Here is a 57,671-nt window from a genome sequence, read left to right as displayed (position 1 = left end):
TTGGTCAGCAAGGCCAACTGACCATTGCGCTCGGCCAGCAAGGTCGGAAAACCTGCAATGCCCAGGTCCTGTACCCACGTGAAATCGGCGGCCGTGGCCGCGTGCTGCTCGGCGCGGTCGAACTCGCCGGCAAACTCGATACGCGGAATGCCGGCCTGCTCGGCCAGTTCCACCAGCACATGGGCGTTGGTGACGTCGCGGCCCTCTACATAGAACGCATGCTGGATCAGCCCCAACAGCTTCCAGGCGCAATCGGGCGCCAGGCTGCGCGCCGTGACAATGGCACGGCACGCAGGCTCGGTGTCATAGACAAACCCATCGGGCAATGCGCCTTCGCGCTTGAACGTCTGGCCGGTGGCGTCAGTCACCGCCTGCCAGTGTTCGAGGATATAGCGCCGGGTGGTCGGCTCCAGCGCCGCGCCGCTGCCGGTGCGCAAGCCGCCCACCACCAGGTGCAATTCCACCCCGGCCGCCCGGGCCTGCTCAACCAGCGCCTGCGCCACCGGGGCGAAGCCCCAGCACCAGGAACACATCGGGTCCATTACATAGAGCAGGCGCGCGGACATGGTTCAAGCCTCGGAAGAAGTTTGCTTGTAGTTGAAGCCAATCGGGTGCGGCATATTGCGGGCCTTGGCCAGCTCGATCTGCTTTTGCCGGTCGATGGCGCTGCGACGGGTTTTCTCCGGCAGCTTATCCCAGCAATGCGGACAACTGATGCCGGCCACGTAGTGCTCGGACGCGCGGTCTTCTACGCTGATCGGTGTGCGGCAGGCATGACATTGATCGTAGTCGCCTTCGCTCAAGTCATGGCGTACGGTTACGCGATTGTCGAAAACAAAGCAGTCGCCCTGCCACTTGGTTTCTTCCTGCGGCACCTCTTCGAGGTATTTGAGGATGCCGCCCTTGAGGTGATAGACCTCGTCGAAGCCTTCGTTGAGCATGTAGCTCGACGCTTTCTCGCAACGAATGCCGCCGGTGCAGAACATGGCGACTTTCTTGTGCCTGGCGGGGTCGAAATTGGCTTTGATGTAGTCGGGAAACTCACGAAAACTGGTGGTTTTCGGATCGATGGCGCCTTCGAAGGTGCCGATCGACACTTCGTAGTCGTTGCGCGTGTCGATCAACAGCACTTCGGGGTCACTGATCAGCGCGTTCCAGTCCTTGGGCTCGACGTAGGTGCCGACCTTTTTGTTCGGGTCGACGCCCTCGACGCCCAGGGTCACGATCTCTTTCTTGAGTTTGACCTTGGTGCGATAGAACGGCTGGTCGTCGCAGTACGATTCTTTGTGGTCGATGTCAACCATGCGAGGGTCTTTCTTGAGCCAGGCCATCAGGCCATCGATGCCTTCACGGCTGCCGGAAACAGTGCCGTTGATGCCTTCTTCGGCGATCAGCAGCGTGCCTTTGATGCCGTTGTCGACCATCGCCTGCAGCAGTGGCTCGCGCAGGGCGACGTAATCTTCGAGGGTGACGAACTTATACAGTGCCGCCACGACGATCGGTTGAGTCATGGGTGTTCTCTCCAGGTGGCTACCCTCGTAAAGGGTGAACCGGATGCAATAGGACGCCGGCCAGACGGCGCGGCGCGCATTCTAGCAAAACCACGCCGCCACCGCATCGACACGCCGCCGCTGATATTTCCTCGACGCCCTCGCGGCTTTGGCCGACCTCGGCCCGCTTTTTCAAGTGATAGCGTCTCTCATCGCCCATTGGATCCACCAGTGGGCGCACTGGGAGATCATTGCCATGGAAACCTCAAACAGTCCGTTGCTGGCCAAGCTGGTGGACACATCCGTCACACCCGGCGAAGGCAAAGTCGAGTTTTTAAGCGCCTTGAGTCAGCTTGGCATTACCAGCGTGCTGGACATCGTCGAACTGCCCAAAGCTCAGTTCATCGAAAACCTGGCTGAACTCAATGATGACGATGGCGCGCTGGCTTACGACCGGGCGCTTTCCTTTGCCACGCAGCTGCAATGGCTGGGCGACCAGCAACCGTTGGCCTTCAGCCCAGGGCTCAAACGCAGCGAGCGCGAGGTAAAAGCAGTCACCTCCAGCGTGTTGGATGAAGATTGGGGCAATTTCTGCGCCCCGGACGCCCTCGCCGCCATCGATTCTCCGGTGGCCTACTTGCGCGCGCTGTATCTGTTTGCAACGCAGCTGGAGAAAAACGGCAAAGGAAGCCAAAAGAAAATCCTTTTGAGCGAACGCCGCCCCGACCTGCAAACGCTGCAGATCGATCACGATACGACGTTTGGCCAGCGGCCCTTGCTGTCGATCATGGAGGAGGTGTTACGCGAGCAACTGCGCAGACATCATCCGGCGCAAGAACTGCACTCGTTGCTCAGCGCACAGCATTACCCGTTGGTGCTGCCCTATCACCATCACCACCATCAATGCCGCCTGGGCTTGGCCGGAACCCAGTACAGCCTGGGGGAGTTGAACTACCGAATCAGCAAGCGCCTGCCACTCAATGAAGTCGACAGCGCAGCGTATGCCGACGTGCTGGCCCACAACCCTGACACGCAATGCCTGCTCAGCGAGCTGAACCCGGAACAACAAAAGCTGTTGACCCAAGCCAGACCCGACGACGTGCAACTGCTCAAGACGCACTATGGCTGGGCCCGCACCGCAAGGGACAGCAAGGCCAGTTTCCCCACCAGGATCGAGGACTTCCTGCGTTGCACAGGGCTGGATAGCACCCAGTTGCAGGCACTTCTGGCGCAGAACCGTTTCGCGCCCCATACGTCACCCTCGGCCAAGGGCCAGGCGTCTGCGACGTTTGGCGCCCGCTACATCAACGCCGGCGCCAGAGCGCCGATAACCGTCGCCGTCATCGGTAACGTCGCGACCCTGGAGAATGCATCAGGCCAGCAATTCGACCGCCTGCACCGGATGATCCGCCTGCAAAAGTGGTTCGGCCTGACGTTCTGCGAACTGGACACCCTGATCGTCAGCGCCATGGCGTGCGAAGGCAGGGCCAATGCCGAGTGGCAGATCAACCAGAACACCCTGCGCGCCCTGGGTGTGTATCGCTACTTCAATCGACGCTACAACCTGTCGCCGCTGGAGTTTTGCGCGTGGCTGCACCGTGTGCCGGTGCAGGCCAATGCCAAGGAACAGCCCTTGTTCGATCAGGTATTCAACCGCACATCGGTGTCCGGTCAACCGCTGGCGCTGGATGGCCAGCTCTTCGATGCGCCGACCCGCCAGCAAGTGTGCGCGGCGCTGGCATTGACCGATACGCCGGACTCCCTGCAACTGCTGCTGGAGGCGGCGCCACAACCTGCGCGCAGGGACCTGGCCACCTATTCCTCGCTCTATCGGCAGGCGCGTATTGCGCAGGTTTTCGGCTTGTCCGTGCAGCACTGCAAGCAACTGGCCGAACTGCTCGACCCCGCCGCATGGGCCCGGTTGAGCGCTCCGGCATTGCGCGCTAAAGGCACTGCGTCCGTGGACTTTCTTGCCGTGCTCATGCAGCTTGACTGGGCGGCCACCTGGCTCAAAGACCGCACTATCAGCATGCCGCAGCTGCGCCAGCAACTGCTGCTGGACCCGGTCGTCGACAACCCGGCGTTGTCGCGCTGGATAGACGTGCTGCAAGACCCGCCCTACAAGCTGCTGTCCAGCGAGCAACTTTCAGCGCTGAACCTTCCGCAGCCCGCCGCCGGGGAAGGTCTGCCGCATGTTGAATGGACGAGCGTGTTTGCCCAGGTATTCATGCCGCCACGCGATCTGGCCCAAAGCCGAGACGCGACAACCGCCCTGCGCCGGGCAATCGATGCGCTTACCCTGAGCAAACTGCCCGAGCAAGATCGCCGGTTGAAGGACCAGGCCTGGGAAGCCCTGCTTTCAAAGCTCAAAAGCGTTTCCAGCGCTTACGCCGCCGAACGTTTGAGACAACTGCTGGAGGATTCGATACCGGCGCGCTACACCCAGGAATTGTTCCTGACGTACTACCACACGCTCTTCCAAAGGCCGTCCAGCGCCGTGCAGCTTCCCGCGCCCAAGCATCTGGTTCTGTTGATTCCGGACATCGCCAGCCTGCTGCCGCTGCCGGTCAGCGGCACGTCGCTGCGCCAGCTGCTGCTCTATCCCCGATGGCTGGACGGCACGCTTTCACTCAACGCGCTGGTCGAGCTGAACCTGAGCACGCTGTACCTGCTGCAACGGTTCCGAGACTTTTGCGACACCTGTGGCGTGGCCCAGGAAAAACTCCTGGAATATTTCCAACACGCCAACAACCACAACAACCAAAACGGTGAGCAGCCGCAACGGCTCAATGCCCGATTGAGCCATTGGCTGGGTTGGAACGAACAAGAACTCCAGGCGCTTATCGCGACACTGCCCGCCGGGATGGTCCGTTCCATGGACCAATTGGACTGGGTCATGCGTTGCCGAAACGCCTGCACCCTCACCCGGCTATCCAGCCAAACCCTGCTCGACGCCAGCGCATTGAACACCGGCAGCGACTTCAACCAGTGGAAATCCCTGGGCGAAGCCGTGATCGCCGCACGTCAATGACAGCCTGCCCTTACCTCACAGACTCAAGGAATGACCATGTCTGAGACCCTCGACCGCACCCTCAATGAGGCGCGCCGTGACGCCATGCTCGGTTACTACCTGGCCCATTGCATCAGCACGCCCCTGAAACAGTCACTGCGCACCCCAAACGATCTCTACGACTATTGGCTGCTGGACGTTCAAGTCAGCCAGGCCGTGCCGAGCAGCCCGGTGGCCAGTGCCATCACCAGCCTGCAGCACTACATCAGTCGAATCCATGCCGGCCTTGAACCGGGCTATGAAGACCAGGGCATGTCACCCGACGAAACGCGCGCCTGGCAGACGTCCCTGCACGCCTACCCGCTGTGGAGCGCGAGCCAGCAACTGCGCTATCACCCGCATAATTTTCTGGACCCCACGTTGCGCGAGGACAAGAGCGCGAGCTTTCAACACCTGGAGAACGACCTCAACCAAAACAGGATGCAACCGGCCACCGTACTGACTGCGGTCCAAGGCTACCTGTCGCGGTTTGAAGGGATGGCCAGCATCCGCACGCTCAATGGCTACATTGACGGCGATGTGCAGGCACTGGGAGCGAGCACCTATTATTTCGTCGGTAAATCCGCCGCCGACAACTTCTATTACTGGCGGTCACTGGACCTGTCCCAACGTTCCACCCTCAACCCGGACGCCCCCTCTGCGCTGGCCTGGAGCGATTGGGAAAAAATCAGCCTGAGCTTTTCAGGCGACATTCCCGACCACAGTATTCGCCCGGTGCTGTTCAACAAGCGCTTGTTCATAGTCTGGGCCGAGTGCACCAAACCTGCGCCTTACAACGCGTTCAACACGCCCGCCAATGGCGATGCCGAAGCGCAGGACGAAGAAGAGAAGCAGCGCCAGGCTGAATGGTTAAACAGCCAGTTCGTGAAGTTCCGCCTGTGCTTTTCCTATAAACAACTGGATGGCAGCTGGAGCCTTCCGCGCACGGGCCTGGAAGAGCACTGCGTGACCCAGGGGATTAACGCCCTCACGCCAGCCCTGCTCCCAAGCGTTACCCAGACCATCGCGGTGGTGGATAACCGTGCACCGCCCACCTTGTTCCTCGGCATACAGGCCAGTTCACAGAAAGATAGCGTCGAGCTGTTGGGCGAATTCTTCCAGGCCATCTCCGTGGACCAGTCCCTGGCGATTAAAACCGTCGCCTCTGGGGGCAGCCCGGACCGCTACACATTCATACCGGGGTCGGCCGTGTCCCGGGAAACCATGCGTCTGCTGGAAGCTTTTGAACCGGCGGTAAAAAACCCGCTGCAGACCGCGTTGCGCGGTGGCCCGGATAAAGACAATGTGTTTTCCAGCACCTTGTTGCCCTCGTTCGCCAACCAGTACTTCACCCTGTTTCTTTCGCTCAACCAGAACAACTTGCAGTTCAAAACAAAAGAAGCCGACGAGCACAAAAAAACAACGATTGCCTTTTCACCCAAACAGCCGCCCATTGAGACCTTTAAACAATGGAACTTCGAAGATAAAAGTAAACATATCGCCACCGCCACCACCGCCTATGATCCGATCACCGACGAAATCATCATCACCTCGAAAACAACCGAGAGCTTCCTGCAAACATACAAAATCGTTCTTAAATCCGAACAAAATGAGATGGTCATTTCGCTGTCCACCAAGTCGGCACTGCATGATCCGAACACATCCGAAATAGAGCTGAACAACGACTCGAGCATCACGGTAAACGAACTGATCAACCCCAACGTAACCATCGTTCGACATACGCTGTTTTTGAAATCCAATACGACGGGCAAAAGCTTTACCAACGCCCTCTATGATAAAGACTCGATATTGCTGGACCTGACGGGCGTGAGAGAAAGCGCCAAGGACAGCAGGCTGGGGCAGCCGGCAGATGCACAAGTTCGCATCGTGAAATACTCACTGGGCGGAAAGCGCTTCAACAAAAGTGCGTTCCTGTATCTATATACCCACTCACAGGACGAGTTCCTGACGATCCTCGATCGCTACAGCGACTACAGCGTTCCCGGTGATGACCCCGATAATAAAAAACTGCATTTCGTCAATGACCTGAGGCTGACGTCAAGCGTTTCCCTGCCCAGCATCCGCCTCTACAAGCACGTCATCATGCAGTCCAAGCTGCCTGACCTCCCGATGCCCGCAGCCATCAATAACAACACGGCCCTTATCCTGAACCTCACGGACATCGATCATGAAAGCGATGCCGACGCCTCCCCGGAATTGCCCAACCAGCACATCGCGACCGCACGCATAAAACTGCCCGCCCCATCATCGCCACCGCTGACCGTGATCCACGGCGTGATTATCCTTGAGCGGACCAAGGAATCCACGAAAGCCATCGGGCTTGCGCTCCAGGCCGGTGAATGCGCGCTCGTCGGGGCCGACACCCCTGCCAAACCGATGCTCGCTCCCCACATCGAACGCCTGCGCAGCGAACAGGCCGCGACCGTCGAGTTCATGGATTTCTCCGCAAGCATCAACCCGACGATCCCGGCGATCCGGCTCAATACCAGCTTTGCCCGGCAACTGGTCGACACCGCCGCCCTGAGCCTTGAACCGTTGTTTTCCAAGCCCGCTCAAGACTGGACGGAACCGCCTCTGACTGAAGGCTCCCCCTCCCAACCGCTGGATCTGCGCGGCGCCCACGGCAAGTATTTTCGCGAACTGTTCATTTACTTGCCCTGGACCCTCGCCCATTACTTCAACCAACAACAGCAATACGCCCACGCCGAAACCTGGCTGCACTATCTGCTCGATCCTCGACGGCCCGACGCGGGGACGCTCAATGCACTGGTCAGCCAACCAAAGGAACTGAGCTATGCATGCCGGCATCCGGAAAGCGCGCATTACCAAGCCTTGAGTTTTCCGGGTTACTTGCGCAAAGCCCTGAGCCTGCTCAACGTGGACATCCTGCTCAACCGGGGCGACGCGGCCTATCGACAGGTGAGCCCCGACAGCCTGGCCGAAGCCAAACTCTGGTACATACAGGCACAAAACTTACTGGGCAGGCGGGCGACCGTCACGCGCGCCGATGCCTGGGCCCCGCTGTCACTGAGCGCACTGGCCAGCGACACCTCAACGACGCTGCGCCGGTTGGAACACCTGCCCGAACACACCCAGGCGCTCGCGGCACAGTGCAAAACAGCCGGGCAACGCACCTGGCTCAAAGACAGCCCGCATCTTTGTCGCCCACTGAACAGCTATCTGGTTGCGCGCTGGGACACCCTGGAAAGTCGCCTGCATGGGTTACGTCATCACCTGGACATCAGTGGCAAGCCGTTACGCCCTTCACTGTTCGCCCCGCCGCTGTCTCCCGCAGCACTGCTGGCGCGACAGGCCCAGAGTGGCGCAGGCGGCGACAGTGGGTCGGTACCGGTCCGTCCGGAAGTCGGCCACTATCGGTTCCAGGTCATGCTGGGCCACGCGTTGAGCGCGGTAGACAGTCTGATGCAGTTCGGCGCCACACTGCTCACGCTGATCGAACGCAAGGAGCAGGCGCAGTCCCTTGAGCTGCAACAGCAGCACGCCTGGGAACTGGCCGAAGGGGTGGTGACCCAGCACACCCAGGCGCTGGTCATTGATGAGAGAAACAGAGAGGCCCTGCGCCGCAGCCGCGCGGTGGTCCAGGCGCGCGTGGACTACCTGGCGCTGCGCTTGCACGAAGGCATCAGCCCCGGTGAAACCGCAGCGGGTCAACATTACCTGGAGAGCGCCGCCTGGGAAGCAAAAGTGGCGCTTTCCGGTATGGCCGCCGGAGCGGCAATGCTCATGCCCAATATCTTCGGTACCTCAAGTGGAGGCTCGCGCTGGGAAGGCGCGTTTCATGCGGCCCAGGCGTTTACCCAAGGTGAGGCCAATGCCGCGCGTGCCAGCGGCAACGACCTGGACCGGGCCGAGCAATTCAATCGTCGCGCCCAGGAGTGGACGCAAGCCGAACAACAGGCGCTCCTGGAATTGGCACAGATCGATGCTCTGCTGCTGGCACATACCGAGCAGGAAACCGCCACGCGCCTGCAACTGCGCAATGCCCGCCACGCGCTGGCACAGGTCAAGTCAGCCTATCAATTGCTTGGCGCTCGCTTTACCCGGGCCGAACTTTATCAGTGGCTCAATGCGCGACTGGGCACCTTCTACTATGCGCTGTACGACAGCGTGCAATCACTGTGCCTGGCCACCGAAGCCTGCTGGCAATACGAAACCGCCGACGACCGGCAGTTTTTCCAGGGTGACGCCTGGCAAAACGCCTCCCGCGGAATGCTGAGCGCCGAAGCGCTGAAACTTAACCTGGTGCGGATGAACACGGCGTACCTGCAGCACACCCCTCGGGACCTGGAAATCAATAAAACCGTGTCACTGCGCGCGCGCCTGATCGAATGCTCGGTCATGACCACGTTACCCGGCCAACCCATGCCCCCCGCCAAAACCTGGGCGGACCACAAGCCGGCGCTCGTCAAAGACGGCACCCTGTGCTTTGAGCTCACGCAAGCCCTGTTCGATGAGGATTACCCTGGGCACACGCTGCGCCGCATCAAGCACATCAGCGTGTCGTTGCCGGCGATACTGGGCCCCTATGAGGACATCAAAGCGACCTTGACCCAGCACCGCAATCAACTACGAATGCCCGATGGCACACTCAGGACCGACCTGCGGGCGCACCAGCAAATTGCCCTGTCACGCGGGCTGGATGACAGCGGGATGTTCACCCTCAACTTCGACAATGATCCCCGTTACCTGCCATTTGAATACACCGGTGCCGTGTCGTCCTGGCGCTTGAGCTTCCCCCAGCCCGCCCAACAGAAACGCCTGCTGGAATCGCTCACCGACATCATCATCCACGTGCGCTACACCGCACGACCGGGCCGGAGCGCAGCATGAATACCGCGCCCACCTCATCGCCCCTCAACGTACCGTCGCTGCCCAGCACCGCCAGCACCCTTGAGGGGATCGCCAAAGGTTGGGGCAGTGTCGGCGCCGATGGCACGGCAACGCTCGAGATCGCGCTGCCCCTCTCCCCCGGCCGTGGTTATGCGCCGCAACTGGCGTTGACCTACCGCAGCACCGCCGGCAACAGCGCATTCGGGTTCGGTTGGGACATCAATCTCAGCGCCTTCAGCCGGCGTACCCAGCGCGGCGTGCCGAGCTATAGCGCGGCCGACACGTTCCAGGGGCCGGACGCGCAAGTGTTGATCCCCGAATGCCGCGCCGATGGCGCGCCCGTCCAGATCCAGCGCAGCCACTTCAATCAATCGCCACTGGATACGCCCTACACCGTCACCCGCTATTTTCCTCGAGTGGAAAGCCGTTTCGAGCGCATCGAACACTGGCGTTCAGCCTCCGATGCAGCGGGCTTCTGGCTGGTGCGGGCAGGCGACGGCAGCCAACAGGTGTACGGCAAGACGCTCTCGGCGCGCATCAGCGATCCCGACCAACCGGAACATGTCGCGCAATGGTTGCTGGAGGAAAGCCTGAATGCTCATGGCGAACACATCGGCTACTGCTATCACGGCGATACCATCCGCCAGCCGTCCCCGTACGACTGTCGAGCGCAGCGCTATCTGCGCGGTGTGTTCTACGGCAACACCAAGGCGCGGGAAAAAGAGACGTTGTATGTATTCAAGACCGACGACCTCACCACCCAGAGTTGGCACTTTCACGTGGTGTTCGACTACGGGCAGCGTACCGCAGCCCTGGACCGCGTGCCGCCGTACGATGCCCTGAATCCCTGGCCTCTGCGAGGTGACCCTTTTTCCAGCTACGCCTATGGTTTTGAGCGGCGTACACAGTACCTGTGCCGACAGGTCCTGATGTTTCATCGCTTCCCGGACGAGCCGGCCATGGGGCCCGCCCCCGTCCTCGTCAAGCGCCTGTTATTGCAACACCGCGCCGCCGGCAATGGCCTGAGCATGCTGACCGCCCTCTACGAGCAGGCCGTGGACGCAAAAGGCCTGCTCACCAGCCTGCCGCCGCAGGAATTCAACTATCAAAGCAGCGCCCTGCACCTGGGCAGGGACCGCTATCAGCGCCTGGAGGGTTTTCCCGGCCTGAACGATGGCCAGCGCTATCACTTGGTGGATTTACACGGCGAAGGCCTGCCGGGCATGTTGTACCAGGGCGACGGGGCCTGGTATTACCGCGCGCCCCAGCGCAGCGAAAAGCCCTCCGACACGCAGGCTGTGACTTACGCCCCCGCTCAGGCATTGCCCGCCGGGCCTGCGGGAGAACATCCGTCGCGCCCCGTGCATCAGGCTTTGCTCGATGTCGATGGCGACGGTCGTCCGGAATGGGTGCTGGCCCGTCCGGACATGAGCGGTTTCTTCAGGCTGAACGCGCAGCCCGGATCGGGATTCGTACCGTTTGACGCCTTCCCCGTGGAGTACTTTCACCCCGGCGCGGTCTTTGCCGACCTGATGGGCGCGGGGTTGGGCGACCTTGCGCTGATAAGCCCACGCAGCGTGCGCCTGTACGCCAACCGCCAACAAAGCGGCTTTGCCGCCGGAATCGAGCTGGCACACGGGATCGAGGGCGATGACCTGCCTTCGCTTACCCCGTCGAGCACCGATTGGGTCGGTTTCAGCGATGTACTCGGCAGCGGCCAGCAACACCTGGTGCGCATCCGTCACAACGAGATCACCTGCTGGCCCAACCTGGGGCGCGGCAAATTCGGCAAAGGTCGGGTGCTGGCCAAGCTGTCGTTCAAGGACACGCTGTTCAAGGCCGCCGACGTAAGGCTGGCAGACCTGGACGGCTGCGGCGCCGCCGACTTGTTGTACCTGTCGTCCGACGATGTGCGCATTTATCGGAATCAGGGGGCCGACGGTTTTGCCGAAACCCCCTTGATACTGCCCTGGCCACCCGGCGTGCAGTATGACGACCTGTGCCAGGTCAGCATGGTGGACCTGCATGGCCAGGGCTGTGCAAGTTTGATCATCACCACCCCGCACCCGAACCCGCAACATTGGCACTACCGTTTTTTCGAACGTAAACCCGGCCTGCTCAACTACACCTGCAACAACCTCGGCGCACAATGTCGGATGGCCTACCGCAGCAGCGCCCAGGAATGGCTCGACGAAAAAAAACAGGCGCTGGCCGAAGGAACACCTCGCGTCAGCCGGGTGCCGTTCGCGCTTAACCTGGTCAGCCGTCAAATACAGCACGATGAAATCACCGGGAACACACTGACCCAGCACTTCAGCTATCGACAGGGCTATTACGACCCGCTGGAACGCAGCTTCCAGGGCTACGGCCTGCTGCTGCAAACCAACAGTGAAGCCGGCGCCGGCAACGAGCACGGTGGCGGCATACTGAGCAAACGCTGGTTTCACACAGGTCGGTTATTGGACATGCCCCATGACGGCTACAGCCGCCATGATCCACAGGCCATCACACTGGGCGGCACCCTGTTGGGGCAACTTGAAGTCAGCGCACCGGCCCACCCCAGCGACCACCACGACCGCCTGATCGTCGCGCCGACGCCCGCTCAACAACGGGATGCGGCCTACGCCCTCAGAGGGTTGCCGCTGCGGGTAGAAGTGTTCGCCCGCACCCCGTCCGGCGGCGTGCCTTACTCCGTGCGGCAACATCGCTACCTGGTGCGTCAGTTGGCGCCGGCGTCGGCCACACAGCCATGGGCGCGGATGTTGCCGCTGGCCCTGGAGTCGGTGGTGTGCAACTACGAACAAGTCGACGATGACCCGGCCTGCGAGCATCAGATCAATTTGCGCTGGGACCCTTATGCCGGCGTGGTTCACAGTGTGACGGTGCACCACGCCAGACGTAAAACGATGGACGATGCCCCGCCTGCGCAACTGGTCGATGCCCACCAGCAACGGTGGTGGCGTGACACCCACGACCCTGCGCAACAAGCCTGCTACCTGAGCGAAACCCTGGCGCAGTGGATTCACCTGACTCAAGAAGATCAATGGCGCCTGGGCCTGCCCTATCGTCAGCGCCTCAACACGTGGGTGATGCCCAAGGGCGAGGCGCCCACCGGTTTGAGCAGCGCGGCAGTCAGCTATGAAGCGTTTATCCCGCGCAACTCCGGGCCACTGGGGCCGCAGGCGCCGCGAGAACTGAGCGGGTTGTCCGTGCAGCGTTACCGTGAGGCCGGCGGCAAGGGGGTGACCCTGGCGCCTGGCGTCGCGACCGTACAGGCGCTCAGTGATTGCGTGGAAACCGCCGAGCTGGACCCCAACGCTCTGCACGCCTACGCGCAAATACCCGCCCTGCCGGGCGAGACGCCCTGGGACCTGAAGCAGCAGTTGCAGCACATCGGTTATCACCCCATGGAGGTGTTTTTCTGCGCCAGTACCGCCGAGGTCAACGCCCCGCCGGAACTCTGGTCCGTGCGCCGGCAATTCCCCCGCTACCTGAATGCCAAGCGCTTTTACCGCTTGCGCAGTTGGCGGCTCACCGAGTCGTTGGGCGAAGCCACCCTGGACTACGACCCCTACTGCTGCCATGTCACCCAAATCAAACAAGCCGATGGCTGTGTGACACTCGCCACTTACGACTATCGCGTGGGGCAGCCGATCAAGCTCACCGACCCCAACGGCACAGTGCATCAGGCGCGGTACGACGGGTTTGGCCGGGTGGTGGCCAGCAGTTTCCACGGCACCGAAGCCGGTAAAGCCACCGGGTTCGGGCCGCTGTCAGCTGACGGTCCAGCCCTGGACAGCGTGATCGACCAGGCGCTCACGGCGCCCGAAACCGTGCAGGGAAACGCTGCCAGCACCTACCTCTACGCGCCGTTCAGTTGGATGGGCACCATCGCCAAGGCTGACATACGTGCCCATTGGGTCGCCAAGCACTATCTGATGCCGGACGGACACATCCCTGCAGCCATCCGGGAAAGCTTGAAAAAACCGGCAGGGAACGACAGCGAAGATAAAAAAAACCTGCGGGCACTGATCGCCAAAGCGCCTCGAGAGCCCGTGCACTGCCTGACCCTGCAGGCCGACCGTTACCCTGGCGACGAGGCGCGGCAAATCCGCATGACGCTGACCCACTGGGACGGCTTCGGTCGCACGCTGCAGAGCAAGCAGAAAACCGAACCGGGCCTGGCTTATCAGGTGACGGACGACGGCATGCTGAGCCTGGAAGACAATCGCATCAAGAACGTCAACGCGCGCACCCGCTGGCGCGTCAGCGAGCGCGTCGAACACAATAATCAAGGCTGGGTCATCCGGGTCTACCGCCCCTATTTCGCCGACCGGCATGGCTATATCAATGATGTCTTCCTGCGCGAGCATGGCCACAGCGACCGTCAGTTCTACGACCCGACGGGCAGACCGACCCGCACGGTCAACGCCAACGGCTCGTTCAGGCGCATCACTTATTGGGCCTGGTACACCGTGAGCGAGGATGAAAACGACACCGCCGGACAACCCTCGGCCCCCGCGCCCATCACCGGATAAGCGCCTTCGCGCCGGGGCCCGATGGCAAGGGCCCTGGCGGCGACAGGCTTCAGCGGTGCGGGTTACGTACGCCCTCCACTCGGTACTGCTGGCCACCGAGGTGCCTGAACATCAAACGATAGGCACCGCGCCCACGGGAAGAGGCGTAACCGTGCAAATCGGCGGACCACAGTTGATCGACGTGACGATGCCAATGCACCGCGCTTAAACGACCTTCACGCAAGTGACCGAGGGTAAGGGCAATACTGCGGCCCGTGCGGCTCGATGGGTCGATACCTTCAAGCGCCTGGGTGTCGATCTCCATCCGTGGGGTCGCGGCTCGCATCGCCGTCGGCGCCACCGTCCGCACCTCGGCCTGCGCTTGTGGACCACCGCGTGCGCGACTTGAGCCGGCAACCTGTGTCGTCGCCCCCACTTCGAACGCGCTTGCCCCCGCCTGCTGACTGCTCGCGCCAGCGGGCTCACGCCCTGGGCTTCGCAGCATTATCGCAGCATAGCCCATGCGTTTGAGCTCGGGCACCGGGTTACGATTGCCCCGCAGTACTCTGTCGACGTCGCCCGGTTGGTCCACAGGCCCCGCGTAGCCATGGATGCTCCCATGGCGCGAAAAAACGTAAATGGTGATGTCTCCTTTAGCTGGGCGACGCGCATAGGCAAAACTCACCAGCCGCTCCGTTTCTTCGTTCGTCAGCTGCGCCTGCTGCGCCAAACTGATCGCCGTCTCCGTAATACCCCTGGCAAATTCTTCCTCTTCGTATTGCGCAACCCTGGCCATCGCCCTCGGTAGCATCCGTTGCTCGAGGCGGCTGGCACCAAACAGTACGCCTCCCACCAGAGCCCCCACGGCGGCCCCCGTGGTCGCATCGCCAAGCAGCGCCCCCACTCCCAGGCCCAGCAAGACCAAAAGCAGAATGATGGCAACCCCTTCCTCTGTTGAAACTTTTCTCGTCGCGGCCGGCTGCAGCCCCATTGAATCCACGAAGGTGATCGGGTTGTTAAACGCCATGGTATAGAGGTTCAACTGCTCACCATTGCCTGCGGGATCGGGGCTTATCCAGCGCTGCAGCCACGGGGCGTAATAGCGAAAACCGTAGTAATACAAACCGCTGCCGTCACGCTCCTTGCCGGAATATCGGCGGGTTTTGTAGCTACCTTCCACCGCGTTGCGCGATGCCCACCACGCCGTCCCCCCATACGGAAAATAACTTTCCTGGCTCAATAACTCGCCCTGTTCGCCCAACTCCAACCCATGGCTGGACTGCTGATCGGTCAGGCAAAAACGCAGGGTTTCATCGTCAGCCGCCGCCTCGAGTCCCAGCTCCCATTGCAAGACCTCAACCGTGCAACAGGCCACTTCCAGGCGCAGTACATTCAGCCGACGCAACGGTTGCTGGCGAATTTCCAGGCCTGGCAGGTAATACACACGGGCCGTTTGCCGACTGCCGGCCACCTGCTGGTGAGTCAGCTTGAGCGCCCGCTGGCCGTCGCCTGCATACACATAAGCCTCCTCATCCGGGTCCGCGTCCTCTCGCACAATGGACGTGACCTTGGCCAACTGATTACGCACGTTCCAGGCCATCGGCAGGCCACGCCCCAGCTGTTTCTGGTTGCCATTGGCATCAAAGCCCTGCGCCGGCTCGCCAACCGCATATTCGCTCGACAACCCACGATTGCTGCCGCTGGCGACCTGCATGGTGCGGGTGTAGCCGACGCCGCTGGACGGTACATGGCGCAGCCGGGTCAGGTTGCCGCCCTCGTCATAGGCATAGTGCTGGGTGTAGTTGCGCCATAAGCCGGCATCGGTCGAACCGAACGAAATACGCGAGGGCAACGCCGGGCCGATGGCGGCAGTCGTGCTTTCCCGGCCGGTCGCCTGGGTCAGTTGGTACAGCGAGTCGTATTCATAGCGACAGCACGCCTCCACTTGCGTGTTATGGCTCCATTGCGTGGGTTGCGCCTGATCCTGCAGGTTTGAAATATTGCCCACGGGATCATAGTCGTAGCTCAAATCCTGCAAGGGTGCCGTCAGCTGATTGTTGCGGTACGCCATCAGCCGGTACAGGCGGCCGTCCTCGGCCCGATACGAGGCCAGGCTGCGCACGCCATTGCCCAACAGGGCCGCTTCCACCTGGCCGGCGGCATTGTAGGTGTAGCGCTCTACCACGGTCTTGCGCGCGCCACTTTTCAGGGCCAGGTGAATGTGTTTCGCCTGGCCGTCCAGCCCATAGGCAAACTGCTGGCCATTACCCTTGGCGTCGACCTGTTCCAACGTGCCGCCAAGGGCGTCATACGTCCAGCGCGTGGTGTAACGCGCGCTTTCCAACTGCTGGTTCTGATCGGCGTGGGCAAGCGGCCAGTCAACATCGCCCGGTGCCTCGCGAAAGCGCCGCGTTTGGCCAAGCACTTGCCCGGTCACCCCGTATTCGTCGAACACCTGCGTGCCCGCCGGGTCGGCATGGCGTACCAGACGGCCGCTGCGGTTAAGTGCGCAGTGTTCCGGCGTTGGCGCGGCATACACCAGGCGTTCGACACACCGGGGCCGGGCCTCGCCGGCAGCTTGTTCGAACACCGCCACCGGGCGCTGCAAGGCGTCGTAGTCGTGGCGCTGATAGGCACCCCGCCCGTCCCAGGCATGCAACAGTTGACCGGAGGGCGCGGCCAGCATCAGCCGCGTGCCGGCGTCCACATCGTTGCTGCGGATCAGCGCACCGGACAGGCTGTACACCGACACCTGATTGGCCTCGGTCAAGGGTTCGCGCAATTTAAGCGCATACAGGCGCGGGTCCCACTGCTGCAGCAGCAGGCCGCTGGCCCCATAGACTTGACGCCTGACACGGGCCGCTGGCGCCGTCTGGGGAGACTCGCGCAGGTACGCGACGCTGCGCACGGTCAACCCACGGGGGTCGAATGCCGCAAGCGAAGGTGTGTTTCGATGAAGTGAAGCAGACATGACTACATGACCTGAATTGCACAATGGTCAAAAAAGCCTAGGGATCATGTTCTGAACAGAGGTGGTATCGGTGTATGGACGGCGGCGCCGACACCGACGATCACCTGGGTTATTCAAGGCCATGGTTCCCTGGGCCAGCGCTGTGTAAATACCTATGCCCGGCCCCTTCAGCCTGCGTGATAGCGTTTTTCATTGCCCGCCGGACCCGTCGGCGGGAGTGAAGGAACGTATCGATATGCAAGCCGACAGCAGCTTCTTGCTCGCTCAACCGATTGATCACGCACGCCCTCCCGCCCCCGGTCGGGACGATTTCAAGACCACGCTGCAGCGCCTCATGGCCACCCGCAACGACAACGACGCTCCGGCCGCCGATGGGGGCCAGGCATGAGCGACGACACTCTCAAGCTGCAGATCAATACCCCGGCCCTGCCCAAGGGCGGCGCTGCCATCCAAGGCACCGGCAAGGGCTGGGGCGATATCGGCTCCAGCGGTACGGCAAGCTTTGAAATTCCCTTGCCGATCTCTCCCGCACGCGGCTACGCGCCGGCCCTGTCGCTGAACTACCACAGCGGCGCCGGTAACGGCCCCTTCGGCCTGGGCTGGCAGGTGCCCCTTGGCGCCGTCAGCCGACGCACCTCCCATGGCGTGCCTGGCTACACCCCACAGGATGCGCTGGCAGGCCCCGACGGGCAGGTCTGGCTACCTGAACGCGACGCCCAGGGCGCGATCATCAGCAGCCGCCTTGACTCATTCAATGGCTTGCCGCTGCCCATCGCGTATACGGTTACCCGTCACTTCCCCAGGATCGAGGCGCGCTTCGACCGTATCGAACACTGGCACTCGGCAACCGACACGGCCGGCTTCTGGTTGATACACAGTGCCGATGGCAGCCAGCACTTTTACGTGAAAACCCCGTTGGCCCGGATTGCCGATCCGGACCACACGCACCATGTGGCGCAGTGGCTGTTGCAGGAAAGCCTGAATGCCCACGGCGAGCACATCTATTATCACTACACAAAGGAAACCGATAACGCGCGCTACCCCAGGGACTGCCGAGCCCGGCATTACCTGGAACGTGTCTGCTACGGCAATTTCACCGCCAGGGAACAGGAGCAGCTTTACCTCTGGCAGACCGACGATAAACCGGACGTGGGCTGGCACTTTCAATTGCTCTTCGATTACGGCGAACGCGCCCTTGAACTGGACCAGCGGCCGACGTACCAGAAGATTCGGGACTGGCCGGCACGCCCCGACCCCTGCTCGGATTTTGCCTTCGGCTTCGAGCTGCGCACCCTGCGCCGTTGCAGCCAGGTCCTGATGTTTCACCACTTCCCCAAAGAAGCGCACATGGGCGCCGACCCGGTGCTGGTCAAGCGCCTGCTGCTGGAATACCGCACACCCAGCCATGTCAGCCTGTTGAGCGCCATCCACGAGCAAGCCTTCGACAACACGGGCAACAGCGTCAGCCGCCCGCCGCTGGAGTGTCTGTATCAGTCGAGCCAACTCAAGGTCGACCCGAGCCGCTACCAGGTGTTCAGCGTATTGCCCAGGCTGCATGACGGCGACCGTTATCAACTGGTGGACCTGTATGGCGAAGGCCTGCCTGGCGTGTTGTATCGCGCAGACAAAAGTTGGTATTACCGTGAACCGTCAAGGCCGCAACACCCGAAAACCAGCGACGAGGTGAGCTATGGCGCAGCCCTGGAGTTGACGCAGCTGCCGGTCGCCGACAGCACCCGGCCCATCCACCAGGCGCTGGCCGATGTGGATGGCGACGGGCGCTTGGACTGGCTGGTGGCGTGGCCCGGAATGAACGGTTTTTTCAGCCTGGACGAACAGCGCAACTGGTCCGGCTATACGCCGTTCGATGCATTCCCGTCGGAGTTCTTCCACCCCCAGGGCATGCTCGCCGACTTGATGGGGGCAGGCCGTCGAGACTTTGCGATGATCGGCCCACGCAGTGTGCGCCTGTATGAAAATCGCCGAAGCCAGGGCTTCGCACCCGCCAACGAGGTGCCGCATACGCCCGACGATGGCTTGCCGATTATTTCCTCCTCGCCCCACGAACTGGTGGCGTTCAGCGATGTACTCGCCACGGGTCAACAGCACCTGGTGCGTATCCGGCATAACGAAGTCAAATGTTGGCCGAACCTGGGTCGAGGCCGTTTTGCCCAAGGGTTTGTATTGGCCACATTGCCGCTGCGCGAGCAGGCGTTCAACGCGGCGCACGTACTGCTCGTCGACCTCAATGGCGGCGGCGCGGCAGACCTGCTGTATTTGAGCGCCACTCACCTGAGTATTTTCCTCAACAAAGGCGGCAACGGCTTCGAGACACAGGCGATCAAGGTCCCATGGCCCGAGGGGGTGCAGTATGACGACCACTGTCAGGTCAGCGTTATCGATGTGCTCGGCCTGGGCTGTCCAAGCCTGATCCTGACCGCCGCTCATCAGACCCCCGTTCACTGGCGCTATGACTTTTTCAGCCAGAAGCCCTGGCTGCTCACGCGCACCTACAACAACATGGGCGCCCAGGCGTCGATCACCTATCGCAGCAGCGCCCAGGAGTGGCTGGACGAAAAACGCGAGCTGCATGCCACGGGCCAGCCTGCGATCAGCCAACTGCCCTTTGCGCTGCTGCTGGTCAGCCAGCAAACCCAACGGGACGAGATTACCGGCAACCAACTGACCCAACGCGTGAGCTATCGCCAGGCTTACTACGACCGCGTAGACCGCGAGTTCCGTGGCTTCGGGCTGTTGCTGCAAACCGACACCGACAGCCGCAAGGACGCCCCCCAGGCATCCGTCACCAGTGCCCCCGTGCTGAGCAAAACCTGGTTTCATACCGGGCGTTCCCTGGACATGCCCACCCTCGGCCACAGCACTCACGACCCGCACGCCAAGGCGCTCGGTCGCACGCTGATCAGCCGCTACAGGGCCACGGCTCAGGGACTGCCGCTGGAGCATCATGACGATTTGATCAGCGATCCTGCGCCGACGCTGGCACGCGAAGCGGCCCGCGCACTCAGTGGCGTGGTGCTGCGGGTCGAGGTGATGGCGGCCGACCCGGCGCAGGACGTCGTGCCCTACTCGGTCAAACAGCAGCGGTATCTGGTACGCGAACTGGCGCCGGCCACTGCTCATACGCGCTACGCCCGGCTGCAGCCATTGGCCCTGGAGTCGATCAGTTATCAATATGAAGGCGTGAACGACGATCCCGTCTGCCAGCACCAGATCAACCTGCGCCGGGATGCCTATGGTTACCTGGTGCATGGCGTGACCCTGCATTATGCCCGCCGTACCAGTGCCGACAGCCCACCGCCCGCCGTGCTGGTGGATGAGCACCAGCAGCGCTGGTGGCGCGACACCCATGACAGCGCGCAACAGTTTTATTACCTGAACGAAACGCTGGCGCAGCCCATTCACCTGGACGACGCACAGCAGTGGCGCCTGGCCTTGCCCTACCGCGAACGACACAACACCCTGGTGCTCGGCAAGGCGCCGGCACCGGGTGGGCTGGACCCTGCGCGTATCGCCTATGAGCTGTTCATCGACACCCGCACCGGGCCCTTGGCCGCAGGGGCCAGCCGCGTACTGAGCGGCTTGTCGGTGCAGCGCTATCGGGAAGCCGGTGGCTTCGGCAAAACCCTGGAGCCCGGCGTCGCCACTGCCCAGGCATTGGCCGATTACCTGGAAACCGCAGAGCTGGATGGCAAGGCCCTCGGCGTTTACAAAGACATACCGGCCATGCCCAACCAACCCACGGTGAACCTGGGGCAAAAGCTCACCGACAGTGGCTATCGCACCATGGCGATGTTTTTTCTGTTCGACGGCGAGGTGCCGCCCGCGGAAAACAGCCTGTGGTCGATTCGCCGCCACTTTCCGCGCTATGGCAAGCCCAGTCAGTTTTATCGATTGAGAGCGCTGCGGGCCACCGAGGCCCACGGCGAAACGACCCTTCAATATGACGCCTACTCCTTGCAAACCCTGCTTGTCAAAACCCCCGACGGTTGCGTGACCAAAGCCGAATACGACTATCAATTGCTGCTGCCGATAAAAGTCACCGACCCCAACGGCACGATTCAAGAGGCGCTTTATGACGGTTTCGGGCAGTTGCTGGCCAGCACGTTTTACGGCCAGGAACAAGGCCTGGACGTGGGCTTCGCCGCGCTGAAAAGCTACCGCCCGCTCACCAATCCAACGCCCGGCCTTGCGATCGAACAGGCGCAAAGCGTGTTGCAAGACATGGCCAGCGCACACTGCTACGCCCCGTTCAGTTGGATGGGCAGCATCGACTTGGCCCTGATCAAGCCCGAGTGGCTGGCCAAGGCCTACCTGCTCCCCGGCGGGCATATCCGCATGAGCGCGCGAGCGCGCCTGAGTGCCCCTCGCGTAAGGCTCAGCGACAGCGAAAAACAGCTCAAGGCGCTGGTCGATACGGCCAGCCGCACGCCGGTACACGCGCTCATGTTGCAAGCCGACCGCTACCCCGGCGATGCCGAACAGCAGGTTCGCATGACCTTGAGCTGTTGGGATGGCTTCGGCCGCTCGTTGCAGACCAGGCACAAGACCGACCCAGGCCTGGCGCATGGGGTCGACGACAAGGGCAACCTGCTGGTCGACGACCTGCCGGATGCGGCCGGCACCTTGAAGAAACAGCTGCGCCACGTGCATGCCGACCCCCGCTGGCGGGTCAGCGAGCGTGTCGAATACAACCACAAGGGCTTGGTTATACGCATCTACCGGCCCTACTTCGCCAACAGCCACGCCTACGTCAATGATCACTCCATGCGCGAGCTGGGCCACAGCGACCGGCTGTGGTATGACCCCCTCGGGCGCCCGACACAGACACTGACCGCAGCGGGCCTGACGCGGCGAACCACCTACTGGGCCTGGTACACCGTCAATGAGGACGAAAACGACACCTCTGAAGCGCTGAACCCGACTGACGAACCTTGAAGTCACAGGTATTCATATAACGTTTGGTCCCCGCGCAAAGCCCGTGGCATCCGTCAGCCAAGCGTTGAGGGCCGCCACGGGCTGTTGAAGGGGCCGCGGCGACGGCCCGTTCATGCGCCTGTCAGGGTCGCGGGGCGGCGCGCCAGCTCGCCCACAAGGACGTGTAGCCACGCCTGGCATACTCTACGAAGAACCCGCGCCATTCGGTCAATGAGGTAATCAGGCCGCGCGCCGCCATGACAATCGTGCGAGTGCCCCGGCTTTGCGCGCTCTCGGGCAGGCCCGTCAGCGCAGCGGCCAATGCCTCGACCCCGGTCATGGCCCAGTACGTCCACACTTGGTTGAACATTCTGCTCAACCCGCCATGCGTCAGCCCGGCAGGGTCCGGCACCTGCACAGTCAAACCATGGGGATCGTGGGTGGCCGTGGTGTGACCGCCACGAATAAACGTTCCCATCGCCGCATCGTAGGCTTCAATGGCGGGCGACACATTGGCTTGCATCAGCGCAGGCACTTCCCCGCCGTACACCGCGCTGGCGACGGTTGCAACCGCGTACGCCGCCGTCGCGCCGGCAGTGCGCCCGGCCCTCGACCGCAGAGGCGTGCTGCCCCAGGATACGCCGGTGCCGTGCCCACGCATGATCTGCTGCATCAGTTCCCTGGAGAGCGAGCGGACATGCCCGGTCAACCGCTGCACCGCCACGGGGTCCCAGTGTTCGCCGGCTTGAGCACTCAGCATGTCGGCGTGGTAGGCATAACTGATACCCACAGCTGCTGCCGAAACAGTACCGATCTGTGGCGCAAGGCGTGTCCAGTTACCGGCGATGCCGGTGCTCATATGCAGCGTGGCCAGGGTATCCAGCGCCGCGACGGTATAGCGCAACGCATGATTGCGCTCCGGCGTGGGCTGGAGGGTGCTGAATACCGCCAGGTCGACGCCCGTCGCGATGGCATTGGCGATATAGGTTGATAAACCATCGCGAATCGCGGCCGACGAGGCCGCTTGTATCCTGGGGCGCAAAATCCGCCCCATTGTCGCGAGCCGGCGGCTGATGGAAAACCTGCGCAGTGACTTGCTCTGGGGCGACTCCAACGCCGGTGTCCCGGTCAGCCCTTGCGCATCGACCTTGGTAACCGGGTTACCGCCAACCATGGCATACAGATTCAAGCCATCGGCATCGCCGGTCGGGTCCGGGCTGATCCAGCGGCATAACCACGGCGCGTAGTACCTGAAGCCGTAGTAAGACAGCCCGCTGGCATCGCGCTCCTTGCCCGAATAACGGATGAACCTGTAACTCGCCTCGCTGGCGTTTTTCGCCGCCCACCAGGCCGTCCCGCCGTAGGGGTAATAACTTTCCTGGCTGAGCAGTTGCGCCTGCTCGCCCAGTTCCAGGCTGCTGCTGCCCAAGTGGTCCGACAAGCCGTAACGGATCTGCGCGTCCTGGCGCTCCCCCGAAGGGTGGCGATCCCACAACAGGACGCGCACGGTGGTGGTTCCGACATCCAGGTTGAGTACATTCAGTTGTTCGCCCGTTGCGCTGTCATGGCGAATTTCCAGTCCCGGCAGGTAGCGCACCTCGGCCGTATGCACCACGCTGCGGGCCCGGGAGACCCGGCGCTTGAGGATGCGCTGGCCGGTGGCATCGTAGGCGTAGCGTTCTTCATCGTTGTCGCCGCCCTCGCGCCTTACTTGCGTGAGGCGCACCAGTTGATTGCGCACGTCCCAGTGCATCTTGTGATCGCTTTCCAACGCTTGCAGGTTGCCGTTGCGGTCAAAGCCCTGCCCCAATCCCGGCGCGGTTTTGCCACCGGCCTGCGGCAGAAAATGATTGCTGCCCGCGGCCACGCTCATCTGCCGCGTGAAGCCTGTGCCGCTGCTGGGCACATGCTGCAATTGAACTACATTGCCGGCGGCGTCGTAGCTGAACCGCTGGGTGTAGCGACGCCATACGCTGTCGTCAGCCGAGCCGAACGCCACCCTCGCCGGTAACGCAGGGCCTGCGGCGTTGCCGGCGGTTTCGCGGCCGGTGGCTTTGGTCAGTTGCGATAACGTGTCGTACTCATAGTGGCTGGCCGAACTGATTCGGGTGTTGCTGGACCATTGCGTCGGCTGGGCCAGGTCGTCGATCCGTACAACGTTGCCAACGCCGTCATAGTCGTAGCTCAGGTCTTGCAGCACGGCGCCCCGTTGCGTGGGCAAACGGGCAGTCATTTGCCGCAGGCGACCATCGAACTCACGGTAGTGCATGGCGCGCACCACGCCGTTGCCGGCGCGTTCGCTGAGCACTTGGCCGGCGGCGTTGTAACGGCGCTGGCCGAGCACCTGGGTGCGCGCACCGCCCTTGGGCGTCACCCAGATACTCGCCGGTTGGCCGTCGATGCCGTAGGCGTAGTCGAAGCGATTGCCCTTGGCATCGGTGTGATGCAGGCGCTCACCCAACGCGTTGAACCCAATGGATGTCTGGAACCTCTCGGGCTCCAGGCGCACCTCGCGTTGTGCCTCGGGCTGCGGCCAATCCAACGCAGCGTCCGCCTGGCGGAAGCGCCGGGTCTGCTGCGCCACTTCGCCGTGCAGCCCATACAAATCCTGGAACAACGAGCCGCCGCCGTCATCGTGGCGAACCACCTGGCCACAGCGGTTGCGTGCGGCCTCTTCGGCCGAGGGCGTGGCATAGGCCAGACGCTCGACGCACTGCGCTTGCTCGTCGCCGGCCGCCTGCTCGAAGACGGCGACCGGGCGCAGGTATTGATCATAGTGATGCGTCTGCCGAGCGCCACGCCCATCCCATTCTTCCAGTAAATGCCCGGCTTCCCCCATCAGCGTCAGCCGCCAGCCGGCGTCCACGCTGTCGGTGCGCAACGTTTGTCCGCCGAGGCTATAGACCGTGCGTTGGTTGGCCGGAGTGTCGGGTTGTGAGCGTGACAACTGCCACAACCGTGGGTCCCACTGTTCAGTCATCAAGCCGGTACTGCCAAACACTTGACGATGAATGCGCACCTGCGGCTCGACCTTTGCCGTTGAGCGGTGGTAATCGATGTTGCGGACAATCAGCCCACGCGGGTCGAATGCGGCCAGGGACGGCGTGTTTCGATGGATGGAGTCTGGCATGACTTCAAGACCTTATTGCTGAATAAGTAGTCCTGAAAGCCTAGGGATGGGGTTTGGAGAAAGGTGGTACTGGAGGATGTTTTGTGTATCCGGGTACTGGCATCGCCCCGGCCCGCTCGCGCGGGCCGGGGCTGCGCTCAATGCCCGCCGGCGCAGGTCGGCGAGGCCGGCGCTGCGTCGATGTTCGCCCATTCTTCAGGCGTGTAGGTATGCAGCGCCAGCGCATGAAACTCGCTCATCAGGTCACCCAGGCTGGCGTAGACCTTCTGATGGCGCTTGACGCGGTTGAGCCCCTCGAATTGCTGGCTGACCAGCACGGCCTTGAAGTGGGTCTGCAACCCACGGCTGTGCATATGGCTCTCATCCAGCACGCTCAAGTGTTGCGGGTTCAGGGCGGCGAGCGCCGTTTCGATACGCTGTTGCATGGTCATTGGTGCTTACTTCTTCTTGGCCGGTGCGGCGGCTTTGGGTGCCAGCTCGTTGGTCATGTCTTCCAACAGCTTGTTCACCACCGGCACGGCGCTTTCCAGTTTGGCCTGGGTCATCTGGGCCGATTGCTGGGTCAGCTGCGGCATTTTTTCCAGGACTTTCTTGCCCAGTGGCGACTGGTAGAAAGCAACCAGGTCCTTGAGTTCGGATTCGCTGAAGTTGGTGGTGTAGAGTTTGACCATGTCCGGCTTCAGCTTCGGCCAGCCGATAGCCTGGTCCAGGGCGGCATTGGCCTTGGCCTGGTAGCTGTCGAGGACCGACTGCTTGGCGGCAGGCGCCTTGGTCTGTTCGAAACGCTGGGCGAACATTTGCTGCACTTGCATGTACACCGGGGTGCCCAGCTTGTCGGCGTGGGCCAGGGTAAGGAAGGCTTCGGCACTGGCGTTGTGGCTGGCGGTATCGGCAAAAACCTGGCCGCTGGCGCAAACCAGAGCAACCGCGGTACAGATGGCACGAAGACGAGTCATCGAGTTTCCTTTCTAGCTGGCGAGGTAATACCCCAAGGGCGACCATTCTGCGCCTAAAAAACCTCGCGGCTCAACCCCAGGCCTTGTCGGGCCTGGTTTTGCGTGGCGCAAATCCGATGAAGCGTGTTTTTTGGAACCCTCCGGGCCGATCAGGGCCTAAACTGCGCAAACGAACCTGAAGGAGTGTGCCCGATGAGCCGTATTGAAACCGACAGCCTGGGAGACGTCCACGTCCCGGATGACGCTTACTGGGGCGCCCAGACCCAACGCTCGCTGGTGAATTTCGCCATCGGCGAACAGCGCATGCCCCTGGCGGTGCTGCATGCCCTGGCCCTGATCAAGAAGGCTGCCGCACGCGTCAACGACCGCAACGGCGACCTGCCCGCCGATATCGCCCGCCTGATCGAACAGGCCGCCGATGAAGTGCTCGACGGCCAGCACGACGACCAGTTCCCCCTGGTGGTGTGGCAGACCGGCAGCGGCACCCAGAGCAACATGAACGCCAACGAAGTGATCGCCGGCCGCGCCAATGAGCTGGCCGGCAACAACCGGGGCGGCAAGAGCCCGGTACACCCCAACGACCATGTGAACCGCTCGCAGAGCTCCAATGACTGCTTCCCCACGGCCATGAGCATTGCCACGGTCAAAGCGGTTCACGAGCAGTTGCTGCCGGCCATCACGGTGTTGTCCGGTGGGCTGGCGGAGCTGGCGGCGCGGCATATGAAGCTGGTCAAGACCGGCCGCACCCACATGATGGATGCCACGCCGATCACCTTCGGCCAGGAAGTCTCGGCGTTTATCGCCCAACTCGACTACGCCGAACGCGCCATCCGCAGCGCCCTGCCCGCCGTATGCGAACTGGCCCAGGGCGGCACCGCCGTGGGCACCGGGCTCAATTCGCCGCACGGTTTCGGCGAGGCGATTGCCGCCGAGCTGGCCGCGTTGTCGGGCTTGCCGTTCGTCACTGCGCCGAACAAATTCGCCGCCCTCTCCGGCCATGAGCCGCTGGTGACCCTGCACGGCGCGCTGAAAACCCTGGCCGTGGCCCTGATGAAACTCGCCAACGACCTGCGCCTGCTGGGCTCCGGCCCTCGCGCCGGCCTGGCCGAAGTCAAGTTGCCGGCCAACGAGCCCGGCAGCTCGATCATGCCCGGCAAGGTCAACCCGACCCAGTGCGAAGCGCTGTCGATGCTGGCCTGCCAGGTGCTGGGCAATGACGTGACCATCGGTATTGCCGCCAGCCAGGGGCACCTGCAGTTGAACGTGTACAAACCGGTGATCATCCACAACCTGCTGGAATCGATCCGCCTGCTGGCCGATGGCTGCAACAACTTCCAGGAACACTGCATCGCCGGCCTTGAGCCCGACGCCGAACAGATGGCCGAACACCTGGAACGCGGGCTGATGCTGGTCACCGCGCTGAACCCGCATATCGGCTACGACAAATCCGCGCAGATCGCCAAGAAGGCCTATGCCGAAGGGTTGACACTGCGCGAAGCGGCGCTGGCGCTGGGCTACCTCACTGATGAGCAGTTCGACCAGTGGGTACGCCCGGAAAACATGTTGGAAGCCGGTCACTGAGAAAGCCCAGGGCCTGAATGCGGGAGCGGGCTTGCCCTAATGCCAGTCAGTTAAGACAGAACCGGTCACTGTGGCGAGGGAGCTTGCTCCCGCTGGGGCGCGAAGCGGCCCCAAAAATGGGTTTGCTATGCAGTCCAGCGGGAGCAAGCTCCCTCGCCACAGGTCGCAGGTTGTTCTGTTCTAGCGCTTAACTGACCGGCATTAGGGCTTGCCCGCGAGGGCGGTGAAACAGCCAATGAATCAGTTGACTGTCATACCGCCTTCGCGAGCAAGCCCGCTCCCACACTTGACTGCTAAGCCAACCGCGCACGCCGAGCCCTGAGCCCGGCCATCAGCGACGGTGCCAGCGCCACCATCGCCGAGCCCATCACCACCACCAGCGCGCCAAAATACCCCAAGGCGTTGATCGCTTCGGCCTGCACAAAATCCGGCCACAGCCACGCCGCCAATGCCACCGCCACAAAGGTCACCAACGGCGTCAGGGCCAGGGTCGCACTTACCCGCGACGCCTCCCAATGCGCCAGCGCTTCGGCAAACGCCCCGTACGCCACCAGCGTATTCATGCAGCACGCCAGCAACAGCCAGCCTTGCAGCGGGCTCAGTTGCAGCGCCTCCAGCGGATGCGCCCACGGCGTGAGCAATACCGCGCACGACAGGTAGATCACCATCATCACCTGCAACGAATTCCAAACCGTCAGCAATTGCTTCTGGCCCAGGGCGTAGAACACCCAGATGGTGGTGGCGAGCAGCACCGTCAGCACGCCGGCGGTGTAGGCGCCCATCGAGGTCAACAATTCAGCCAGGCGCTGGTTGAAGAACAACCCGAAGCCAACGATCAACACCACCAGCCCCACGCCCTGCCCCAGGCTGAAACGCTCCTTGAACACAAACACGCTGGCGACCATCAGGAAAATCGGCCCCATCTGCACCACCAATTGAGCGGTGCCGGGGCTGAGCAGTTTCAGGCCCACCAGGTACAACACGTAATTGCCGACAAGCCCGCACACGGCCATCGCCACCAGCCAACCGCCCTTGGGGCCGAGCACCTTGCGACTGGGCAAACGCTTGGTCGCCGCCAGATAAACAAACAAGCAACTGCCGGCGACGATCAGGCGAAACCAGGTCACGGTGATCGGGTCCATCATCTGCAACACTTGTTTGAGCTTGATCGGCAGAATGCCCCAGAGCAGCGCGGTCAACAGGGTCAGGAGAAAGCCGTAGACCCAGCGGCCCGAAGAGATGTGCATGAGTGCCCCGAATGCCAGAGGAAGTGGAACCGGCATTCTAGGGGCATGCGGTGCGCTTTGGGTACAAAGCGCGCCAACACGGTGTTCATGGCACGCCCATCACCAGCACCCCGCTGCCGCTGATAGGGCCGGCGGCGGGGAACGGGCCGGCTCGACGCACCAGGGAAAACGTCACGTCGTCCCCGCCTACGCTGTTGGTGATGCGGGTCAGGAAGGAGCCGTTGACCGGGACGGCAGACCCGGCGCGTACAAGGGCCGTGCCCACATCGGCATTGGTCATCATCAGCAGGCGTGAATCGAACGCCGAACGCGTGCCTTTGTAGCTGATGGTGATCTCGGTATTGATCCCGCCATCCGGGCACGAATAGGTGAGCCGACGGTTACTGACGACGGGCGTTGTCAGCGGGTCGGTGCCAATGGCCCGTTGATTCACGTTGCCGAAATTGATCTCGATCGGATTATTGTTGTTGATCGTGCAGGTTGACGGAGAAATACCGAAGTTGTTCGCGGCGGTGTACGTCAGTATCAGCCGCGTGCTTCCCGGATTGTAATTGTTGGTCTGGTGCAGATTTAACGCGCCCAGAACATCCCCTATTCGAACGTCGATAGGGTTGCTCGGGTCGTTTCGCAGCAGGATATAAGGGGCTACGTAGATGGGATACGGCGCACCGTTATTCGGCATGGTCGCGATCCGGATGTTAAACGGCACAGGGGTGTTATAAAACGTGCCATTGATGCGTAAGCCGGTACCTTGGCTGGAAAATTTCGGGCCGGGCACCCAGGGGGAACCGGCTTGCGCAGAGGTGCCCCAATAGTCGATGCGCGAAGGGTAAGCAGGCGAAGGCGTGAATCGACACTCCAGCCGTGCCCCTTCAAGGATCAGACGGGTGCTGTCCGAGCCCACGCTGACAGTGACGGGAACCTGCAGGTCAGGATCCCGCCGTTGCCGACATATTGCCAAGGTCCGCCATTGACGCGGCAATCAGCTGCTCGCGCGGACGTGGCAGCACCCAGTAGGACGAGAAGCACCGTAGCTCCATAGAGTCGTTTCATTTTGATCTCTCATTGCGCCTCTGCCCGGACGTCGCTGCTGGTGTCCAACCCCATGCTGAAGCCGTCCGGAAGACATTTAAGGTTTGCCCAAGGCTGTTTTCAGCCCATCAACGGCTAGGGGTAGTCCAACGTAAACGTTGAGGTCACTGTGTACACACCGTGACCGATGGTTTGCTCCTGGATGGCTGTCGGCTCGCCCTGCACATAAGCCTTGAGCTCGATAGTATTGCTGCCGTCGCTCAACACCTGTTTGTCGCTGACGGTGTTGAGAGGCAAGGGCTTGTCACTCAGCGTCTCCATGCCGACGGCAATTCCGGAGGCGCCGCTTCCAGCGTCCAGCGCGAGCAAACCGGGCAGCTCGCTGTTCTCTGCCCCCCCGAAGGTGATGGTCACCGAATTGCCGATTGTGGTGTCGCAGTCTTCCAGGTGCAGCTTGAAACGCTTACCCGCCGAGCGGGTGTTGATATAGAGGTACTTGCTGGTGAGGTCCCAGAGTTCCAGCCTGACTGCCTCGTCGCCGGGGCGAAGGGTGCAGGCCTCTTGAACCAGGTTGCCCTTGAAACTCAGGTTGGCCGCCGCGTGGCCCATGGGGACCAGGCCAAAGATGAGCAGTAATGCCAGGCTGTGCGTTTGAACCCTTTGATAGCGCATCGATCGAGCTCCTACTGGTATTCGGCCAACAGCGTGGCCACCGCCGTGAACCGGGCGGGAGGCAGCGTTGCACCGGGCTGTTGCACCGGCACTACCTCCAATGTCGGCGGTGACGACAGGGCGATATCCAGGGGCGTGTTGAGTGGAAACGGCAGGTTGTTTTGAAAAACCCGAATGCCCAGCGCGGGCACGCTGGTCTGCACCGCTGCGCCGTCGAACGCGGTGGGCGTGCCGTTGACGCTCAGTTTCAGCTCCCAGGGCAGCGTGCCGGCGCCGCAGTTGATCGCATAGCCGACCCCTCTGCGATACCGCACGCCATCGACGCGTTTTACGCCGACATCGCCAAAGTCGACGTCAATGATGTTGCCCGCGTCGATCGTGCAGGGGGGCGGCTCATTCAACGTTCCGCTGAACGTCACGTTGGCCGACGCGCCACTGCACACGCCGATGGCGCACAGGGCGAGCAACGCTCGCGGCTGCCAAGCTGTCATGGGTCGTTCCTCTTTTTATCAACGGCCGTTTTATCAATGGCCGTTTTATCAATGGCCTTGTTATCAATAGCCTTGTTATCAATAGCCGTCATTGGTAATCGACCACCAGGGTCGCGCTGGCATCGAAGGCCCCGCCGGTCAGCTGGCTGCCCGCACGTTTGACCGGCACGGCCTGCACCACGGGAAAATTGGGATAGGTAAAATTTACGGTTCTGTTGAGCGGCCAGTCAGCGCCATTCACAAACAGCCTCACGCCCAGGTCCGGCTTGCGGGTGGCGAGCACCTGATGGTCAAACGCCGCCGCCGTACCCTTGAGTTCCAGGGTCAGCGCATTGCTGAAGGGAGAGCTACAAGTGACGGTATACGGCACATCCCGACGGTAATTAACCCCATCGACCCGTGACGTCTGAAGATCATTGCCAAACGGCACGTCGAGCGTGCCGCCACCGTTGATGACGCACGGCGGAGGCGCGACGATCACCGCGCGAATGGTCAAGCTGGTCTCGGCCTGCAGGCCCTGGCTGACCGCCAGCAACACGCCGGCGGCGACCAAGCCGATTGATTTAGCCATCGTTGCACCCTTACTCATAATCGAGCCTGAAATCCACCACGGCCCTGAATGCCCCGCTGGTCAACGGCGCAGCGGTGCGCGTGGGCCAAACATTCCAGGTCTGGGTATTGCGGCCCACGGGCAAAAACAGCGGCTGGCCCCTTGCGCCCAATTGCACGTCCCGGCCGAGGGCATCGGTCAACTGCAGGCCCATGCCGGTGATGCCCTGCACTTTGACCAGCCGTGGATCATCGGCATCGGCCGGCGCGCTGAACGTGACCGACAGCACCGGTTGGTATGCGCTCCAGGTCAGGTTCCCCGTACGCTCATTGCGTATGCGGCCGGCGGTGCGCAGACAATCGGTGAACCGCAGCTGGAAAGCCTTTGGGGTGGACTGGTCACCGGGACGTCGCAACTGGCCGGTCGATATGGCGTCCAGATCGACGGTCTGGTGCAGCGAGGTCATTTCCATGCTGCACGGCGACTCATGCATGGACCCGAGCACATTCAGCATGCCGCTCAAGCCTTCGATATCCTCCTCATCCTCGGCATGGGCGCCCACCGCCAAGGCCCATAACAGGCCGCCCAGGACCTTCACTTTTTGCGACTTCATGGCGTTCTCCAGCAGCATTACTCATTCGCCGGCGCGGCCTGCGGGTTCACCTTGCAGGTGACGCCGCTGCAGCTGAAGGCCAGGAGCGGGCGGCCGCCGTAATCGTTCACGTAGGCCAGGTACGGGTTTGTCCCCAGTGCCTTGGCCGACGGCCCCAGGTTCAAGGCGCCCTTGGGGGGCACCATCAGCGGCGCGAAACCCTGCACGGTTTTGCCGTCTTTGCTGCTGCGCGCATCCACCAGGGTCACGTAGTACGGCGTCGGGTTATTCACCCGGTATTGATCGCCTTCACGGGTCAGGGTCAGTTTCTCCTGCCAGGGGTTGGACAAGTCCTGCTGGGTCGGCGCGATGGCTTGCGGGCGGTAGAACAACTTGATGCGGGTTTGCAGGGCGATCTGCAGGGTGTTGGCCTTGTCGCTGCGCGGCGGAATCTCCCTCAAGTTGAAGTAGTAGATCGTCTCCCGGTCCTGCGGCAGCGACTTGGCCGCCGGCAGCGCCTGGACTTTCACCTGGCTTTGTTTACCCGGCTCCAACCGTTGAACCGGTGGCAGCACGATCAGCGGCGTGGTGATTTTTTTACCGGCCTCATCCTCGATCCAGCCCTGGGCCAGGTACGGCAGTTGGGTATTGTTGTTGGTGATGTTCACGCTGGTGGCGTCTTTGCCACCGTCGAAAATCACTCGGGTACGGTCCAGGCCCACCGCAGCGTTGGCGCTCTGGCTCAAGCCCAGGGCCAACAGCGCGAAGGCCGGGTATATGAGTCGTGTGGTCGGCATCATGAGGCTGTGTTCTCCGTATCGGTAGGCTTGCCGGTCAGCCCGGCGGGCTCGGTCAAGAAGGGGTCGGCGGCTGCCCGCTGGCAGCGCAATTGCAAGGCGTCGGTCAACCCATCGGCAGGCAACGTGACAGGCAGCGTGAGGATGCACCGCGAGTCCGCGCCCCAACTGACGGTCATCTGCTCGCCGGCCTGGATGCCGCTCAGGTAGACCTGGCCACCGTCATTCACAATGCCGGTGTCCTGTTGCTTGAGGTTCTTCACCGTTGCGCCGAAGGGCGGCGCACTGCCATCCGCCAGGCGCAGTACCGCCATGGCTTTTTCACCGGCAATCACATCCAGCGAGCGATAACCGATCGCGCCTTCGGTGAGCGTCAGTTGGGTGACTGACTGAGTGGCTTCGACATTGCTCGGCAAGCGCTCCAGGTCAACGCTGGCGGCGGTGCGCTGGTAACTGCTGATATCCGAAATCACGGCCTTGCCGAAGGCATTGCTGCGGGTCGGCGCGCCATAACCGCGCACCGGCACATCGGCCACGCCGGCGGTATCGATCATCAGGCGGGTGCCGCCGGTGCTGGTGGTTCGATGGAGCGCGGCACCGTGGGCCGTGAGCGTGGCACCGCCGCGCGCAGAGACACCCAGGCTGCTGGAACCGCCCTGCTGTCGGCTGGCGCTCACATCGATATCGGCGTGATCGCCCATATGATTCAGGTAACCGCTGGCGGACGTGTTGCTTGCGCTGAGCTGGTAGCTGTTGCGTTCATCGAGGCGGTCGCTGTAGCGCGATGCAAAAGTGTTTTTGCCGGCGGCGCGGCTGGCATCCAGCGACAGTGTGCCGGTACGCCCCAACGGCAGGCTGACCGTCAGCGACATCCCGTTATCCTTATAGTTATAGTCCTGGGTGCGGTACATGTTCAGCGACAGGTTCATGTTCTTGACCGTGCCCACATTGAAGTAGCGCGACAGCGACAGGTTCCAGCGATGCGTGTCCGGCCGGTCCCAGTAAGTGTGCTTGTTGTAGCTGGCGTAGACCGTGGCGCCCAGGTCACGAAACTGTTTGTTGACCGTCACGGTGTACTGCGCCTTGCTGCCACCGATAGGCTTCCACCCCTCATTGGGGTCGCGATAATCCCCACGCCCGCCGAGTTCGCCGTTCAACCCGTAATACCGGGCATCCAGGTATTCACTCATGCTCAGGAAGTTCTTCTCGGAAAAACGGTAACCGGCGAAGGTCACCTGGCTGTCGTACTCCTGGAAGTTCTTGGAGTATTGGAGGCGGTAGGATTTACCCGAGAGCGTCTCGTTCCACACGTTGGCATGGGACTGCGTGACATCCAGCGAGACGGCGCCGAACGCCAGCAAGTCCCGCCCGGCACCCACGGACAACGCCTGATAGTTGTTATCGGTGATACCGCCACCGAACAACGACCAACCGTTGCTCACCCCCCAGGAAAATTCCCCGGTGCCGAAAAAGGCGCCATCGGAGCCGTTCTGAAGATTGGACGGCCGCCCGCTCGCCAGCTTGTAACGCACCTGGCCTGGGCGCGTCAGGTAGGGCACACCGGCCGTATCGAGTTGGAAGCTATGGACCGAACCGTCCTGTTCTTCCACCCGTACATCCAGCTTGCCGGACACCGCGTCATTGAGGTCCTGAATGCGAAAGGGGCCGGCCGCGACCAGGGTCTCGTAGAGCACACGGCCCTGCTGGCTGATGATGACTTTGGCGTTGGTTTTGGCCACACCCACCACTTCCGGCGCGTAACCACGCAAGTTGGGCGGCAGCTGGCTTTGATCCGAGTTGAGCGAGGCACCGGTGAAGCGGAAGCTGTCGAACAGGTCCGAATACAGGTAACTCTCCCCCACTACCAGGCGCGCCTTCAATGCCGGAATGGCGCGGTACGCGTAGTAGCGGCTCCACTCCAGTTTTTGCGGCCCGGCCGCCTCTTGCCGGCCGCTCTCAACGCGCCCCTGCCAATCCGCCCTGAGCCGCCAGGCGCCGGCATTGGCCCCGACGGTGCCGTTGCCACTGAGGTTTTTGCGCTGGCCGCTGTTCTTCTGATAGTTGGACTGCGCCGTCAGGCTGTAGTCCACCAGCAACCCCGGCACCCCCTCGTCCCATCGCGAAGGCGGGTCCCAATTGATGGCGTTGTACTCAAGATAGGCCTGGGGCAAGCTGACATTCAGCGTGGAGGTGGCCAGATCGCCACTGACCTCCATGCCCGGCAAGCTTGCGATATCCAGGCACTCTCCGTCCTTCCACCAGGTCAGTTTGCCGGCGTCGGAAACCTTCAGGCCCAGTTGCTCGACAAGCCCGCGCGACACACAGGCCTGGCTGCCTTTGGGGTCGTTGTCGGGGGGATAGAAGTCTACCGATTGCTCAGCGATAGGCTGGGCATTGATGTGCACGACCATCGAGTAAGTGCCCGGCAGGATGAATCCGCTGCGCGCAAATTGCGACAAGTCGATATTAGTGCGATCACTCAGATCGAGAACGTCGGTATTGAACTCGATATCCCCGGCGCCCATTGCAGTGCCCGCCAGTGACATCAAACCGCCAAACAGTCCTGGGCGGAGCGTATTTTTGATTTTCGACGTATTCAACATGAAAGCCTGTCCATCACTGTTCAAAAGTATTCCAACTTGAACCGCACCGCGGCACTGTGAGCCCCAACCACCAAGGGCAAGCCGTTGCCGACCAGGAAAAACCGGTAGTCGAGGGTCATGTCTCCTTCGGCCAGCGGCACCGGGGCCATGCGTTGCCCCGGAAGACTTTCCTGGCCGGCGGCGTCCACGATGTGCAGCGCAACCCCCTGGGAGGCGCCAAAAACCGCGAAGGAGAGCCCCGCCCTGTCGGTGGGGCCATCAAACGTCACGCGCATGTGCTGCCAGTCAGGCAGGGTTGCACCTGGGCGCGACGGGTCCGGACGGGTCAACGAGCAATTGACCAGACGCAACTGGAAGGGGTGGTCTTCGCCCCGCGTGTTGCGCAAGAGCCGACCAATCGGTTCGGGCGGCATCTCGATGGTTTGATCGATACTGGCCAGTTCCAGCCCGCAGGCGGAATCGACCACTTCTCCTCCCAGCAGCACGACCCCATCGCCTTGCCCGGACGCCTGGGCGACCACGCAAGGGCTGATGAATGTGGTGAATGAAGAGGCGATAGCCAGACGTATGAATGTTTTCACCTGGAACTCCCGTCAGCGTCCCCCCGCCACACTCGGTGGCGGGGGCACCACTTACTGATAAGCCAAGGTGAAATTGGTGACCGCGCTGAAGTCGCCAGGAACGATGTCGCCCTTGTCGGCGCCCTGTACATAGGCGCCGAATTCCAGCGTGTTTTCACCTGCGGTGATGATTTGCGGGGCGGTAGGAACACCCAACTCAACGAGGGCACCGCCATGGGTCATCATGATGCCCACGTTGCCCGCACCGCCGACCGTACCGATGGCACCGGGCACAACCGTGGAGGGCGCGCCGGTGAAGGTCGTGGTGACCGTGTTGTCAGTGAGGCCCTCCAGATCGCAACCTTCCAGTTCGATCAGCACGCGACGGGCTTCCGACTTGCCCCCTGCCAACAGCTGATGTTTTGCAATCGCCCCCAGGCGAATGGTCTGGTCGACGGAGTCCGGCTTGATGGAGCAAGCCCCGCTATGCACCGACCCTGTAAACGTCACCGTTCCATCCGCCGCGTGCGCCATCGACATCGAACCCGCCAGCAGACCGACAGACAACAGTACAGTTTTCATTTTGGTATTCATCTACAGATTCCCACTTATTAACAAGTGTCATTAAGGAGCCTTGCCAACGATAGGCGGGCTGATTAAAAGAGCGGTTTGACCAACGCGTCGAGGCAGTTTCCTGAACATGCTTTTCCAACTTCTTGCATTGCATTTCAGGATCACGCTCAACGCCGGACAAGTGTCCACTTCACCGTTGAATAAGTAAGCCAGCTGTTTCGTTATACGACGTAGCCTTTGCATATCAAGGCTCGCGGGAAAATTATGGCAATTTGCCAAAACTTTAAAAACAACTGAAGGAATAGGACTACATGAAGTTAGATGCGAATTATTTACAACCGGAGGCGTCCGTAAGAATATGACTACATGCACTTTAAAACAATAAACCTTACGGGGGTTTTGCAACTAACTGTTTAGTTGGAGAATCCGGAACATGCCTGAACAGCAACGCCGACCAGTTAAGCGAACGCAAGGCTCAAAACAATCAAGATCAACCGGGGGAGCGGGTTTGTTCGCGAAGACATTGGCCCATCAACCATTGAAGTCGACTGACCCACCGCTTTCGCGAGCAGGCCCGCTCCCACAGAGGTTGAGCGGACAGGGGGTAACCTGTGGCGAGGGAGCTTGCTCCCGCTGGACTGCGAAGCAGGCCCATTGTCTGGGGCCGCTTCGCGACCCAGCGGGAGCAAGCACCCTCGCCACGGTAAAGCGTTCCTTCTTAACTGATTTGCATCAGGAGCAAAGCCCCCTGTAATCGTGTGCGGCAACGGTCAATCAATACCTAGCGCACGGCCTCAAACAGCCCGGTTGCGCCCATCCCGCCGCCCACGCACATGGTGACAATGCCGTAGCGCACGTTACGTCGCTGCAACTCACGCACCAAATGCCCCACCTGCCGCGAGCCGGTCATGCCGAACGGGTGGCCGATGGAGATCGAGCCGCCGTTGACGTTGTATTTGGCGTTGTCGATCTGCAGGCGATCACGCGCATACAGGCACTGCGAGGCAAATGCTTCATTGAGCTCCCACAGGTCGATATCCGCCACTTGCAAGCCTTTGGCCTTGAGCAGCTTGGGCACCGAGAACACCGGGCCGATGCCCATTTCGTCCGGCTCGCAACCGGCCACGGTAAAGCCGCGAAAGAACGCCTTGGGCTTGAGCCCCAGCGCGAGCGCCTTTTCCAGGCTCATCACCAAGGTCATCGACGCGCCGTCGGACAGCTGCGACGAATTACCCGCAGTCACCGAACCGTCTTCGGCAAACACCGGCTTCAAGCCACTGAGGCTGGCCAAGGTGGTGTCGGGGCGATTGCAGTCGTCGCGCTCGACCACGCCGTCGAGCACCTGCACCTGGCCGGTGTGCTTGTCTTCAACCTTGTACTTGACCGCCATCGGCACGATTTCATCGTCAAACAGCCCCTCGGCCTGGGCCTGGGCCGTGCGCTGCTGGCTTTGCAGGGCGTACAGGTCCTGGTCTTCGCGGCTGACGTGGTAGCGCCGCGCGACGATTTCGGCGGTCTGGCCCATGGGAAAGTAGATGCCCGGCACCTGCTCTTTAAGCAGCGGGTTGATCAGGTTGTCAGTGTTGACGCTCTTCATGGTCAGGCTGATGGATTCCACGCCACCGGCGACAATGATGTCGCTGCAACCCGAGGCAATCTGGTTGGCCGCAATCGCAATCGCCTGCAAGCCCGACGAACAGAAACGGTTAAGCGTCATGCCCGCCGTGCCGGTGCCCAGTTGCGACAACACCGCGACGTTGCGCCCGATGTTGTAGCCCTGGGCGCCCTCGTTGGAACCGGCGCCGACGATGCAGTCCTCCACCGTTGCCGGGTCGATGCCATTGCGGGTGAGCAGTGCGTTGACGCAATGGGCCGCCATGTCATCCGGGCGGGTCTGGTTGAACTTGCCGCGAAAGGATTTGGCCAGGCCGGTTCGCACGCTGTCGACGATCACTACTTCACGCATGGGCTACCTCGATCTTGTGGGGGGTGGGACCGAGCATAGAGCCCGCCCGCCACGACGGCGACGATCATTCACCCCGCCTATGCAAAACCATGGCGCCCACCCTCCCCCCTTCTCACAGGGGGAGGCGGTCAACGTTTGTGCTTTTTAGCGTGCTTGTCGGACCTGGCAAACGCGCCTTCCAGGGCCAGGTTGATCGTGCGCAGCACCTTGACCCGGGCCCAGCGCTTGTCGTTGGCTTCCACCAACGTCCAGGGCGCCACTTCGGTGCTGGTGCGGTCGACCATATCGCCCACGGCGGCGCGGTAGTCGTCCCACTTCTCGCGGTTGCGCCAGTCGTCTTCGGTGATTTTGAAGCGTTTGAAGGGGATTTCTTCGCGCGCCTGGAAACGTTCGAGTTGCGTCTGTTTGTCGATGGCCAGCCAGAACTTGACCACGATCACGCCCGCGTCGCTCAGTTGCTCTTCAAAGTCGTTGATCTCGCCATAGGCGCGCATCCAGTCGGTGGGGGTGCAGAAGCCTTCAATGCGTTCCACCAGCACGCGGCCGTACCACGAGCGATCGAACACCGTGAACTTGCCCCGCGCCGGAATCTTTTGCCAGAACCGCCACAGGTAAGGCTGGGCGCGTTCGTCTTCGGTGGGCGCGGCAATCGGCACGATATGGTATTGGCGCGGATCGAGGGCGGCAGCCACGCGCCGGATCGCCCCGCCCTTGCCTGCCGCATCGTTGCCTTCAAACACCGTGACCAGCGCGTGCTTGCGCATGCGTTTGTCGCGCATCAGGCCGGAAAACCGCGCCTGTTCGGTGATCAGCTGTTCTTCGTAATCGTCCTTGTCCAGGCGCAAGGTCATGTCGAGGCTGTTGAGCAGGCTCATCTGATCCACCGCCGGCGGCAGCGGTGCCGGGTTCGCGCCGCTGGCTTTGCCCTGGGGCGTTTTCAGGGCATTTTGCAGACCGTCCAGCAGGATCTTGCCCACGGTCAGCCCACGGTAATGGGCATCCACGCCTTCGATCACATGCCAGGGCGCGTAATCACGGCTGGTGCGGCGCAGCACGCGCTCGCCGAAATGCACAAACTTGTCGTAGGTTTTGGACTGTTGCCAATCCAGCGGGCTGATGCGCCAGCTGTGCAATGGGTCGTCGGCCAGGGCCTTGAGCCGCGCCTTCATCTGCTTTTTGGAGAGGTGAAACCAGAACTTGAAGATGAGTGCGCCTTCATCGCACAACATCTTTTCCAGGCGTTCGGCCCCGGCGATGGCCTGGTCGAGCCGCGCGTCCTTGATCTCGCCATGCACCCGTGCCTGGAGCATCTGGCTGTACCAGTTGCCGAAGAAAATTCCCATGCGGCCTTTTGCGGGAAGCTGGCGCCAGTAACGCCAGGCCGGTGGGCGAGCCAGTTCTTCGTCGGTCTGCTGGTCGAAGGTGCGCACCTCGATCAGGCGCGGGTCCATCCACTCATTGAGCAGCTTGACGGTTTCACCTTTACCCGCGCCTTCAATGCCGTTGATCAGGATGATCACCGGCATTCGCTTTTGCTGTTGCAGCTCGTACTGCGCTTCAAGCAAGGCTTCGCGCAGCGCCGGCAACTCGGCGTCGTAGGTGTCTTTGTCGATGGCGTGACCGATTTCGGCGGATTCGAACATGGGCAGCTCCGTTTCAAGAGGGATCAAGACTAGCGGATTGGGCACCATTGCGCGGGGAGAAATTCCATGCGCACTTGCCATGGGTCAATTCAAAGCGGGTTGATCGGCTAGAATGGCCGCTTGCCTTTGCCTGCTTCTATTTCGATGAGCCGCCCATGAACCCCGTATCGCATGCCCAGCTCGACTGGGATGACCAAGGCCGCCCGCACTCGCGGGTGTTCGACGATGTGTACTTCTCCGACAAGTCCGGTCTTGAAGAAACCCGCTACGTGTTTCTTGAACAGAACCGCTTGCGCGAGCGTTTCGCCGCCCTTCCCGCCGACGGCAAACTGGTGATCGGCGAAACCGGCTTTGGCACCGGGCTGAATTTCTTGTGTACCTGGCAACTGTTCGAGCAACAGGCGGTGGCGGGCGCACGCCTGCATTTTGTCAGTGTGGAAAAGTACCCGTTGAGCCCCGCCGACCTGCAACGCGCCCTGAGCCTGTGGCCGGAACTCGCGCCGTTGGCCGATCAGTTGCTGGCGCAGTACATCGCGATCCATCAAGGCTTTCAACGCCTGGTGCTGGACGCCGGCCGCGTGACCCTCACGTTGTTGATCGGCGACGCGCTGGAGCAACTGCCGCAGCTGGACGCACGCATCGACGCGTGGTTTCTCGACGGTTTCGCCCCCGCGAAAAACCCCGACATGTGGACCGCCGAGCTGTTCGCCGAACTGGCGCGGCTGGCGGCACCGGGCGCGACCATCAGCACCTTCACCAGCACCGGCTGGGTGCGCCGACTGATCAACGCCGCCGGTTTCAAGATGAAACGCACGCCGGGCATCGGCCACAAATGGGAGATCCTGCGCGGCGAGTTTATCGGCTGGCCCGAGCAACTGCCGGCGCCGAACGCCGGCGCGCCGTGGTTTGCGCGGCCGGCGCCTCACTACGGCGAACGCCACGCCATGGTCATCGGTGGCGGGCTGGCCGGTTGCGCCACGGCGGCCAGCCTCGCGGCCAGAGGTTGGCGCGTGACGCTGCTGGAACGCCATGACGCCCTGGCCCAGGAAGCCTCCGGCAATCCGCAAGGCGTGCTGTACCTCAAGCTCTCGGCCCACGGCACTGCATTGTCGCAGCTGATCGTCAGTGGTTTCGGGCACACCCGGCGCCTGCTCGAACACTTGCACCGAGGCGTCGACTGGGACGGATGCGGCGTGCTGCAACTGGCGTTCAACGCCAAGGAGGCGCAGCGCCAGGCTGTCCTCGCCGGCGCCTTTGCACCGGAGCTGCTGCACTTGGTGGACCAGGCCCAGGCCCAGCGCATCGCAGGGGTCGCCGTGGAACAGGGCGGGCTGTATTTCCCCCAGGGTGGCTGGGTGCATCCACCCGCACTGTGCCAGTGGCAAGCGAACCACCCGTTGATCGAGGTGCTGACGCACCGCGAGGCCCTTGACCTTCAGCGCATCAATGGGCAGTGGCAAGCGCATGCCGGTGAACGCCTGCTGGCCGACGCGCCGGTGGTGGTGCTGGCCGGGGCTGCCGATGTCACCCGTTTTGCCGCCAGCGCCGAGTTGCCCCTCAAGCGCATTCGCGGCCAGATCACCTGCTTGCCGCAAACCCCGGCCAGCCAGGCCCTGGCCACGGTGGTGTGCAGCGAAGGCTATATTGCCCCGGCACGCCTGGGTGAGCACACCCTCGGCGCCAGCTTCGACTTCACCCGCGATGACCTAACCCCCACCCCCGAGGAACACGCGGGCAACCTGCGCATGCTCAGCGACATCAGCGTCGACCTGCTGCAGCGCCTGGAGGCCGCGCAACGGCCCCCGGAGCAAATGCAGGGCCGCGCCGCGTTTCGTTGCACCAGCCCGGACTACCTGCCGATCGTCGGCCCGCTGGCGCACAGCCAGGCATTCGCCGAAGCCTATGCCGTGTTGCGCAAAGACGCCCGCCAAGTGCCGAACATCCCCTGCCCCTGGCTGGACGGCCTGTATATCAACACCGGCCATGGTTCACGCGGCCTGATCACCGCGCCCTTGTGCGGGGAACTGGTGGCGGCCTGGCTCAACGACGAACCCCTGCCGCTGCCCGCCAGTGTCGCCCAGGCCTGCCACCCCAACCGGTTTGCGCTGCGCCGCCTGGTGCGCAACCTGCCCTGAACCTTCAGGGCCGGGGCAGGCGACAGCTCAGGTCCACTGACTTCATTTCCTGTTGGGTCAGCTGTTTGAGCAGTTCGGTTTCACTGGTTTGCTGGCGCTGGCGAATCTCGATCAACTGGCGCTGAAATTCAGCGTCGGTCATCGACTTCGATCGTTCAAGCACTGTGTTTTGCTCGGCGTGAAACGGTCGATTCATCACTTCGAACCTGTCGGAATACCCACGCCGCAAATGCGAAACCCAAAACCCGCGCCTTACCAGGTCATCCAGAAGGGCCGGAGACATTTCGGCGTTTCGCAGGCGTGTCGCGGCCCGATCCAGGTCCGTTTGGGTCACGCCGCTGAGGCTTTCGAAACGCATGTGCCGTGGCTGGCCGGGCAAGCTGAAACGCTCGACCAGGCCGGTGCGATAAGCCAGGCTGACTTCAGCCGGGTCATACAAGGGGTTGGCCGCACTGTGTTCCTTGACCAGGTCTTCGAGCTGGTCCAGACGGAACACGCCGCGGCCCACGGCAAGCAGCTGCGCCGACGTGGCGCCGCGTTCACTGTCGAGCGTGGCCCTGTGCACCGCGACGTCCACCTCAAGGCTACTGAAGCGGACGGCGGCGGAGTCGTCACAGTTTCTCGGGTCACCCGCTTCGGCGTACAACCGGTGACGCAATTCAGCGTCGTCGTGGGCCGCTTCCAGCACGTCCCATACGCGGCGTTTCTGGTCTTCGCGAACACGCTCGGCATCGGCGGTGTCCCCCAGTTCCGCCAGGAGATGGAACAACGGTTCGGCCTCCGGCTCATCTTTGATGCCGGTCCAGATCGCCTCTTTGCTTGTCGATTGACGCGGCAACCATAATTCGCGCGCCTTGAACTCGTTCATGATCGCTATGTCATCGTCGATGTAGCCCATGCCGACACCGGTCCTGTCGCGATACGCCGTGACTTTTTCCTCGCTGTCCGACGACAGCGGGTTGAGCCGCAGATTAATGACTTTGTTGAAATTCGGATGGCGCTCGAACAAGGCGCTCGGCAATTGCCTGATGGCATTTGCGCGCAGGTCCGCATAGTCAAGTTCGGTCAATTTTTCCAGGCCCTCGGGCAGCTCGCGCAAGCCGGCGTCACGCAGTTTCAAATTGACCAGCTTCGACATGCCGCGCACATCCGGCGTACCGCCCAGTGGGTTCTCGCTCAAATCCAGGGTGGTCAGGCCGTGCATGGCGGCAAGCTTTTTCAAGGTGTAGTCGGTCAGGTTCAGTCGGTTGAACGACATGATCAGGCGCTTGAGCCTGGGCAGATGCGAGAGCATTTCGGGCAGCCGGGAAATCCTGTTGCGCGCCAGGTCCACCGACTCGAGCTGTTTGAACGACTTGAGGAAAAAAACCACGGTGTCGTCCAGGTCCATTTGAGTCAGGGCCAGCTCGCGCAGATGATCGAAGTGGACCTCGGGGGGAAAGATCGGCAAGGTCCCTACGCGCATCCCGTGCAGCTTCAAGCCTGGAACGCTGCGCCCGCCCTTGCCGACCACAAAGGTCAGGCGTCGCCAGGCGTTTTCGATTTCGTCGGCCACCTGCGTACGACTGGTGAACAACTCGTGGGTCATGCCGCGGGTGGCCAGCTTCCAGCTTTTGAGTGTCGCCCGCAGCGTGCCGAGCTGTTTTTCAAGGGCCTTGATCGATTCGGCGCGGGCCAGGTGAGTCGCACCCTGCTCATCCAGAAAGCGGCCGATCTGACCCTCGCTCATTAACGGGAACAACTTGCGCACCTTGCGCGCCAGTGCACTCGGATGAGCCTTGCCGGCGCCCGCCTCCATGGCGCTGGCCTCCACGCACGGTATCGTCGGTTCGGGGTCCAGTGGCTTGCCTTTGAGCAGGCGCAGCATTGCCGGACGATCCTTGGTGGCCTGTTCATAATATTTGAAGCGCAACATGAAACCGTTGTTTCTGTCGCTGGGCAAAAGCCCCACGGCCTGCAAATGACGCTCCGACAACGCATGCAGGCAGGCGGTATACAGGCTTTCCGGGGCCTTCGACGCCTGGCCCAGGCTTAGCCCCTTGGCATCGAACGCTTCATGCAGGCCGTTATTGCGAACCACAATCCTGCGCGTATTGGCGTCAGCCGGGCCCACCCGCTCAAGCAAGGGCCCGAGCATACTGTTCTCGCGCAGTTCAAGGGTGAAGTCCTGCGGCCAGCCAGGCATGCGCTCAAGCAATTCAAGGGTCGCCAACCGGTCACTGGACAACCCCCTGCCCGGCAGAAACAGCTCGGCGCAGGCGCGGTCGACGCGCACGTGCTCCATCGTTTCCCGCGCCCGCTGTGCCAGGCGCAAAGAGATGCGCCCGTCACTGAACAGGCGCATGCGTTCAACGCTGCTGGCCTGGTCGATCAGTTGCTGCGCGGCCCTGACCGGCAGCTGTGGGAAGCGCTCCTTGAACAACTCGAGCACCGGCTCGGTGGGGTGGTCGTAAACCTTATACAGCGCCTCGAACAGTTGCGCGGGGTGCGTGCTCATCCAGTCCCCCACGAGACGGGCCAGGCGCTGCACCGGCTCACCGTCCGACGGGAGGGTGCCGCTGAGCAGTTGCTCGCGCTCTTTATCGCCGATGGCGGCAATGACAGCGCCAAGCGCGCCCTCGCGACGCAGCTCGGCGCGGCTCACGCGCAGGCTGACGTGGCCGGCCGCAAAGCTCGGTTGCCGAGGGTAGGAAGCCACGACCGAACCCTGTTCATCGAGCAACTCCAAAAACATCTGGCGCGGCCATTCCGGGAGTTTGGGCAGTGCATGCAGCAGGATGTCCGGATGCTCGAGGGTGGCGTGCTCACCGTTATCCAGAGCCCAGATGACGTCGCGAATACGCTGCTCGAGCCTGAACCGTTCAGCCTGATCCCTGAAACGCATGGAGACCGGTTGTCCTTCCTGCGCCCAGTACTGCAAGCGTGACAAAGGCGAACCGGTAATTTCCTCAACCTCCCTTAACCTGTCGTTGCCCAGGGTTCGCAAATCAGGCGCGATGCGTGACAGGACATAGCTGGTGCTGGCCCACTCGTCGGGCCTTTCATAAAGGTGCCGCCAGCCGCCTTCGGCGTTCATTTCCAAGGGCGGGGTGAACGCGTGTTCGCGGGTCGGGTGCAGAATGCGCCAATGCCCGGCCTCCTTATCGAAATCGATCTCCACCCCATAGCCATGGTGGCTCAGGTAGCGCTTGCCATCGATCCGATAAATACCGTCTTTGCTGGGTATGCCCTCGATCTCCAAGGGTTGTCGGTATGGCTTGAGATCGCGCCGCCAAAGGCGCCGTGAACCCGCGGATTCGACGGCTTCGAAGCCGTCCAGATCAGCCACCGCGGTCTGCTGCATACGTGCGGTGAATGCCTTTGTGCCTGCCGCAAACGCCGCCATCACGGCGACATTGAGCAACACGTTGCCCAGGTGCGACATGGCTTGACGCTTGTTCCCGGCGCGCCAGTCTTCGACACCGTCGTACACCTCGCCGAGCATTTGGCCGATAGCCACGCCCATCATCAGCTCCCCCAGCACCGGAATAAACATCGCGCCGATATTGGCAATGTTCAGCCCAAAGTCCAGGTAACCCGCGATGCGCTTCTCGCGCTCCAGCGCATCCACATCGGCGGTCGGCACCGCCAGGATCCGGCTGTCCAGTTGCAGTTTTCCCAACAGGCTCTGGAATTGAAAACTCAAAAAGTCGTTGGTGATAGGTCGCTGCTTGAACACGCCAAGCGGTGCTTGCTCATCCAGTGCCTGGAAGAACGCCAGGCGACTGGCTTCGTCGATGTAACACGTGAAGCGCTTCCGGTAGGCGGGCGTCTTCAATTGAATGGCGAGGTATAGCTGAAATTCGGTGAACGTCGCATATTCGTAAAGGCAGCGAGCGGACTCACCGGGCATGTAAACGATACATTGACGGGTGGGGTATTTTTCAACCGAGCCCCTTGAAAACACCACCACACCCCATAGGCAAGCCTGGTCAACATCCAGCCCCTGGATAACCAATGGCTCACCGTTATAAACAATATCGCCGCTTTGGGTGGTCGCCCCGCGCCGCAAAAAAGTGTGCAGCATTTCATAAGCGTGCTCGCTGATCAGGCCTTTCATCCGGGTGATGGCGATGTCCACTTTGAACACCGCAGCCTTCAGGCGCTTGATGTCCTGCTCGACATTACTGGCACCGGCCGGCTGGCTGGGCTTGAACACCTCAAGCAAGTGCTGCTGATAGCGCTTGCCCAGGTCGAGCGAGCGGCAACGTGCGGCAAAGGCAATGGCCGTGGGTTTTACCTTGGCTTGCGTGCTTATCCAGGCCTGCTCGGGCATACCAAACGCGCTGACCTGCTGCTCGGCTTCGGTAAAATTCTGCATCGCCGCGTGCAGCAGTGAGTGGCTTACCCAGCGGGCCGGGCCGCTGAAGGTGCGGTAAAGAGGGGGGCCGATTTCGATACGGTCAAACTGCGGCATCCAGAAAAGGTCTTTGTCGACGTCCAGTCCTTCTCCGAACTCCGCCGCCAGCGCCTTTCGCAATTGTTCGCGGCAGAACCCTTCCACATCCTTCAGATCGCTCAAATACGCCTGCACGCTGCCTTCAAGCAACAACGCTTCATCGGCCGCCGCCGCAAAGGATTTGATCAGTTCGGGAGAGGCCCTCAGCGCCCACGGCGGTAACTTTTCATTCAATACCTCGGCCTTGTCCAGATCCCCGGTCGCTTCCAGCAACAGGGCCAGCATTTCTCGCGAACTGGGTGATTTAACAGCGGGTGTGATTCCTTGCACCATGGACTTATTCCATTCGTTAACGTGGAGACGACCAGTTAACCGCGATAACGTTTTTGCTAAAAACGCATTAATCAATCAGTCACCGCACGCTCTCATTAACAACTTGCATGCATCCGCCATTTAACTAACACCCCATCCGCTACTGCGTCGCGCGTGCGTCATCGCGCCGGCCGCTTATAACCGACAGCTCTAAAAACAAGGGTAAATCGAATTTTTCGCGTACCCGGCCACGGTACCTCGGGCAATAAAAAACCCGGCGCTGTGGCCGGGCTCTGTCAGGTTGCATGCGCGCGTCGAATCTTACTTCGCGCCGCCGTTCCCGCGCTCAGTCTGAGCATCCTGGTCGGAGCCAGGGTTACCAGGCGGGGGATTCCAATCCTCTGGCTTCTCGCCAGTGCCCTGCTTGGGCTCAGACTCAGCTTGATCCAGACCGGAGTCGTGACCCTCTGCGGCGTCAGGCACTTCCTTTTTTGGCCCTGGGTATGGCGCTGCGGGACCGTTGTTGTCTTCCACCATAAATCACCTCCTCGTCAGTAGCGCAGGGATGCGCATACATCTCAGAGGAACTGCATCGACAAAAAGTGCTACCGCTTCGACGAGCGGCAAAAAAACCCGCCGCACGCTGACGAGGCTATTTGTGGCGGGCGTATCAGGCTGTACGGCAAGACCAGGAAGAGCACTGAGCGAAGGTGTCGCGGGAAGTTTTATTGAACGATCAAGCGCTACAGGCCTCGAAAAATCCAGACTACTTACGGCGGCGCGCTCTGATTACGTTTTCGCGCCGGACGGTTCGGGTGCCAGATCAGAGCTACACACCCGAGCCGAAACTGGAGCTAAGCGTTATTGGTTGTCAGCGTTGCGCAAGAGTGGCAGTCGCTTTCGCCGGATGCACGACACCAGACACACCGATGCAACGACGTGCCTGATGCCGGGAGTGAATCCAGCGTTCATTGCCGCTCAGCTTGGGCAGAGTGTCCAGGTGCTGCTTCCAACCGATGCCAAGTGGATCAATGCTTCGAGCGAATTCGCCGAGTTTGAAACGCTGGATTTACCGCAAAACGGTCCAAAATGGGTACCTGAATCGCGGTAGATACGCCTGGGTCCAGCCAATACAAGGCCCTATGCAATATGTGTGGATTAGCTGGCGAGTTACGCTTTGATCATCAACCTGCCGACTTGGCGGCAGTGGAACGAATCACCCATCACCTCGCCCCTCGTGGACCCGACGCCTGGGGTTTCCATGCCCAGGGGCCGATTGCCCTCGGCCACCGGCGCCTGAAAATCATGGACCTGTCGGACGGCTCCGCTCAACCGATGGTCGACGCCCAACTGGGGCTGTCCCTGGCGTTCAACGGTGCGATCTATAACTTCCCGGAACTGCGCACCGAACTCGAAGCCTTGGGCTACGCCTTCTATTCCGGCGGCGACACCGAAGTGCTGCTCAAGGGCTATCACGCCTGGGGCGAAGCGCTGCTGCCCAAGCTCAACGGCATGTTTGCCTTCGCCATCTGGGAGCGCGATGCCCAGCGTCTGTTCATTGCCCGCGACCGTCTGGGCGTCAAGCCGCTGTACCTGTCGCGCACCGGCCAGCGCCTGCGCTTCGCCTCGGCGTTGCCGGCGTTGCTCAAGGGTGGCGATATCAACCCGATCCTGGATCCGGTGGCGCTCAACCATTACCTGAATTTTCACGCGGTGGTGCCTGCACCGCGCACGCTGTTGGCGGGCATCGAAAAGCTGCCGCCGGCGAGCTGGATGCGCATCGACGCGAACGGCAAGATCGAACAGAAAACCTGGTGGACCCTGCCCTACGGCCCCCGTGACGATGAAAAAAACCTGACCCTGGAAGACTGGACCGACCGCGTACTCGACAGCACCCGCGAAGCCGTGGCCATCCGCCAGCGTGCGGCCGTTGACGTCGGCGTGCTGCTCTCCGGCGGCGTCGATTCGAGCATGCTCGTCGGCCTGCTGCGCGAAGTGGGCGTCGAGGACTTGTCGACCTTCTCCATCGGTTTTGAAGACGCCGGCGGCGAGCGCGGCGACGAGTTCCAGTATTCGGATTTGATCGCCAAGCACTACGGCACCCGTCATCACCAACTGCGCATCGCCGAGAGCGAGATCATCGAGCAACTGCCGGCGGCCTTCCGCGCCATGAGCGAGCCGATGGTCAGCCATGACTGCATCGCCTTCTACCTGCTCTCGCGGGAAGTGGCCAAGCATTGCAAGGTGGTGCAAAGCGGCCAGGGCGCCGACGAACTGTTCGCCGGTTACCACTGGTACCCGCAAGTGGACGGCGCCAGCGACCCGTATGCGGCGTACCGTGATGCATTCTTCGACCGCAGCTACGACGACTACGCCGCCACCGTCGCACCGAAATGGCTGACCGCCAACGACGCCGCCGGCGACTTCGTGCGCGAGCACTTTGCGATGCCGGGCGCGGACGCTGCGGTGGACAAGGCGCTGCGCCTGGACAGTACGGTGATGCTGGTGGACGACCCGGTCAAACGCGTCGACAACATGACCATGGCCTGGGGCCTGGAAGCACGTACGCCGTTTCTCGACTACCGCCTGGTGGAACTGTCGGCCCGCGTGCCGGGCAAGTTCAAGTTGCCCGACGGCGGCAAACAGGTGCTCAAGGAGGCCGCGCGCCGCGTGATCCCCAGCGAAGTCATCGACCGCAAGAAAGGCTACTTCCCGGTGCCAGGCCTCAAGCATTTACAGGGCGACACCTTGAACTGGGTGCGCGAGCTGCTGCTGGACCCCAGCCAGGACCGTGGCCTGTTCAACCCCGCCATGCTTGACCGCTTGCTGACCGACCCACAGGGCCAATTGACCCCGTTGCGCGGCTCCAAGCTGTGGCAACTGGCGGCGCTGAACCTGTGGCTCAGCGAACAAGGAATCTGATCCATGAAACCTAACGCCGCGGCGTATAGCCAACGCTTGCTCAAAGGCCAGGCGCCGACCTACGAGCGCCTGCAGGCCCGGCTTGCCGAAGACGGCAGCGCCCAAGGCCCCGAGCCGATTGCCGTGCATTGCGGCTGGGGCCGTTTGCTGATCGGGCATACCTTCCCCGACCCCGCCAGCCTCGCCCAGGAGTTGCTCAACGAGCATCCCGGCGAGCGCGATATTGCCTTGTATGTAGCCGCGCCCCAGCAGATCCTGGGGATCGATCCGCAGCAGTTGTTCCTCGACCCCTCCGACACCCTGCGCCTGTGGTTCAGCGATTACCGCCCTTCCACTCGGGTGTTTCGCGGCTTTCGTATCCGTCGGGTGCAAAGCGAAGCCGATTGGCACGCGGTGAACCTGCTGTATCAGGGGCGCGGCATGCTGCCCGTCGATGCCGAACGCCTCACCCCCCGTCATCTGGGCGGCCCGGTGTATTGGCTGGCGGAGGATGAAGACAGCGGCGCGGTGATCGGCAGCGTGATGGGCCTGAACCACCAGAAAGCCTTTCGCGACCCGGAAAACGGTTGCAGCCTGTGGTGCCTGGCAGTGGACCCGCAATGCACCCGCCCAGGCGTGGGGGAAGTGCTGGTGCGCCATCTGGTGGAACACTTCATGAGCCGTGGCTTGAGCTACCTGGACCTGTCGGTGCTGCACGATAATCGCCAGGCCAAAAACCTCTACGCCAAGCTCGGTTTTCGCGCATTGACCACCTTTGCGATCAAGCACAAGAACGGCATCAACCAGCCGCTGTTCCTTGGCCCTGGGCCACAGGCGGGGTTCAATCCCTACGCTCGGATCATCGTTGAGGAAGCCCATCGACGCGGTATCGATGTGCATGTGGACGATGCCGATGCCGGCCTGTTCACCCTCAGCCACGGCGGGCGCCGCGTGCGTTGCCGCGAGTCGCTGAGTGACCTGACCAGCGCCATCAGCATGACCCTGTGCCAGGACAAGAGCCTGACCCACAAGGTACTCAAAGCCGCCGGTTTGAAGCTGCCTGCGCAACAGCTGGCAGGCAGCGCCGATGACAACCTGGAATTTCTCGACGAACACCAACGCATCGTGGTCAAGCCGCTGGATGGCGAGCAGGGCCAAGGCGTGGCGGTGGATCTGCAAACCATCGAGGATGTGCAGCAGGCGATTGAAGCGGCGCGCCAGTTTGACAGCCGGGTGCTGCTCGAGAGCTTCCACGAAGGCCTGGACCTGCGCATCCTGGTGATCGGCTTTGAAGTGGTCGCCGCCGCGATTCGCCGCCCGGCTGAAGTGGTAGGTGACGGTCAGCATTCGATTCGCACCTTGATCGAAGCCCAGAGCCGGCGCCGCCAGGCCGCCACCGATGGCGAGAGCAAAATCCCCCTGGACGCCGAAACCGAGCGCACCCTGAAAGCCGCCGGGTATGACTACAACAGCATCCTGCCGCGCGGCGTGCAATTGGCCGTGCGCCGCACCGCCAACCTGCATACCGGCGGCTGCCTGGAGGATGTCACGGCGATTTTGCATCCGACGCTGGTGGACGCCGCCGTGCGCGCCGCCCGGGCCCTGGATATCCCGATGGTCGGCCTGGACCTGATGGTGCCCGCGGCGGATCAACCCGAATACGTGTTCATCGAAGCCAACGAGCGGGCCGGCCTGGCCAATCATGAACCGCAACCTACCGCTGAGAAATTTGTGGATTTGTTGTTTCCACACAGTCAGCCGGCCGCTCAATAACCTGTGGCGCGGGAGCTTGCTCCCGCTGGGCTGCGCGGCAGTCCTGAACATGCCATCGCGCCTTAACTGGAAGAACGGGGTGAATTGCTTGGGGCTGCTTCGCAGCCCAGCGGGAGCAGCACCCTCTCCACAAAAACGCGCTTATCTGATCAGGAGTCTTTATGACCCGAACCATCCCAGAACCCGACCTCGCCTACCTGCAAAAAGTCCTGCTGGAAATGCTCGCCATTCCCAGCCCCACCGGGTTTACCGACACCATCGTGCGCTACGTCGCCGAACGCCTGGAAGAACTCGGCATCCCGTTTGAAATGACTCGGCGCGGCACGATTCGCGCCACCCTCAAGGGCCAGAAAAACAGCCCTGACCGTGCCGTTTCCGCGCACCTGGACACCATCGGCGCCGCCGTGCGCGCAATCAAGGACAACGGCCGTTTGACCCTGGCGCCGGTCGGCTGCTGGTCGAGCCGTTTTGCCGAAGGCAGCCGCGTCAGCCTGTTCACCGACAACGGCGTGATTCGCGGCAGCGTGTTGCCATTGATGGCCTCCGGGCACGCGTTCAACACCGCCGTGGATGAAATGCCGGTGAGCTGGGACCATGTGGAATTGCGCCTGGACGCCTACTGCGCGACCCGTGCCGATTGCGATTCCCTGGGGGTCAGCATCGGTGACTACGTAGCGTTCGATCCCCTGCCGGAGTTCACCGAAAGCGGTCACATCAGCGCGCGCCACCTGGATGACAAAGCCGGCGTCGCCGCCCTGCTCGCCGCACTCAAGGCGATCATCGACAGCGGTGAACCGCTGCTGATCGACTGCCATCCGCTGTTCACCATTACCGAGGAAACCGGCAGTGGCGCGGCCGCTGCGCTGCCCTGGGATGTCAGCGAGTTCGTCGGTATCGATATCGCCCCGGTCGCCCCCGGCCAGCATTCCAGCGAACACGCGGTGAGCGTGGCGATGCAGGATTCCGGTGGGCCGTATGATTATCATCTGTCACGGCATTTGCTGCGCCTGGCGTCGGATAACGACCTGCCGGTGCGCCGCGACCTGTTCCGCTATTACTTCAGCGATGCCCATTCGGCGGTGACCGCCGGGCATGACATTCGCACCGCCCTGCTGGCGTTCGGCTGCGACGCCACCCACGGTTACGAGCGCACCCATATCGACAGCCTCGCGGCCCTTAGCCGCCTGCTGGGCGCGTACATCCTCAGCCCACCGGTATTCGCCAGTGACGCGCAACCGGCCCAGGGCTCTCTCGATCGCTTCAGCCATCAGATCGAACATGAGACGCAAATGGAGAGCGATACCCGCGTGCCGTCGGTGGACAGCCTGGTCGGCCATAAGGCTGACGCCGGCAACACCTGATACTGGTAACAACGGTCCCGGCACAGTAGCATCGCAGGGACCTGACACCCGAGGCTTGTATGCTGATTCCCTACGACGCGCTTGAAGTCGACACCCTGACCCGCCTCATCGAAGATTTCGTCACCCGCGACGGCACCGACAACGGCGACGACACACCGCTGGAAACCCGTGTTTTGCGCGTACGCCAGGCGCTGACCAAGGGCCAGGCCCTGATCGTGTTCGATCCGGAAAGCGAACAATGCCAATTGATGCTCAAACACGACGTGCCCAAGCATCTGTTTGACTGACGTCGACACTCAAGGCGCTTGTTAGGGATTGGGTGCCGGCAACGGACGCGTCGCGGCGGCCTGACGCTCCTGGATTTTGCGGTAGACCTCGGCGCGATGCACGCTGACCGCTGCCGGTGCTTCAATACCGAACTTCACGTGGTGTGCGCTGACTTCAAGAATGTGCAGAGTGATGTCATCGCCGATAGAGATGGTTTTGCCTATGGCGCGGCTCAAGACCAGCATGGCGGTTATCCTTTTCCAGTGTGCGGGCCACTGACCATGCTTGTTTGACGCGCCACCGGCAATGGCTTGCGGTCAAATCAGGCGCAACCTACATGCATAGGTAACTTACCTGACAGACCGCACCCCGATCAGCCCTTAATAGCCTGCGCCTTGGCGCGCATCTTGTCGGCCATCAGCGTCATTTCGTCATACAGCAGCTGTGGGTTTTTCTGTTTGAGCGCCCACGCCATCCGCCCCTGTTCATGGGGCAGGATCATGAACTCGCCCTCGGCCACGCGCTGGTAAATGTAGTCGGCGATATCCGTTGCCGAGATCGGCGAACTCTCAAGCAATTTGCCCACTTGAGCCTTCATTGCCGGGGTCGGCCCGCGGAATGAATCGAGCAGATTGGTCTGGAAAAACGACGGGCATACCACGTGCACACCGATTTCCTGCTGTTTGAGTTCCACCAGCAGGCTTTCCGACAGCGCCACCACACCGGCCTTGGCCACGTTGTAGTTGCTCATCGCCGGCCCCTGCATCAGCGCGGCCATCGAGGCGATGTTGATGATGCGGCCCTTGCTCTGTTCCAACAGCGGCAGGAACGCTTTGCAGCCCTTGACGACGCCCATCAGGTTGATTGCGATCTGCCAGTCCCAATCTTCGAGAGACAGCTCGGCAAAGAAACCACCGGAGGCCACGCCGGCGTTATTGACGATCACATCGATGCCGCCGAACTTTACTTCGCACGCCTGCGCGAACGCGGTGAGCTGGCTGTAGTCCCGCACATCGCAGCGCTGGATGAACCCGTCGCCACCGGCCTGGCGCACGTACTTGAGGGTTTCCTGCAAGCCGGGCTCGCTGACATCCGACAAGGCCAGCCGCCAACCTTCACGGGCCCAGCGCAGCGCGATTTCACGACCCAGGCCGGACCCGGCGCCAGTAATCATCATGCGGTTTTGCATAGGAAGTAGCCTTGTGGTCACGAGAGAAGTGACCGGCAGTGTAGCGAAGGTTTTTGCGCCACCCACGCACCATCAGAGTGATGAATGCCCCAGGCAAACCGCAGGCTCGGTCCGATTCGTGCCTATAGCCTAAGTTCATTTTTTTTCAACTAAGTTGATGTATTTGCGCAGGCGTTAAAAGAAATAAGTAGGCAAGCGAAATGCTTTAAAAAAATACGGAATTATTGGTGATGAGGCACAGTCGTAGTGGGTAAGCCGTCCATAAACGTGTGGACGAGACTCCCGCTGCATAACCGGTCTTTACAGAAGGCCTATAAGGAATAAAACCATGAGCCTCATTCTGATCATTATCCTGATTCTGTTGCTGGTCGGTGGCCTGCCGGTGTTCCCGCACTCGCGTAACTGGGGTTATGGCCCGTCGGGCATCCTGGGTGTAGTGCTGGTGGTTCTGCTGGTGCTGTTGTTACTCGGCAAAATATAACCAGCGTTTGCACCGATAAAAAAAAGAGGCCTCATTGAGGCCTCTTTTTTATTGCCCGGTTTTTAGTCCGGTTTACCGTCTACGACGCCTGCGGTGTTATCCAACAGGCTCTTGGTGGCGGTTTGCAGGAACGATTCGAGTTTCTGCTTCAACGCCGCCTCGTCCGGCGATTCTGCGATCACCTTGCCGGTCGGGTTGGCGCCCAGTTCGTATTGCCACAGCTTGGGCGGCATTTCCTTGGGCAAGACCAGCACGCGATCCGCCGTGAGCAGCGCCACCGTCTGGTCGCTGCCCGATGGCTTGATCACGCCGAAGCCCTTGTCGCCTTCCGGCAGGTTGAGCAGGTCACGGCCCCAGCACTGGTGCAGGGTGTCACCGCCGAGGCGGCCCATGATGGTCGGTACGATATCCACCTGAGTGCCCACGGTGTGGTCACGCTCGCCGAACTTTTCCTGCATGCCCGGTGCAATCATCAGCATCGGCACGTTGAAACGGCCCAAGTCCATCTCGGTGATCTGCTGCTCGTTACCGAAGCCGTGGTCACCCACCACCACGAACAGGGTTTCCTTGAAATACGGCTCCTTGCGGGCCTTCTCGAAGAACTGGCCCAACGCCCAGTCCGAGTAGCGCATGGCCGTCAAATGCTCGTTGAGGCTGCCACGGTCGGTGACTTTCTCAACCGGCAATGGCGTCGGCAACGCGTACGGCGTGTGGTTGGACAGGGTTTGCAGCAATGCGTAGAACGGCTTGCCGCCTTCGCGGGCCTTCAGTTCTTCCAGGCCACGGCTGAACATGTCCTGGTCGGACACACCCCAGGTCGGGTCGGAGAACACCGGGTCGACGAAGTCGTTGCGGCCGATGAAGTTGGTCATGCCCTGGTTGCTGAAGAAGCCCGACTGGTTGTCCCAGGCGAAGTCGCCGTTGTAGACATACACATCGTCGAAATCACGCGCGCTCAGCAACTGCGGCAGGCCCGACAGCTTGTGGCTGCCCTCGGGAGTCTGCATCAGGTATTCGAAGCCCGGCAGGTTCGGAAAGCACGCCATGGTGGCGAACATGCCCTGGTGGGTGTGGGTGCCGTTGGAGAAGAAGCGATCGAACAGCAAGCCTTCCTTGGACAATTTGTCGAAGTACGGCGTGATATTGCCAGGACGACCCAAAGCGCCCACCGAGTGACCGGCGAAGCTCTCCATCAGGATCACCACCACGTTCTTGATCGGCAGGGTCTTCTCGGCCGGCGGCGTGAAATCACGGCGCACGGCGGCGCTGTCGGTATCCACCAGTTTTTCGCTCGGCAGTACCAGCATGTCACGCACGGTCTGGGTGGCCAGCGGTTGCTCCAGAGTCGCTTTCCAGACATTGGAACGATCTTCGGAGAAGCGCGCCTTGGCCGCGCCGATCAGCGACAGCGTGCCATTAAGGCCCAACTGGTTGGCGAAGTTCGAATCGGTGGTGTACACATCGCCCCAACGCAACGGCGGGCCCTGGCGCAGGGTGCCACGGATGGCGACCACGGCGACCAGCAGGCACACCACGAACACCGCAATGCGGCTGTACCACGGCGCCACCTGGCGCGTACCAATGCTGCCGCCGCTGAACGGGCCACGCGGGCGCGTTGCGCGGTCGGCGCCTTTGAAGGCCATGCTCAGGATCAGCGTGCCCACGGCCCAGGCCAGCAGATACCGCACGACCGGGAAGCCGTACCAGAGCATGCTCACCACGGTTTTCGGGTCTTCCTTTACGTACTGGAAGACCAGGCCGTTAAGGCGCTGGTGGAACTCACGGTAGAAGTCCATCTCCATCAGGCCCAGGAACAGCGCAATGCTGGACGCGACAGTCAGCCACAACCGGAAAAACCCACGCGCCGCCATGGCCCGTACGCTGAACAAGGCCAGCAGCAGCGGGATCAGCAGGTACATCACCAGGCGGATATCCAGGCGCAGGCCGTTGGCGAACGCTTCCAGGAAGGTCGAGGCCGGTGTGTCGAGGATCATCTCGCGGTTGTAGACCAGCAACGCCAGGCGCAGCAGGGAGAACATCACCATCATGACCAGTGCGCAGAGCAGCGTGTACGCCAGATGGGATTTGACGGTCGGTTGCAGCAGGCGATTTGAAGCTCGCTGCTGATTCAGGGCGTCCGGGTTTGCCATGTCGTTTTAGGACCCATTGGAAGTTGAAGTTGCGAAATAATGCAGTGGCGTCCGCCCCTCGCCCAGGCTGGCCGGGGGTGGGCAGTTAACGCGGCGGGGCAAATGGTGCCCGATCAACGGCATCAACGCTATAAATTACTGAACGTGCGCCGTCGCCTTGCCTTTAGGACACCAGAGGATAGAGCCTTGGCAGAGGAACAAAGCGGGCGAATTGTCTTGGATGGGATGTGAAAATTTTGTGCTGCGAACACTTTCGACACACAAAACTCGCAGGGACGCTGAAAGCAAATGCTGGAGGGGCAAGCCCTAATGCCAGTCAGTTAAGACAGAACCGGTCCCTGTGGCGAGGGAGCTTGCTCCCGCTGGACTGCGTAGCAGTCCCATTTTTGGGGCCGCTTCGCGCCCCAACGGGAGCAAGCTCCCTCGCCACAGGTCGC

Annotated in this window: 34 protein-coding genes and 1 pseudogene (1 of these 35 running past the window's edge); 13 read left to right on the top strand and 22 right to left on the bottom strand. The window is 61.8% G+C overall.

Annotation, left to right across the window (positions count from 1 at the left end; translation table 11 throughout):
- Both Q1V60_RS23120 and Q1V60_RS23115 read right to left on the bottom strand, forming a co-directional pair.
- Nucleotides 1-566: the 5' portion of a DsbA family protein gene (locus Q1V60_RS23120; RefSeq protein ID WP_300635167.1), read on the bottom strand. 70 nt of this gene lie to the left of the window's left edge; only the first 566 of its 636 coding nucleotides appear in the window; its start codon is at nt 564-566; its stop codon lies off the left edge, out of view.
- A 3-nt stretch (nt 567-569) separates the two neighbouring features.
- A complete protein-coding gene (locus Q1V60_RS23115; protein WP_300635165.1) occupies nt 570-1,511 on the bottom strand; it encodes a rhodanese-related sulfurtransferase in 942 nt (313 codons plus the stop codon).
- A gap of 235 nt (nt 1,512-1,746) precedes the next feature.
- Here Q1V60_RS23115 and Q1V60_RS23110 point away from each other — a divergent pair, with 235 nt between their 5' ends.
- From Q1V60_RS23110 to Q1V60_RS23100, 3 genes are read left to right on the top strand one after another with little or no spacing between them, the layout of a single operon-like run.
- The gene (locus tag Q1V60_RS23110) at nt 1,747-4,521 is read left to right on the top strand and encodes a Tc toxin subunit A (RefSeq protein ID WP_300635162.1); all 2,775 of its coding nucleotides are present in this window, start codon (nt 1,747-1,749) and stop codon (nt 4,519-4,521) included.
- Between the two features lie 36 nt (nt 4,522-4,557).
- A complete protein-coding gene (locus Q1V60_RS23105) occupies nt 4,558-9,411 on the top strand; it encodes a neuraminidase-like domain-containing protein (RefSeq protein ID WP_300635160.1) in 4,854 nt (1,617 codons plus the stop codon).
- Nucleotides 9,408-13,949, top strand: a complete 4,542-nt coding sequence (locus Q1V60_RS23100) for a SpvB/TcaC N-terminal domain-containing protein (RefSeq protein ID WP_300635158.1) — start codon at nt 9,408-9,410, stop codon at nt 13,947-13,949. Before Q1V60_RS23105 ends, Q1V60_RS23100 begins: the two co-directional genes overlap by 4 nt.
- A 49-nt stretch (nt 13,950-13,998) precedes the next feature.
- Here the strand turns inward: Q1V60_RS23100 and Q1V60_RS23095 are convergent, their stop codons facing one another.
- Nucleotides 13,999-16,899 carry an RHS repeat-associated core domain-containing protein gene (locus Q1V60_RS23095; protein ID WP_300635156.1) on the bottom strand — a complete coding sequence of 967 codons (2,901 nt, stop codon included), beginning with the start codon at nt 16,897-16,899 and terminating at the stop codon, nt 13,999-14,001.
- A gap of 217 nt (nt 16,900-17,116) precedes the next feature.
- Here Q1V60_RS23095 and Q1V60_RS23090 point away from each other — a divergent pair, with 217 nt between their 5' ends.
- Both Q1V60_RS23090 and Q1V60_RS23085 read left to right on the top strand, forming a co-directional pair.
- The gene (locus tag Q1V60_RS23090; protein WP_300635155.1) at nt 17,117-17,287 is read left to right on the top strand and encodes a hypothetical protein; all 171 of its coding nucleotides are present in this window, start codon (nt 17,117-17,119) and stop codon (nt 17,285-17,287) included.
- Complete coding sequence (locus tag Q1V60_RS23085) at nt 17,284-21,855, top strand: SpvB/TcaC N-terminal domain-containing protein (protein WP_300635153.1); 4,572 nt, start codon at nt 17,284-17,286, stop codon at nt 21,853-21,855. The genes Q1V60_RS23090 and Q1V60_RS23085 overlap by 4 nt, the downstream gene beginning before the upstream one ends.
- A 121-nt stretch (nt 21,856-21,976) precedes the next feature.
- On the opposite strand, the gene Q1V60_RS23080 is transcribed toward Q1V60_RS23085, so the two are convergent.
- From Q1V60_RS23080 to Q1V60_RS23070, 3 genes are all read right to left on the bottom strand, one after another.
- Entirely contained in the window at nt 21,977-24,964 is a 2,988-nt protein-coding gene (locus Q1V60_RS23080) for an RHS repeat-associated core domain-containing protein (protein WP_300635151.1), read from the bottom strand.
- Nucleotides 24,965-25,101: 137 nt separating this feature from the next.
- Entirely contained in the window at nt 25,102-25,395 is a 294-nt protein-coding gene (locus tag Q1V60_RS23075; RefSeq protein WP_300635149.1) for a BolA family protein, read from the bottom strand.
- A 6-nt stretch (nt 25,396-25,401) separates the two neighbouring features.
- Complete coding sequence (locus tag Q1V60_RS23070) at nt 25,402-25,920, bottom strand: DUF2059 domain-containing protein (RefSeq protein ID WP_003175221.1); 519 nt, start codon at nt 25,918-25,920, stop codon at nt 25,402-25,404.
- Between the two features lie 192 nt (nt 25,921-26,112).
- Here Q1V60_RS23070 and Q1V60_RS23065 point away from each other — a divergent pair, with 192 nt between their 5' ends.
- Nucleotides 26,113-27,501, top strand: coding sequence for a class II fumarate hydratase (locus Q1V60_RS23065; protein ID WP_124371345.1), 1,389 nt, complete (start codon nt 26,113-26,115; stop codon nt 27,499-27,501).
- A 293-nt stretch (nt 27,502-27,794) separates the two neighbouring features.
- Here Q1V60_RS23065 and Q1V60_RS23060 read toward each other — a convergent pair whose 3' ends face one another.
- The 12 genes and pseudogenes from Q1V60_RS23060 to pap all read right to left on the bottom strand — a co-directional run bounded on the left by Q1V60_RS23060 (nt 27,795) and on the right by pap (nt 40,227).
- The gene (locus Q1V60_RS23060; protein ID WP_300635145.1) at nt 27,795-28,748 is read right to left on the bottom strand and encodes a DMT family transporter; all 954 of its coding nucleotides are present in this window, start codon (nt 28,746-28,748) and stop codon (nt 27,795-27,797) included.
- Nucleotides 28,749-28,833: 85 nt separating this feature from the next.
- Nucleotides 28,834-29,801, bottom strand: a pseudogene (locus tag Q1V60_RS23055) (fimbrial protein).
- 114 nt (nt 29,802-29,915) lie between these two features.
- Nucleotides 29,916-30,452, bottom strand: a complete 537-nt coding sequence (locus tag Q1V60_RS23050; protein WP_300635143.1) for a fimbrial protein — start codon at nt 30,450-30,452, stop codon at nt 29,916-29,918.
- 11 nt (nt 30,453-30,463) lie between these two features.
- Nucleotides 30,464-30,943, bottom strand: coding sequence for a fimbrial protein (locus tag Q1V60_RS23045; RefSeq protein ID WP_300635141.1), 480 nt, complete (start codon nt 30,941-30,943; stop codon nt 30,464-30,466).
- Between the two features lie 88 nt (nt 30,944-31,031).
- On the bottom strand, nt 31,032-31,514 hold the full coding sequence (locus tag Q1V60_RS23040) for a fimbrial protein (protein WP_300635139.1): 483 nt from the start codon (nt 31,512-31,514) through the stop codon (nt 31,032-31,034).
- 10 nt (nt 31,515-31,524) lie between these two features.
- Nucleotides 31,525-32,106, bottom strand: coding sequence for a fimbrial protein (locus Q1V60_RS23035; protein WP_300635137.1), 582 nt, complete (start codon nt 32,104-32,106; stop codon nt 31,525-31,527).
- Between the two features lie 17 nt (nt 32,107-32,123).
- Nucleotides 32,124-32,885 carry a fimbria/pilus periplasmic chaperone gene (locus tag Q1V60_RS23030; protein WP_300635135.1) on the bottom strand — a complete coding sequence of 254 codons (762 nt, stop codon included), beginning with the start codon at nt 32,883-32,885 and terminating at the stop codon, nt 32,124-32,126.
- The gene (locus Q1V60_RS23025; RefSeq protein WP_300635133.1) at nt 32,882-35,485 is read right to left on the bottom strand and encodes an outer membrane usher protein; all 2,604 of its coding nucleotides are present in this window, start codon (nt 35,483-35,485) and stop codon (nt 32,882-32,884) included. Before Q1V60_RS23025 ends, Q1V60_RS23030 begins: the two co-directional genes overlap by 4 nt.
- Before the next feature lie 20 nt (nt 35,486-35,505).
- The gene (locus Q1V60_RS23020) at nt 35,506-36,066 is read right to left on the bottom strand and encodes a fimbrial protein (RefSeq protein ID WP_300635131.1); all 561 of its coding nucleotides are present in this window, start codon (nt 36,064-36,066) and stop codon (nt 35,506-35,508) included.
- A 51-nt stretch (nt 36,067-36,117) separates the two neighbouring features.
- Complete coding sequence (locus Q1V60_RS23015) at nt 36,118-36,639, bottom strand: fimbrial protein (protein ID WP_300635129.1); 522 nt, start codon at nt 36,637-36,639, stop codon at nt 36,118-36,120.
- 760 nt (nt 36,640-37,399) lie between these two features.
- Complete coding sequence (locus tag Q1V60_RS23010) at nt 37,400-38,584, bottom strand: thiolase family protein (protein WP_300635127.1); 1,185 nt, start codon at nt 38,582-38,584, stop codon at nt 37,400-37,402.
- A 128-nt stretch (nt 38,585-38,712) separates the two neighbouring features.
- Entirely contained in the window at nt 38,713-40,227 is a 1,515-nt protein-coding gene (pap, locus tag Q1V60_RS23005) for a polyphosphate:AMP phosphotransferase (RefSeq protein WP_300635125.1), read from the bottom strand.
- Between the two features lie 155 nt (nt 40,228-40,382).
- Between pap and mnmC the strand changes: the two genes are divergently transcribed.
- Nucleotides 40,383-42,362: a bifunctional tRNA (5-methylaminomethyl-2-thiouridine)(34)-methyltransferase MnmD/FAD-dependent 5-carboxymethylaminomethyl-2-thiouridine(34) oxidoreductase MnmC gene (mnmC, locus tag Q1V60_RS23000; RefSeq protein WP_300635124.1), complete on the top strand. Its 1,980-nt coding sequence runs from the start codon at nt 40,383-40,385 to the stop codon at nt 42,360-42,362.
- 4 nt (nt 42,363-42,366) lie between these two features.
- On the opposite strand, the gene Q1V60_RS22995 is transcribed toward mnmC, so the two are convergent.
- Nucleotides 42,367-47,133, bottom strand: a complete 4,767-nt coding sequence (locus tag Q1V60_RS22995; RefSeq protein WP_300635122.1) for an NEL-type E3 ubiquitin ligase domain-containing protein — start codon at nt 47,131-47,133, stop codon at nt 42,367-42,369.
- 544 nt (nt 47,134-47,677) lie between these two features.
- Here Q1V60_RS22995 and Q1V60_RS22990 point away from each other — a divergent pair.
- From Q1V60_RS22990 to Q1V60_RS22970, 5 genes are all read left to right on the top strand, one after another.
- Entirely contained in the window at nt 47,678-48,223 is a 546-nt protein-coding gene (locus Q1V60_RS22990; RefSeq protein WP_300635120.1) for a hypothetical protein, read from the top strand.
- A 38-nt stretch (nt 48,224-48,261) separates the two neighbouring features.
- On the top strand, nt 48,262-50,034 hold the full coding sequence (locus tag Q1V60_RS22985) for an N-acetylglutaminylglutamine amidotransferase (RefSeq protein ID WP_300635118.1): 1,773 nt from the start codon (nt 48,262-48,264) through the stop codon (nt 50,032-50,034).
- A gap of 3 nt (nt 50,035-50,037) precedes the next feature.
- On the top strand, nt 50,038-51,786 hold the full coding sequence (ngg, locus tag Q1V60_RS22980; protein ID WP_300635116.1) for an N-acetylglutaminylglutamine synthetase: 1,749 nt from the start codon (nt 50,038-50,040) through the stop codon (nt 51,784-51,786).
- 161 nt (nt 51,787-51,947) lie between these two features.
- Complete coding sequence (locus Q1V60_RS22975; RefSeq protein ID WP_300635114.1) at nt 51,948-53,147, top strand: osmoprotectant NAGGN system M42 family peptidase; 1,200 nt, start codon at nt 51,948-51,950, stop codon at nt 53,145-53,147.
- Between the two features lie 59 nt (nt 53,148-53,206).
- Entirely contained in the window at nt 53,207-53,434 is a 228-nt protein-coding gene (locus Q1V60_RS22970) for a YheU family protein (protein ID WP_003192759.1), read from the top strand.
- Between the two features lie 21 nt (nt 53,435-53,455).
- Here Q1V60_RS22970 and csrA read toward each other — a convergent pair whose 3' ends face one another.
- Together csrA and Q1V60_RS22960 are read right to left on the bottom strand one after the other, a co-directional pair.
- Nucleotides 53,456-53,659: a carbon storage regulator CsrA gene (gene csrA, locus Q1V60_RS22965; protein WP_300635111.1), complete on the bottom strand. Its 204-nt coding sequence runs from the start codon at nt 53,657-53,659 to the stop codon at nt 53,456-53,458.
- A gap of 128 nt (nt 53,660-53,787) precedes the next feature.
- On the bottom strand, nt 53,788-54,603 hold the full coding sequence (locus Q1V60_RS22960) for an SDR family oxidoreductase (protein ID WP_300635109.1): 816 nt from the start codon (nt 54,601-54,603) through the stop codon (nt 53,788-53,790).
- Between the two features lie 328 nt (nt 54,604-54,931).
- Between Q1V60_RS22960 and Q1V60_RS22955 the strand changes: the two genes are divergently transcribed.
- Nucleotides 54,932-55,084 (top strand): DUF3309 family protein, encoded by a 153-nt coding sequence (locus tag Q1V60_RS22955; protein WP_003192767.1) that lies wholly within the window; start codon nt 54,932-54,934, stop codon nt 55,082-55,084.
- A gap of 62 nt (nt 55,085-55,146) precedes the next feature.
- Here Q1V60_RS22955 and Q1V60_RS22950 read toward each other — a convergent pair whose 3' ends face one another.
- On the bottom strand, nt 55,147-57,234 hold the full coding sequence (locus Q1V60_RS22950; protein WP_300635106.1) for an LTA synthase family protein: 2,088 nt from the start codon (nt 57,232-57,234) through the stop codon (nt 55,147-55,149).
- Nucleotides 57,235-57,671: the final 437 nt, after the last annotated feature.

Source organism: Pseudomonas sp. (genome assembly GCF_030147005.1).
In the GTDB taxonomy this organism is placed as follows: Bacteria; Pseudomonadota; Gammaproteobacteria; order Pseudomonadales; family Pseudomonadaceae; genus Aquipseudomonas.
Note: the sequence above shows the minus strand (reverse complement) of the source record. Positions and strands in the feature narration are given on the sequence as shown.

Coding starts and splice junctions, on each gene's coding strand:
- Q1V60_RS22960 (WP_300635109.1), bottom strand. CDS start 54,603: ATGCAAAACCGCATGATGATTACTGGCGCCGGGTCCGGCCTGGGTCGT.
- pap (WP_300635125.1), bottom strand. CDS start 40,227: ATGTTCGAATCCGCCGAAATCGGTCACGCCATCGACAAAGACACCTAC.
- Q1V60_RS23010 (WP_300635127.1), bottom strand. CDS start 38,584: ATGCGTGAAGTAGTGATCGTCGACAGCGTGCGAACCGGCCTGGCCAAA.
- Q1V60_RS23070 (WP_003175221.1), bottom strand. CDS start 25,920: ATGACTCGTCTTCGTGCCATCTGTACCGCGGTTGCTCTGGTTTGCGCC.
- Q1V60_RS23075 (WP_300635149.1), bottom strand. CDS start 25,395: ATGACCATGCAACAGCGTATCGAAACGGCGCTCGCCGCCCTGAACCCG.
- Q1V60_RS23105 (WP_300635160.1), top strand. CDS start 4,558: ATGTCTGAGACCCTCGACCGCACCCTCAATGAGGCGCGCCGTGACGCC.
- csrA (WP_300635111.1), bottom strand. CDS start 53,659: ATGCTGGTCTTGAGCCGCGCCATAGGCAAAACCATCTCTATCGGCGAT.
- Q1V60_RS23085 (WP_300635153.1), top strand. CDS start 17,284: ATGAGCGACGACACTCTCAAGCTGCAGATCAATACCCCGGCCCTGCCC.
- Q1V60_RS22985 (WP_300635118.1), top strand. CDS start 48,262: ATGTGTGGATTAGCTGGCGAGTTACGCTTTGATCATCAACCTGCCGAC.
- Q1V60_RS23065 (WP_124371345.1), top strand. CDS start 26,113: ATGAGCCGTATTGAAACCGACAGCCTGGGAGACGTCCACGTCCCGGAT.
- Q1V60_RS23045 (WP_300635141.1), bottom strand. CDS start 30,943: ATGACAGCTTGGCAGCCGCGAGCGTTGCTCGCCCTGTGCGCCATCGGC.
- Q1V60_RS22970 (WP_003192759.1), top strand. CDS start 53,207: ATGCTGATTCCCTACGACGCGCTTGAAGTCGACACCCTGACCCGCCTC.
- Q1V60_RS23060 (WP_300635145.1), bottom strand. CDS start 28,748: ATGCACATCTCTTCGGGCCGCTGGGTCTACGGCTTTCTCCTGACCCTG.
- Q1V60_RS23015 (WP_300635129.1), bottom strand. CDS start 36,639: ATGAATACCAAAATGAAAACTGTACTGTTGTCTGTCGGTCTGCTGGCG.
- Q1V60_RS22995 (WP_300635122.1), bottom strand. CDS start 47,133: ATGGTGCAAGGAATCACACCCGCTGTTAAATCACCCAGTTCGCGAGAA.
- Q1V60_RS22990 (WP_300635120.1), top strand. CDS start 47,678: ATGCGCATACATCTCAGAGGAACTGCATCGACAAAAAGTGCTACCGCT.
- Q1V60_RS23080 (WP_300635151.1), bottom strand. CDS start 24,964: ATGCCAGACTCCATCCATCGAAACACGCCGTCCCTGGCCGCATTCGAC.
- Q1V60_RS23035 (WP_300635137.1), bottom strand. CDS start 32,106: ATGAAGTCGCAAAAAGTGAAGGTCCTGGGCGGCCTGTTATGGGCCTTG.
- Q1V60_RS23030 (WP_300635135.1), bottom strand. CDS start 32,885: ATGATGCCGACCACACGACTCATATACCCGGCCTTCGCGCTGTTGGCC.
- Q1V60_RS22950 (WP_300635106.1), bottom strand. CDS start 57,234: ATGGCAAACCCGGACGCCCTGAATCAGCAGCGAGCTTCAAATCGCCTG.
- Q1V60_RS23025 (WP_300635133.1), bottom strand. CDS start 35,485: ATGTTGAATACGTCGAAAATCAAAAATACGCTCCGCCCAGGACTGTTT.
- Q1V60_RS23110 (WP_300635162.1), top strand. CDS start 1,747: ATGGAAACCTCAAACAGTCCGTTGCTGGCCAAGCTGGTGGACACATCC.
- Q1V60_RS23050 (WP_300635143.1), bottom strand. CDS start 30,452: ATGCGCTATCAAAGGGTTCAAACGCACAGCCTGGCATTACTGCTCATC.
- Q1V60_RS23040 (WP_300635139.1), bottom strand. CDS start 31,514: ATGGCTAAATCAATCGGCTTGGTCGCCGCCGGCGTGTTGCTGGCGGTC.
- mnmC (WP_300635124.1), top strand. CDS start 40,383: ATGAACCCCGTATCGCATGCCCAGCTCGACTGGGATGACCAAGGCCGC.
- Q1V60_RS22955 (WP_003192767.1), top strand. CDS start 54,932: ATGAGCCTCATTCTGATCATTATCCTGATTCTGTTGCTGGTCGGTGGC.
- Q1V60_RS23115 (WP_300635165.1), bottom strand. CDS start 1,511: ATGACTCAACCGATCGTCGTGGCGGCACTGTATAAGTTCGTCACCCTC.
- Q1V60_RS23100 (WP_300635158.1), top strand. CDS start 9,408: ATGAATACCGCGCCCACCTCATCGCCCCTCAACGTACCGTCGCTGCCC.
- Q1V60_RS23095 (WP_300635156.1), bottom strand. CDS start 16,899: ATGTCTGCTTCACTTCATCGAAACACACCTTCGCTTGCGGCATTCGAC.
- ngg (WP_300635116.1), top strand. CDS start 50,038: ATGAAACCTAACGCCGCGGCGTATAGCCAACGCTTGCTCAAAGGCCAG.
- Q1V60_RS22975 (WP_300635114.1), top strand. CDS start 51,948: ATGACCCGAACCATCCCAGAACCCGACCTCGCCTACCTGCAAAAAGTC.